The organism is Streptomyces sp. NPDC001532 (genome assembly GCF_040298625.1).
GTDB lineage: Bacteria > Actinomycetota > Actinomycetes > Streptomycetales > Streptomycetaceae > Streptomyces.
On record NZ_JBEPAL010000020.1, the window covers coordinates 55,778 to 113,448 of the forward strand.

Sequence of the window (57,671 nt, forward strand, 5' to 3'; positions counted from 1 at the left end):
CCGCCGCGCGGAACGGCACCCTTCGGGTGAACGGGGAAGGTGCGGTGATTGCCCGGCGGTTGCCTACCGCTTTGGTCTGGACCTCTTGACAACTCAATTGGTCTGGACCAACTTTGGGGCCAGCGGTGGCCACCGTCGTCCCGAACGACCCCCACTCCCCACCCCGGAGGCCCCAGTGGACCTCGTACGCAGACGGATCCGGCACACACGTCTGTGGTCCGGCGCCGTCACCGCCGCCCTCGCCCTCTCCCTCACCACCGCCGTCCAGGCGTCCGCCGCCGACACCAACAACGCGAAGAACGCCGGCTTCGAGTCCGGCCTCGGCAACTGGACCTGCTCGGCGGGCAGCGGCACCACCGTCTCCTCGCCCGTGCACAGCGGTGCCGCCGCGCTCAAGGCCACCCCGGCCGGCCAGGACAACGCCCGCTGCTCCCAGACGGTCGCCGTCAGGCCCAGCTCGACGTACACGCTGAGCGCCTGGGTCCAGGGCGGTTACACCTACCTCGGCGCCACCGGCACCGGCACGACCGACGTCTCCACCTGGACCCCGGACAGCGCCTCCTGGAAGCAGCTGACCACCAGCTTCACCACCGGCGCGTCCACCACCTCGGTGACGGTCTACACCCACGGCTGGTACGGCCAGGCGGCCTACCTCGCGGACGACATCTCGGTCTTCGGCCCGGACGGCGGCGGAGGCGGCGACCCCGCCCCGACCGTCCCCGGCGCCCCGAGCGGCCTGACGGTCTCCGGTACGACGTCCTCCTCGGCCTCCCTCGCCTGGAACACGGTGTCCGGCGCGACCGGCTACAACGTCTACCGCAACGGCACCAAGGTGACCGCGGTGAGCGGCACCTCGGCCACCGTGACCGGCCTCGCCGCCGCCACCTCGTACTCCTTCCAGGTCACCGCCACCAACGCGGCCGGCGAATCACCGAAGTCGGCCACCGTCACGGCGACGACCGCGCCGACGGGCGGAGGCGGCGGCGGCTCCGTGCCCAAGCACGCGCTGACCGGCTACTGGCAGAACTTCGACAACGGGGCGGCCGTCCAGAAGCTGTCGGACGTCCAGGCGCAGTACGACATCATCGCGGTCGCCTTCGCCGACGCCACGGGGACGCCGGGCGCGGTGACGTTCAACCTGGACTCGGCCGGGCTCGGCGGCTACACCGTCGACCAGTTCAAGGCCGACATCAAGGCCAAGCAGGCCGCCGGGAAGAAGGTCATCATCTCGGTGGGCGGCGAGCGCGGGACGGTCGCCGTGAACGACGCGACGTCCGCGACGAACTTCGCCAACTCCGTCCACTCCCTGATGCAGACGTACGGCTTCGACGGCGTCGACATCGACCTGGAGAACGGCCTCAACGCGACGTACATGACGCAGGCGCTGCGCGCGCTGTCGGCGAAGGCGGGACCGTCCATGGTCCTGACCATGGCCCCGCAGACCATCGACATGCAGTCGACGTCCAACTCCTACTTCCAGACGGCCCTGAACGTGAAGGACATCCTCACCGTCGTCAACATGCAGTACTACAACAGCGGTTCCATGCTGGGCTGCGACGGCAAGGTCTACAGCCAGGGCTCGGTGGACTTCCTCACCGCCCTGGCCTGCATCCAGCTGGAGGGCGGCCTGGCCCCGTCCCAGGTGGGCCTCGGCGTGCCGGCGTCGACGCGGGGCGCGGGCAGCGGCTACGTGTCCCCGTCGGTGGTGAACGCCGCGCTGGACTGCCTGGCGAAGGGCACCAACTGCGGCTCCTTCAAGCCCGCGCGCACCTACCCCGACCTGCGGGGCGCGATGACCTGGTCCACCAACTGGGACGCGACGGCGGGCAACGCGTGGTCGAACGCGGTGGGACCGCACGTGCACGCGCTGCCGTAGTCCGAAAACGGGCGGGCCGCGTTGCCCACGGTCATCGGCTCATGTGATCTTCTGACACATGAGTGCGACGGGGGAGACGAACGACCTGGTCGACGTCGTGCGGCGGGCGCTGGAGGGAGAACGCTCGCCGCAGGACGTCTTCGAGGCGTTCCTGAAGGCCCGGCTCTACTGCGAACGCCCGGAGAGTCCCGGGTTTCTCACCATGTCCGCGCCGGCTGCCACGGCTGGCCATGCGGAGGGCCCGCGCTCCAGTCTCCTGGACCTGGTGAACGGTGAACCGCCGCGGCAAGCGACGCGTCCGGACCGCCTGGTGCCCGTCTTCTCCTCTCTGGAGCAACTCACCCTCTTCACGGGCGAAGGCCCCTGGTTCTCGACCACCGGAGCGGACCTGCTCGACCTGGTGCCCCCGGGCCTGGGCCTCTGGCTGGACCCGGCCGCGGAACACGCGGTGGTGCTGTCGTCGGCGGCCGTCGGCGACACGGAGCCGGTGCTGACCGGCTCGTACCGGAACCGGGAGGCCTGAGGACATGGGCGGCCAGGGCTGGCTGATACCGAAGGGCGCGGACGGGGGTGACTTCAAGTACGAGGTGCAGTTCCTCCAGTCGATCGCGCGGCCGCTGGAGGAATCAACGAAGGCCGCACGCGATTTCGCCGGCGAAAGCGCCGAGCGGCGGCTCGAGTTGATGGCGCTGAACACGCTCGACAAGACCGGCGCCGACGAGGTGACGGACGCCGTCGACTCCTTCCTCGCCAAATGGAGCCACGGCCTCGGCTGCATCGCCGATGACGCGGATGTGATCGTCGCCGCGCTCGCCTCCGTGATCAACACCTTCCTCGTCACCGATACGAAGGTGGCGTACGAGGCGCGGATGGTCGAGCTGCAGAAGCAGCAGAAGGGCGACCGGCCGGTGACCTCGTGGCTGGAGGGGCAGGGCATCACGGGCAAGGAACAGCAGTTCAGAAGCCGCACACAGGCCTCAGGCGAGGAATAGGCAGTCAGCGATGACCGAGAAGAGCTTCCGCCGCCGTGCCTGGATCGCCGAAGGGGACACCGTCCAGGACTGGATACCTGGCAAGCCGTCCGACCTGGACGAGCTGATCAAGAAGCTGGCCGGCGCTGCGGCGCACTTCGGCCAAGGCGCGGAACAGCTGCGCAAGCTGAACACCGACCCCTGGCAGGGCGAGGCGGCCGAGGTCTTCCGCGACACTGTGAAGCGGCTGCCCAAGGACCTGGACACGGCGCTGGACGCGTTCGTCGCGGCCGGCCTGGCGGTACTGGCCTACCGGAACACCCTGGACACGGCACAGCGCCTCACCGCGCAGATCATCGACCACGAGGCACCGACCGCCCGTGAGCTGTCGCGCACCTACGACAAGGCGGTGACGGACTACGACACGGCGGTGAAGGCGGGCGACACGGCAGGCGCCACCAAGCCGCCGGCGGCCGACCCGGGCAAGACGCTGATGACCGAACTGGTCGGCAGGATCCAGACCGCCCAGGGCGATGTCGAGGAGGCGGCAGCCACCGCCAAGCGGGATCTGGGGAAGGCGGCGGAGAAGGCTCCGAACCGCCCGAGCGCCTGGTCCCGCTTCAAAGGCGGCGCCAAGGAGGCCGCGGGGGAATTCGGCGACTTCGCCCTCGCGGTCAACCCCGGCCGCCTCCTGACCGAGCCCGGTGCCTACCTCCACGACGCCGGGATGGTCATCGACGGCGGCAGCGCGGCCGTCCGCGACCCCGTCGCCTTCTCCAAGGACTTCTACCAGGGCGCGTCGAACACCTGGGAGGCGTTCGAGAAGGACCCGGTGCGGATGCTGGGCTACTTGGCGCCGAGCCTGGCGGGCGGCGCTGCGGTCGGCGGATCAGCGGGCCTGGCCCGTCGGCTGGACGGCGTCGACGGCGCGGGCAGGGCGACCGGCCTGGGGACGGGTGCCGGTCACCTGGACGGTTCGGAACCGGGCACCCACAGCGAACCCGGCCGGCGGACCGACAGCGACCCGACCGACCCGGTCGACCTCGCCACCGGCAGGATGTACCTGCCACAGACGGACGTGACGCTGCCCGGCACCCTCCACCTGGTCTTCAGACGCCGAGCGGAGTCCGGCTACCGCGCGGGCCGCTGGTTCGGCCCGTCCTGGTCGAACACCGTGGACCAGCGCCTGGAGATCGACGCCGAACGTGTCGTCTTCCTCCACGAGAACGGCCTGATCCTCGCCTATCCGCACCCGGAGCCGGGCGGCGAACCGACCCTGCCGACCGAAGGGCCGCGCTGGCCGCTGCGCCGGGCAGCGAAGGGCTACACGATCACCGACCCGACGTCCGGCCGGGTCTGGCACTTCGAGGACCAGACGGACGCCCACGCCCGGCTGGAGCAGATCGACGACCGCAACGGCGACTGGATCACTGTCGAGTACGGCGAGGACGGCGCCCCGACCGCCCTGACCCACAGCGGCGGTTACCGCGTCCGCATCACGACCGAGAACCACCGGATCACGGCACTGCACCTGGCCGGCGCCGCGCCGGACGGGGGCGACCAGGAACTGATCCGGTACGGCTACTCGGAGGGAGGCGACCTGACCGAGGTCGTGAACTCGTCGGGACGGCCCCTGAGGTTCACGTATGACGAGGCGGGCAGAATCACCTCCTGGACCGACCCCAACGACCGCGGCTACACGTACGAGTACGACGACCGTGACCGCTGCGTCGCGGAGGGCGGCACGGCAGGCCACATGAGCCTGCGCCTGGAGTACGGCGAACGCGACCCACACACGGGCCTGCGCACGACGACGGCGACGACAGGCGCGGGACATGCCCATCGCTACCTGGTCAACGACCTGTGCCAGGTGGTCGCCGAGACGAACCCACTCGGCGCCACGACCCGCTTCGTGCGGGACCGCTACCACCGCGTGCTGTCGCGTACGGACCCGCTGGGCCACGTCACGTCCTTCCGCTACGACGAGGCGGGAAACGTGACGTCGGTGGTCCGGGCCGACGGACGCGGATCGACGGCGGAGTACAACGGGCTCGGGCTGCCCGTTCGGGTGACGAACACGGACGGGACGGTCGTACTCCAGACGTACGACGTGCGGGGCAACAAAACAGGGATGACCGCCCCGTCGGGCGAGACCACGCACTTCACCTACAACAACGCGGGCCACCTCACCTCCATCACAGACCCACTCGGCCAGGCGACGGCAGTCCGCTGCGACGCAGCCGGGCTCCCCGTCGAGATCACCAGCCCTCTGGGCGCGATCACACGCTACGAACGTGACGCATTCGGCCGACCCGTCACCATCACGGACCCGACCGGCGCGACGACCCGCCTGGAGTGGACGGTCGAGGGCCGCCTGGCCCGCCGTACGACCGCCGACGGCGCCACGGAGAGCTGGACGTACGACGGTGAAGGCAACTGCACCAGCCACACCGACCCGATGGGCGGTGTCTCCCACTTCACCTACACCCACTTCGACCTGCTGACGTCCAGGACGGGCCCGGACGGCGTCCGCTACGACTTCGACCATGACAGGGAACTGCGGCTGACGAAGGTCACCAACCCACAGGGCCTGACGTGGTCGTACGAGTACGACGCGGCCGGACACCTGCGACGGGAGACGGACTTCGACGACCGCGCGCTGACATACACGTACGACGCGGCGGGCCGCCTGGCGTCCAGAACGAACGCGCTCGGCTTGAGAGTGTCCTTCGAGCGCAACGCGCTGGGCCAGGTGATCCGCAAGAACGCCGCCGACCAGGAGACGACGTTCGCGTACGACGTGACGGACCAGCTGGCACAGGCGACAGGCCCGGACGGCACGACCCTGACGCTGTCGCGCGACCAGTACGGCCGCCTGTTGTCGGAAACGGTCGACGGCCGGACACTCACGTACACCTACGACGACCTGGGCCGCCGGGCAGGCCGCACGACACCGACCGGCGCGACGACGACCTGGTACTACGACGCGGCCGGCCGCCGCACCGGCATGGTGGCCTCCGGCCGTGCGATCGACTTCACCTACGACGCGGCAGGCCGCGAACTGACCCGCCGGATCGGCGAGACGGTCACCCTGGAGCACGGCTTCGACCAGCTCGGCCGCCTGACGACGCAATCGGTGACCGGAGCGGGCGGGACGCGGATCCAGCACCGCTCGTACACATACCGTGCCGACGGCAATCTGATCGGCATCGACGACCAGCTCGTCGGCTCCCGCACCTTCGACCTGGACCCGGCGGGCCGGGTGACAGCGGTGCACGCGGCGAACTGGACGGAGACGTACGCGTACGACGCGGCGGGCAACCAGACGTCGGCGTCCTGGCCGTCCTCGCACCCCGGCGCGGAGGCGGTGGGCGAGCGCGAGTACACGGGCACCCCGCATCACCCGAGCGGGCCGCGTCCGTTACGAACACGATCCTTCCGGACGACTGAACGGTCACAGGCCGCTCCCGTACGGAGCCGTGGTCGAGCGGGCCGGCAACCTCTGGTACCTGGGCATGAACGACCGGGCATCGTCGATGCGAGGCGGCGTGGTTCGGACACTGGTCCGGGAGCATGATGCGCGCCTCTTCGCCGCATCGCTCACATGACCATGCGACCTCCCCGGTCGCCGAGCTGTGCGCGTCGTGCGACCGGGGAGGCAGCCGTTCGGCCCGTCGAGTTCGTGCTCAGAGCAGCTCGTGCTCAGAGCAGCTTCAGCCACTTCTCGTCGAGGGCGATCTTCCGCAGCTGCTCGATCGTCAGGGCCGGTGTCTCGCGCGTCGCCGGGGTGTGCTGGGCGCCGGAGTTGAAGGCGCTGATGACGACGCGGCGGCCGTCGGGGCGCATGGTGTCGACGGTCCACATGACGACGCCCTCGCCGCCCTTCTCGCCGGGCCCCTGCCGGACGGCGACCTTCGTGCCGTCGGCCAGGGTCTCGGAGTCGGGGCCGAAGAGCTCGTCGGCGACGTCGGACATGTCGGGCTGCACATTGATCTGGACGAGGGTCGCGCCCTTGCCGTCGTCGACGACGAGGTAGCCGTACTCGGTCTCCTGACCGCCCTCCGAGACCACGTCCAGGCCCTTCGGCAGCAGCTTGGTGAGGGTCTTCACGACGGACGCGCCGTCCGCGCCCGGGGGCATGTCACCCTCGTCCCCGGCGTCGACCTTCGAGGTGGGCTTGCCCTCGGGGTTCTCGGGGATGGCGTCGACGACGGCGCGCCAGACGGACGCCGTGGCGACGGTCTTCAGTTCCTCCGGGGTGAGCGGCGGCTCTTCCCTGCTGATCGGCGCGTCCTTCTCCGCCGCCGCGTTCCACTCGCCCACGCTGATGTACTGCCCCTCGGCGGTGACCAGTTCCGCCTGCCAGCGCTTGGTGTCCACCCGCCGGTCCGGATACTCGTACCCCTGGAAGATCATCAGCAGCGAGCCGTCCGGAAGCCGGCTGGTCTCGCAGGCGTCGTGCGGGACCATGACCTTGTCCGGGCAGGTGGTCACCTGGCGGGCCGACTCGCTGCCCGGCTCGACCCGGTTCAGGCTGACGGATACCGCCCCAGGGCCTTCGCCGTCGTCGAACACGACCCGCGCGTAGGGCAGCGACCCCTCGTCCGTGCCCTGCCCGGCCGACTCGCCGACCTCGCCCTCCGGCAGGAGCGAGACGAGGGTGGAGATCATCTCCTGTTCGGTGACCGGGTCCGGCGCGGTCGCCGTGGCGGACGCCGTTCCCATCCGGCCCACGGACTGCGTGGTCCGTGCCTCACCCGCGGTGCCGTCCCCGGGCAGGACCAGCGCCGCGCCCAGACCCACCGCCGCGATGCTCGCCGCTCCGCCGAACATCGTGGCCCTGCGGCGCAGCCGCATCCGGCGTCCGCGCGCCTGCCCGGCGGCGGCCAGGGCGGGGTGGTCGGTGTCGAAGGTGTCACCGGTCTGGCGCAGGGCGTCGCCGAGCCGGTTCTCGAAGGGGTCGTGCGTGGGTTCCGCGGGCATGGCGAACCGCCGTTCCTGTCGGTCGTGTGGGTGGAGAAGTGTTCGTGCGGGAGCGCGCTCAGGTCGTGGCGTACTCGGCCAGGTCCTCGCCCAGCAGCTCCCGCAGGCGTGCGAGCGCGCGCACGCAGCGGGTGCGGACGGCGGCGGAGCTGACGTGCAGGACGTCGGCGGTCTCCTGGATGCTGCGGTCCTCCCAGTAGCGCAGCACCACCACCGCCCGGTCCTTGACGGGCAGCCGGGCCAGCGCCTCCAGCAGGGTCAGCCGCAGGGGCGTGTCGCCGCCGGAGTGGTCGGCCCGCTCGGGCAGTACGTCGGTCGCTCGCTCGGTGCTGCTGCGGCGCCGCTTCTGCGCGAGGAAGGTCCGGGTGAGCACGGTCTGGGCGTACGCGGCGGGGTTGCCGGCCCGGCTGACCCGGTGCCAGCTGACGTAGAGCCGGCCCAGGGTCTCCTGGACCAGGTCCTCCGCGAGATGGGTGTCCCCGGCGGTCAGCAGGCACGCCGACCGGTACAAGTGACCGGTGCGCGCCGCCGCGAACTCGGCGTACTCGTCCGCCCACCCATGTCTCATCTACGTCCCCCGCCCACCGGTGACCCGCCGTGCCGCCACCTCGCCGTCGCTGTCATCTCTACGATGCGGTGGGGCCCGTGAAATGTTTCAGACCGGTGCCCGGGCCTGCCGGGGCGGAGCGGGCCGCCGGGCGCCGCTTGGCTATCCTCGGCACCACATCACGCCCGGGAGCACCGACATTGACCACGCAGCCGCCGCCATACGGCCACCAGCCCGCCTACGGCCCGCCGGTGCCGCCTCCTCCGACGGCTCCCCCCTCGACCCCTCCCCCGCCGGCCGCTCCCCCGCAGGGTTTCGGGCCGCCTCCGCCGCAGTACGCTCCGCTGCCGCAGCAGCCGGGGCCGGTGCCCGGCGGGCCGGAGTTCATGGCAGTGGACCGTCACTGCTCGATCGTCGTCGACGCGGAGGGCGTGGCCTTCGAGATCAACGACGTGACCGCGGAGTTCCCCTGGCCGGAGGTCCGCAGCGTGCACTACCGCGCCAGCCCCTCGGGCAAGCACCTGATGATGGGCGTCATCCACCTCGACGGCCGCTTCTACGAGTGCGTGGTCGAGGCGAAGCCCCGCACGAAGCTCCAGGAGTGGTTCGCCCACCTCCACCAGGTGCTGGCGTTCTACCGGCCGATGGGCTGACCGCTGCCCGACCGGTCTAGAAGAACTCCGACCACGGCTGGTCCCAGATCTGCTTCACGCACAGGATCAGGAAGAGCAGGCCCGCCAGGGTCAGCATGCCGTTGCTCAGCCAGCTGTTGCGCCATTCGCGGGGCGTGCGGGAGGAGTTGAGCAGCCAGAGGAGCGTGCCGGCCAGGAAGGGCAGGAACGCCGCGCCCAGGACGCCGTAGATGATGATCAGGCGGAAGGGCTGGCCCTGGAAGAGGAGGGCGATGGGCGGGAAGGTCAGCCAGAGGAGGTAGGCCCGGAACGGCCATGAGCGTTCGCGGGTGCCCGTGGCGATCTCCTCGCCCTTGGCATCGTCACCCTTGCGGTAGCGGGCCACGAAGTCGGCGAACATCAGGCTCACTCCGTGCCAGACGCCGATCAGCGAGGTGAAGGACGTGGCGAAGAAGCCGATGAGGAAGAACTTGGCCGTGGCCGCGCCGTATTCGGCCTCCAGGATGTCGGTCAGCTGGATCAGGCCCTTGTCGCCGCCGGCGATGGCCACGTTCGCGGAGTGCAGCAGTTCCGCGCCGACGAAGAGCATCGCCACCACGAAGATGCCGGTGGTGATGTAGGCGACGCGGTTGTCCAGGCGCATCACCTTCATCCAGCCGGTGTCGGTCCAGCCCTTGGCGTTGACCCAGTAGCCGTAGGCGGCGAGGGTGATGGTGCCGCCGACGCCGCCGATCAGGCCGAGGGTGTTGAGGACGGAGTCCTTCTCGTCGGGCAGGACCGGGAGCAGACCGGCGAACGCCTCGCCCAGGTTGGGAGTGACCCTGATCGCCAGGTACACCGTCACCACGAACATGACGCCCACCAGGACCGTCATGACCTTCTCGAACACCGCGTACTTGTTGAACCAGACGAAGACCAGGCCCACCAGTCCGCAGGCCACCGCCCACCACTTGAGGTCCATCACGTCGGGGAACAGGGCCTGGAGCGGCAGCGCGCTGGACGACATCGCCGCCGCGCCGTAGACGAAGCCCCAGATCACGAGGTAGACGGCGAAGAACCACGTCGTCCAGCGGCCCAGGCTGGCCCAGCCGTCGAAGAGGGTGCGGCCGGTGGACAGGTGCCAGCGGCCCGCCGCCTCCGCGAGGGAGATCTTCACCAGGCAGCCGACGACCGCCGCCCAGAGCAGGGTGTAGCCGAAGCTGCTGCCGGCGATGAGGGTGGCGACCAGGTCACCGGCGCCGACGCCGGTCGCGGCGACGACGATTCCAGGACCGATGTACTTCCAACTGGACTTGCGGGGCGCGGAGTCCGGCCCGTCGACCTGTGGTGCCGCTGTGTTTCCCGTGGTGTCCGCCATGCAGGTCAAGAAAGCGGATGACCCGCCTCGCGGCAAGAGGGCGTGCGGGATCTCCACCCTTTGCGCTCATGGGCCGCGCGCGGCGCCGCCGGAACCCCGCGCCGAGTGCGGCCCCGGCGGCCGGGCGGGGCCGCCGGGGCCGGGCTGCTCCCGTGCTACGGCTGTCGCCGACCGCAGCCGTCGCACGCGCACGTGCCGAGCTCGAACCACACGGTCTTGCCCAACCCGTCCTGATGGCAGCCCCAGCGCCGGGCGAGCGCGTCCACCAGGTACATCCCCCGGCCGCTCTCCGACGTGCCCGCCTGGAGCACCTGCGGGACGCGGCGGCCGGCGTCGGCCACCTCGCAGCGCAGGACGCCGTGGGCGGCGGTGAGGGTGAGGCGGAAGCGGCTCGCCGAGTGCAGCAGGGCGTTGGTGGCGAGCTCGCTGACCAGGAGTTCCGCCGTGGCCACCAGATCGTCCAGGTCGTCCCGCTCCGCCAGCCCCCAGGTCTCCAGTCGCCTGCGTACCTCCGCGCGGGCCTCGCCGACCGCGGACGGCCGCGGGGCGTACTCGGTGCTGGCGTGTCCCGCGCCCATCGGGGGCTGGGGGTACGCGCCGTACTCGGGGTCGGGGTCCGGGAGGAGGCCCCCGGAGAGTCGCAGCATGGCTTCAGGTTGTCCCGGGGGCGGGTGCGGTACACGGGGAGGACTACCCGATTCCATACCTGCGTGGCGGCACGGCACCCGCGCTCGCTACGCGTACTGGAGGCGGACCGATCCTCCCGTGTCGTCGGCGCGGATGTCGACGTAGGCGCAGACCTGCCGGGCGAACCACAGGCCCTGGCCGGGCGCCGGTTCGGCGGCGGGCGGCGGGACGAAGCCGGCGAGCGGGTCGTGGACGCGGCGCGGGGAGCGCAGCTCGCAGACGCAGTGCGGCGCCTCGCCCCACAGCAGCACCTCGGTGACCGGTTCCACGGTGGCCTCCGCCACCGCCGTGGCGAACCGCTCCGCCTCCGCGGCCGCCAGCCCCTGGGCGAGCGCCCAGCCGCGCACGGCCGCGGGGTCGGCCGCGCGCAGCCGGTGCGCGTCGCGCGGGGGCGGCGGCAGGGGTACGGCGTCCAGTTCGGCGGCGACCAGCAGCGGGTCGGCGTACACCTCGGTGTCGGGGTGGGCGCGGCGGGCGGCGGCGATGACGGCGGGGCCGGCGGTGCGGGCGTCGTAGACGCACAGGGCGGTGGTGGCGAACGGGGCGAACAGCAGGTTGGACAGGGCCTCGTAGCGGATCCACTCGGCGGACTCGCGTGCCGAGCGGCCGGCCCTGCCGCCCCAGTCGGGTTCCATGAGGAGGTGGATGCGGCCGCCGGGGCCGCCGTGTTCGGCGAGGTAGCGGGCCGCCTGGGCGACGGCGTTGGCGGCGGAGCCGGTGTACCAGTCGGTGTGAGGCATGAGGACGACGCGCCGGGCGTCGTCGGCGAGGGTGTCGCGCAGCAGGTCGAGCTTGCCGGGAGCGACCACGGCGACGGGCGGGGGCTCGTCGGGCGCGACGAGGCCTTCGGCGAGGAAGGGCAGGGCGGCGGCCAGGAACTCCTCGTCGGAGCCGTGCACGGCCATGCGGTGGTCGAGGGGACTGGGAGGCGTGGCGGTCGGGCTGGTCATGGGTTCCCTGTCGATGCTGTGCAGGTCCCGCGCGAACCGGGACGAGTGGGTGTCGGAGGTACGGGGTCCCGCGCCAGCCGGGACCGGTTCCTTGTCGGTGGGGTGGCGCCCGGCAGGAGCCGGGACGGGTGGGCGTCGGAGGTACGGGGTCCCGCCCGAGCCGGGACGGGTGGCTCCGGTGGTGCGAGGGGTCCCGCGCGAGCCGGGACCGGTTCCTATCGGTGTTGTGCGGGTCCCGCGCGAGCCAGGACGGTTGGCTGACGGTGGTGGTGCTAGGGGTCCCGCGCAAGCCGGGACCGTTTCCTGTCGGTGGTGTGACGGGCCCGTTCGGTCGGGTGGTTCAGCGGTGGGCCGTGACCCAGGCGGCGATCTGGCTGCGGTTGCTGAAGCCGAGTTTGCTGAGGATGCGTTCCACATGGCCTTCGGCGGTGCGGCGGGCGATCACCAGGCGGTCGGCGATCTGCTGGTTGGCGAGTCCTTGGGCGACGAGTTCGGCGACCTCGGTCTCGCGCCGGGTGAGCCGGACGCCCGGCGCGGGCCGTTCGGGTTCGGGCGGGTCGGGTGGCCGGTGCTCCTCCAGGGCGTAGCCGACGATCTCGGTGAGGCCGAGGGCGGCGCCTCGCCGGTAGGCGCGTTCGTAGCGGTCGGCGCCGACGGCCTCGCGGGCCCGGGTCTCGGTGCCGTGGCGGGTGGCGCCGAGGGCGGCGGAGCCCCAGCGGTCGCGGTCGACGTCGGCCCAGACCCGGTCGGCGCCGCCGAGCAGGACGGCGGCGCGGTCGGGGGCGGCGCCGTGGCCGGCGATCTGGGCGAGCAGGTCGAGGGTGAGGCCGATGCCGGTGATGTCGTGGACGGCGAGTTTGCGGCGCAGTGCCTCGCGGGCGTGCCGCTCGGCGCGTGGCCAGTCCCGTTTGACGGTGTGGGCGAGGGCCAGCATGCGCAGCACGTACGACAGCACCCATTCCTCGCCGTGCGCCTCGCACAGCCGCCGGGTCTCCTCGCAGACCGCGATGGCCTGGTCGGCCTCGCCGAGGAAGCCGAGGGCGCAGGCGAGTTCGACGCGGTCGAGGCCGGCCATGCTGAGGTGCTGGCCGGGGACGCGGCCGCGGGCGACGCTGGCGCGGAAGTGGTCGAGGGCGGCGTGGAGGTCGTCGCTGAACAGGCGGATGACGCCGATGACGTACTCGGCGTGCGCGGCCTCCGCCTCGTCGCCGAGCCGCCGGGCGAGGGCGGCGGCGCGTTCGGCGCGGCGCAGGCCGCGGGTGAGGTCTTCCGGGCAGCCGGCGAGGAGGCCGGAGATCCACAGGGCGCGGGCGCGTTCGCGGGTGGGTGCGGGGGCGGCGTCGAGGGCGCGGTCGAGCCAGTAGCGGCCTTCGCGGGGGGCGCCGCAGGCGTGCCAGTAGAACCACAGGGTGCCGGCCAGGCGGAGGCCGGCGAGGGCTTCGCCGGGGGTGGTGAGGCTGAAGTCGAGGGCGGCGCGCAGGTTGTCCTGGTCGGCGCGGAGCCGGGCGACGATCTCGCGCTGGCCGGGGCCGAACCAGGCCTGTTCGCAGGCGGCGGCGCGTTCCTGGGCCCAGTCGCGCTGGCGCCGCCGGGCGGCGGTCTCCTCGCCGGGTCTCTGCCGGAGTCTGTCCAGGCCGTAGTGGCGCAGGGTGTCGAGCAGGCGGTAGCGGACGCCGTCGGGGCCGGGTTCGCGGCAGAGGACGGACTTGTCGACGAGTCCGGCGACGGCTTCGAGGACGTCGTGGGTGCGGATCTCCTCGCCGTCGGCGCAGACGGCTTCGGCGGTCTCCAGGTCGAAGCCGCCGGCCAGCACGGAGGCGCGGGCCCACACCGTCTGCTCCTTCGCGGTGCACAGTTCGTGGCTCCAGTCGACGGCGGCGCGCAGGGTCTGGTGGCGGGGCAGGACGGCGGGGCTGCCGGCGGAGAGCAGGCGGTAGCGGTCGTCGAGGCGGGCGAGGAGCTGTTCGACGCCCAGGACGCGCATCCGGACGGCGGCGAGTTCGATGGCGAGGGGCAGTCCGTCGAGGCGCCGGCACAGGCGGGCGACGGCGGCCCGGTTGTCGGGGGTGAGGCGGAAACCGGGGACGACGGCGGCGGCGCGGTCGGCGAAGAGGGTGAGCGCGGGGCTCGCGTCGGCGGCGGAGAGGTCGCCGTCGGGGTCGGGGACCGGCAGGGGCCGTACCTCCATGAGGTGTTCCTCGGTGAGGCCGAGGCGGTGCCGGCTGGTGGCGAGGACGCGCACGCCGGTGGTGCCGCGCAGCAGGGCCGCGGCGAGGTCGGCGCAGGCGGTCGGCAGGTGTTCGCAGTTGTCGACGACGAGCAGCAGCCGCCGGTCGCGGACCTTGGCCGCGAGGGCGTCGAGCGGGGGCTGTGCGGAGTGGTCGTGCAGGCCGAGCGCGTCGGCGGCGGCGAGCGGGACGAGGGCCGGGTCGTGCAGGCCGGAGAGGTGGACGAAGCGGACTCCGTCGGAGAAGGCGCGGGCGACGCGGGCCGCGATCCGGATGGCGAGGCGGGTCTTGCCGACGCCGCCGGGCCCGGTCAGGGTGACCAGCCGGGCGCGGGCCAGCAGGTCGCGGCCTTCGGCCTGTTCGTCGCGCCGGTCGACGAAGCTGGTCGTCTCGACCGGCAGCTGACAGTCCCGTCGTGGCGCTGATCCGCCCATGATCAGCCAGTCCTCTGGGGGTGGGTGTCGGGGAGTCGGCAACGGTTCCGCGGCTGCCCGTCCGCGGACCCTCACCCTCTCCCGGGCTCCACATATATGCACGCGACAATCACACGCGCGGGTGCACTTTGCCGGGGCTGCCTCGTGCGGCGGCGGTCCCCCGTACACTGCGCGGCCGTTTTTGGCCTGGTTCAGGCCATCCACCCGCCGCCCACTATTGACCTGCTCATGCCATCGGCTCAACCATGAGCGCCACACCGGCACGTCGCACGGAAGAACCACCCCCCGGCTCCACTCCCCAGCTCCACTCCCCACTTCCGGAGACCCCGGAATCCCTGGAGAACCAAGGAGACTTCATGCGACTTCGCATCCGCGGCCGAGGCGACAGCGGCGGCAGACGCACCGCCGTCCTCGCCGCCCTGCTCGCCCTCACCCTCGCGGCCCCGATATCGGCCACGGCCACCGCCGACAGCGCGGCCGAGGCGACCGCGTCGGCGGACGACATCCGCCAGTACGAGGTTCATCTGCACTCGACGGCCAAGGACCGCACGGCACTTCAGCGGACCGGCGTCACCGTGGACGAGGTCCACGGGCACGGCGTCGTGGTCTCCGGCCGTGCGGACCAGATCCGGACGCTGCGCCGGCTCGGCTACGACGTCACCGCACTGGGCGCCGTACCGGACCGGTCGGCGGGGGCGGACGAGATCCGGCTCTACGACTTCCCGTCGGCCGACTCGCGGTACCACAACTACGCGGAGATGACGAGCGAGATCAACTCCATCGTCGCGGCCAACCCGTCGATCGCCTCCCAGCGCACGATCGGCACCTCCTACCAGGGCCGGAACATCGTCGCCGTGAAGATCAGCGACAACGTGGGCACCGACGAGGCCGAGCCGGAGGTGCTGTTCACCCACCACCAGCACGCCCGCGAACACCTCACCGTCGAGATGGCGCTGTACCTGCTGCGCGAGCTGACCGGCGACTACGGCACGGACTCCCGTGTCACCAGCATGGTGAACAACCGTGAGATCTGGATCGTCCCGGACCTCAACCCGGACGGCGGCGAGTACGACATCGCCTCCGGCTCCTACCGGTCCTGGCGCAAGAACCGGCAGCCCAACTCCGGTTCGTCGTACGTCGGCACCGACCTCAACCGGAACTGGAACTACCGCTGGGGCTGCTGCGGCGGCTCCTCCGGGTCGACGTCCTCCGAGACCTACCGGGGCTCGGCGCCGGAGTCGGCGAAGGAGGTCAAGGTCGTCTCCGACTTCGTGCGCAGCCGGGTCGTCGGCGGGACGCAGCAGATCAAGGCGGGCATCGACTTCCACACCTACAGCGAGCTGGTGCTGTGGCCGTTCGGGTACACGTACTCCGACACGACCACGGGCATGACCGCCGACGACCGCAACGCGTTCGCGGCGATCGGCCAGAAGATGGCGGCCAGCAACGGCTACACCCCGGAGCAGTCCAGCGACCTGTACATCACCGACGGGTCGATCGACGACTACCTCTGGGGCACCCACAGGATCTTCGGCTACACCTTCGAGATGTATCCGAGCTCCAGTTCCGGAGGCGGGTTCTACCCGCCCGACGAGGTGATCGAGCGGGAGACCTCACGGAACCGGGACGCGGTCCTGCAACTGCTGGAGAACGCCGACTGCATGTACCGGTCGATCGGCAAGCAGGCCCAGTACTGCTAGTCGTCGTCCTCGGGCTGCCCGTCCGCGTCCTCGTCGAAGTAGGCGTCCAGCACCGCGTCGAGCTGTGACTCCCACTCCGCGAAGCGCGCCCTGGCCGGTGCCTCGATCTCGATCGGGTACCAGCGCCGGTCAGGGGTGTGCACGGTGACGGTGAACCGCTTGCCGAACCGGGCCGACTCGGTCTCGACCGCGCCGATCTCGTCCCAGCGGAACTCGCAGCTCTCCTCGTCGAGACTGAGGCGTACGCCCCTGGCGTCGGCGACGATCCGCGCCCGCCGGTCGGCGGCCTCGAAGACGGGGCCGTCGGCGTCGGGTTCGGCGGCGGCCGGGTCGTCGTCGGCGTCCTTCTCGTCGAGGACCACCTCGTCGACGGCCTCCTCGCCGGCGGTGTCCTCGTCCGCGGCCTCCTTCGCGGCCGGGTCCTCGGGAACCGCGGCCTCGGGTGCCGCCGTCCCGTCCGGCTCGGCGGGGCGCGGGCCCGTGATGCCGGGGACGAACGCCGGGTCCGCCGCGGCGCCTTGCAGGGGCTGAATGCTGGGTCCTATGCGCTGCTCCACGGGCGAAGTATGGACGACATCCCTGTGCTCGCAACAGCCAGCCCCGCCCGCCACGCCGACGGACGGGGCGGCTGCTCCCCCGTAGTGCTCCCCGTCATCCATTGCACACGGGGCGCCGGTCGGGGACGGGTCGCCTTCCGGGCGGACCCAGGGGGCGTTCGCTCCTAGACGAACAGGCTGAGGACGGCGGCCACCGCGAACCCGGCCAGCGACAGCACCGATTCGAGCACCGTCCAGGTCTTCAGGGTCTCGCGCTCGCTGATCCCGAAGTACTTGGCGACGATCCAGAAGCCGCCGTCGTTGACGTGCGAGGCGAAGATCGAGCCCGCCGAGATCGCCATGATGACGAGGGCGACGAAGGCCTGGGAGTGGTCGCCCTCGGCCAGCAGCGGGGCCACGATGCCGGCCGTGGTGACGATGGCGACCGTGGCCGAGCCCTGTGCGACCCGCAGGACCAGGGAGATCAGGTAGGACAGCACGAGCACCGGCAGGCCGACGTCGTTGAAGGTGTCCGACAGCGCCTGGGCGACCCCGCTGGCCTTGAGGACGGCGCCGAAGACACCGCCCGCGCCGACCACGAGCAGGATGTTGCCGACCGGCTTCAGCGAGGACGTGGACACCGATTCCAGCGACTTGCGGGACCAGCCGCGGCGGATGCCGAGGACGTAGTAGGCGAGCAGCAGGGCGAGGGTGAGGGCCACGAAGGGGTGGCCGAAGAACTCGATGACCGAGCGGAGCGTGGAGGGGTCCAGCGCGATCGAGGAGAAGGTGGCGGCGAGGATCAGGATCAGCGGGGTGCCGATGATGGCGAGGACCGTGCCGAGCGCGACCGGCTCCTCGCGCGGGGCGCGCTGCTCGTCGAGCACCGCCCGCTTGGCCTCCTCGGCGGCCTCGACCATGTCCTGCGGGACCGGCACGAAGATGCGGCGGCCGATCCAGGCCGAGTACGCCCAGGCGGCCAGCACCGCCGGGATGCCGCAGACGACGCCCATGAGGATGACCCAGCCGAGGTCGACGTGGAGCAGACCGGCGGCGGCCACCGGACCGGGATGCGGGGGCAGGAAGGCGTGGGTCATGGACAGACCGGCGAGCAGCGGCAGGCAGTACAGCAGGATGGACTTGCCGGAGCGTTTGGCGGCGGCGTAGACGATCGGCGCGAGGACGAAGATGCCGACGTCGAAGAAGACCGGGATGCCGAAGATCAGGCCGGTCAGGCCCATGGCGAGCGGGGCGCGCCGCTCGCCGAACAGTCCGAGCAGCCGGGAGGCCAGCACCTGTGCGCCGCCGCTGACTTCAAGGATGGCGCCGAGCATGGTGCCCAGGCCGATGATGATGGCGACATGGCCGAGGATGCCGCCCATGCCGGACTCGATGGTGGAGACGGCGTCCGAGCGCTGGACGGTGCCGAAGAGTTCGGTGACGGACAGGCCGGCCATCAGGCCGACGGCTATGGAGACGGCGAGCAGCGCGACGAACGGCTGGAGCCGCGCCTTGATGATCAGGAGGAGCAGCAGGGCGATGCCGAGGGCGGCGACGGTGAGCAGCCCGGCGGTGCCGTCGACGAGGAGGAGCAGTCCGCCGGTGCGGGGTGGGGTCTCGGGGGTGGCGGAGGCGGCGAGCGGATGGGACATACGGGGGTCCTCTACGTGAACGCGGTAAGTGCATACGGCTTTCGGGCAGGGGGAAGCGCGGCGCGGCGCCCCGAGGGATGACGGGCGCCGCGTCGGTCACGGCGTGCGGGAGTGCGGCGGAGATCAGCTCAGGACGGCGAGGGCGTCGATCTCGATGAGGAGTCCGGCGGGCAGGCCGACGTAGACCGTCGTGCGGGCGGCCGGGGGCTGGGTGAGGCCCTGCTCCTCGAAGTAGGTGTTGTAGATGTCGTTCATCTCGGCGAAGTGGCCGACGTCGGTGAGGTAGACGCGGATCATCATCACGTCGTCCCAGCTCGCGCCGCCCTCCTCGAGGATCGCCTTGACGTTGGCGAGGGTCTGGAGGGTCTGCTCGCGCAGGGTGGGCCCGGCCGGCGTGGGGGGCTTGCCCTCCTCGGCGGGGAGGAAGCCGACCTGGCCGGCGACCTGGAGGATGTTGCCCTTCCGCACGCCGTGCGAGAACTTCGCGGGCGGGGTGGTGTGGGTCTTCGGGGTGAGGGCGATCTTGTCGGTCATGCGGTGTCCTTGGGGTCCTTTGCCGTGGTTCTGCCGGAGTACTCGCCGCTGATGTCCTCCGCCGTACGGCGCACCAGCGGGAGCAGGGTGAGGAGTTCGTCGGCGGTGACGACGACGTTCGGCGCGGAGACCGACATGGCGGCGACGACCCGGCCGTCGGCGCCGCGGACGGGTGCGGCGACGCAGTTGATGGACTCCTCGTGGCCGCCGAGGTCGGTGGCCCAGCCCTGTTCGCGCACCTTCTCCAGCTCCCGCAGGAAGGCGGCGGCGTTGGGTGTCGAACGGGCTGTGTAAAGGGGGTAGTCGAGCTTGTCCGCGAGGGCGCGGCGCTCGTGCTCGGGGAGGTCGGCGAGCAGCAGCTTGGCGACCGCCGCGACGGTGAGGGCGACCGGCTTGCCGATCCGCGAGTACATGCGGACCGGGTAGCGGCTGTCCACCTTGTCGATGTAGAGGACCTCGTTCTCCTCGTGGACGGCGAGGTGCACGGTGTGCCCGCACTGTTCGTTGAGGCGGACGAGGTGGGGGTGGGCGATCTCGCGGATGTCCAGGTTCTCCATCGCCTCCTGGGCGAGGGCGAACAGCCGGGCGCCGAGGCGGTAGCGCTGGTCGGACTGGCGGTAGACGAAGCCGTGCTCGTGGAGGGTGCGCAGCAGCCGCAGGGCGGTGGACTTGTGCACGCCGAGGCGGTCGGCGACCTGTCCGAGGTCGGCGGGTCCCTCGGCGAGCAGCGGCAGGATGCTCAGCGCGCGGTCGACGGTCTGGCTCATGGCGTACGTACCTCCTCGTCGGCCCCATGGGTGGCGGCTGTCCAGCCGGGGCCGAGTCGAAGTCTCCCCCACGCGGCGTCGTCGAGGGCGGCGAGCCGGTCGGCGTGGTCGCGGGCGGGGGGCGACGCGAGGTCGCCGGGGGTGGTGAGGGCGGCGGCGGCCAGGAGGTGGCCGTGGCGCAGGCGGTCGCGGACGGGCAGTCCGCGCAGGGTGGCGGAGAGGAATCCGGCGGCGAAGGCGTCGCCTGCGCCGACGGCGGCGACGACGTCCACGTCGAGGGCGGGCACGAAGGTGGCGTCCGGGCCGTGGAAGGCGGTGGCGCCGGCCGGGCCCTGCTTGACGACGAGGATCTCGGGTTCGGGGAGCGCGGCGCGGACGGCGGCCGGGCCGTCGAGTCCCCAGGCCTCGTCCTCGCCGACGAAGACGAGGTCGGCGCGGCGGGCGAGGTCCCGCAGCACCGCCGACCCGTCGGTGTCCCGCCACAGGCCGGGCCGGTGGTTGACGTCGAAGGAGACCAGCGGGCGGCCGGGGCGGGGCGCGGTCAGTTCCCGCATGAGGTCCAGGCAGCTCGCGGAGAGCGCGGCGGTGATCCCGGAGAGGTGCAGGACGCGCCCGGCGCGGACGGCGGCGAGGTCGACGTCGTCCGTGCTCATCGCGGAGGCGGCGGAGCCGGCGCGGTAGTAGGCGACCTCGTGGGCGTCGGTGGCGCGGTCGCCGGCGGTGCGGAAGTAGATGCCGGTGGGGCGGGCGGGGTCGCGGCGGACGGCGCTGGTGTCGACGCCGTAGCCGGCGATCGTCTCGACGAGGTGGTCGCCGAAGCCGTCGTCGCCGACCCGGCTGACCCAGCGGGCGGAGTGTCCGGCGGCCGCCAGTACGCAGACCACGTTGGATTCGGCGCCGCCGATGCCGCGGTCGAAGGAGGGCACGTCGGCGAGGCGTCCGGGGCGGGTGGGCAGGAAGGTGACCATGGACTCGCCGAGCGCGACGACGTCCACGACGTCGGGCGGGACGCCGGGGGCGTTGCGGGGTCCGGTGGTGGTCACGATGCTCGTAGCTCCTCGTCGGCTGCGGGACGCGGTTTCGTTGACCCCGCGTCGGCCGAAATGCTAGACAGCGGTAAGCGATATACGCAATGGACGTTGCATTTGCTGCAACGTACCTGATCAGGGAGGCTCCATGAACAGCGAAGCCCTCGCCGGTCTCGCCGGGGAACGTGTCGACCACCGCTTCCGTGGCCTCCCGCCGGACGCCGCCGGGCTCACCGTGGGCGAGCTGGCCGCCCAGCGCCGCAACCTCTTCACCGGCGGCTTCACCACGCCCGTGCTCGCGCTGTCCGCCGAGCACCTGGAGCACAACCTGCGGCTGATGGCGACGTACACCGACCGGCACGGGCTGGCCTTCGCGCCGCACGGCAAGACCTCCATGGCCCCGCAGCTGTTCGCCCGGCAGCTGGAGCGGGGCGCCTGGGGCATCACCCTCGCGGTGCCGCACCAGGTGTGGGTGGCGCGGGCGTTCGGGGTGCGACGGGTGTTCCTGGCGAACGAGCTGGTGGACCCGGCGGCGCTGCGCCGGCTCGCCGCCGAACTGGCCGACCCGGACTTCCGGTTCGTCTGCTACATCGACTCCGTGCGCGGTGTGGAGCTGATGGCGGCGGCCCTGGCGGACGCCCCCCGCCCGCTCGACGTGGTCGTGGAGCTGGCCGCCGGCGAGGAGGCCCGCACCGGTGTGCGCACCGAGGCGGAGTGCGCGGCGGTCGCCGACGCGGTGGCCGCGACCGACCGGCTGCGCCTGGTCGGGGTCGCCGGCTACGAGGGCGAGGTGCCGCGGGCGACGCCGGAGCGGGTGCGGGCGTGGCTGGACCGGCTGGTCGCGCTGGCCGTCGACTTCGACAAGGCGGGCCGGTTCGCGGGCCTGGACGAGATCGTGGTGAGCGCGGGCGGCAGCGCCTGGTTCGACGCGGTCGCGGACGCCTTCGCCGCGCTCCCGGACCTCTCCGCGCCGGTACTGAAGCTGCTGCGCTCCGGCGCCTACGTCTCCCACGACGACGGCCACTACCGCAAGCTGACCCCGTTCACCCGGGTCCCGGAGGAGGGCGCGCTGGAGCCCGCGTTCCGGCTGTGGGCGCAGGTCGTCTCCCGCCCGTCGGCCGGGCAGGCCTTCGCCAACGCGGGCAAGCGGGACGCGGCCCACGACCTGGACCTGCCGTTCGCCCAGGTGGTCCGCCGCGACGGCACCGAGCGCCCGGCCACCGGGATCGAGGTGACGGGCCTGTCCGACCAGCACGCCTGGCTGCGGACCGGGCCGGAGGCGGATCTGGAGGTCGGCGACTGGATCGGGCTGGGGCTGTCCCACCCGTGCACCTCGTTCGACAAGTGGCAGCTGATCCCGGTGGCCGAGGCGGACGGCACGGTCGTCGACTACGTCCGCACGTTCTTCTAGGAAACGCCCAGGAAACCGGAGGCAATCGCGATGGAAGACCTCGTCATCCGGGACGCGGACGTCGTCGACGGCACCGGCGCGCCCTCCTACCGCGCCGATGTGGTCGTGGACGGCGGCCGGATCGTGTCGATCGTCAAGGAGGCCGCCGCGGCGGGCTGCCAGCGCCCGTCCGCCGTGCGCGAGCTGGACGCCGAGGGCCTGGTCCTCTCCCCCGGCTTCATCGACATGCACGCCCACAGCGACCTGGCGCTGCTGCGCGACCCCGACCACAGCGCCAAGGCCGCGCAGGGCGTCACCCTGGAGGTGATCGGCCAGGACGGGCTGTCGTACGCGCCGGTCGACGACCGCACGCTCGGCGAGGTGCGCCGCGCGATCACCGGCTGGAACGGCTCCGGTGACGACATCGACTTCGACTGGCGGTCGGTCGGCGAGTACCTGGACCGCCTCGACCGCGGGATCGCGGTGAACGCCGCCTATCTGATCCCGCAGGGCACGGTCCGCGCGCTCGCCGTCGGCTGGGAGGACCGCGAGGCGACCCCGGCCGAGCTGGAGAGGATGCGGCGCCTGGTCGCCGAGGGCCTGGAGCAGGGCGCGGTCGGCCTGTCGTCCGGGCTGACGTACACGCCCGGCATGTACGCCAAGGACGCCGAGCTGACCGAGCTGTGCCGGGTGGTGGCCTCGTACGGCGGCTACTACTGCCCGCACCACCGCTCGTACGGGGCGGGCGCGCTGCGGGCGTACGAGGAGATGGTGGCGCTCACCCGGGAGGCGGGCTGCGCGCTGCACCTGGCGCACGCCACCATGAACTTCGGCGTGAACAAGGGCCGCGCCGGCGAGCTGCTGACGCTGCTGGACGACGCGCTGGCCGCCGGGGCCGACATCAGCCTCGACACCTACCCGTACACCCCCGGCTGCACCACCCTCGCGGCACTGCTGCCGAGCTGGGCGAGCGAGGGCGGTCCTGAGCAGGCGCTGAAGCGGCTGACCGACCCGGAGACCGCCGCGCGCGTCCGGCACCACATGGAGGTGCTCGGCGCGGACGGCTGCCACGGCGTGCCGGTGGAGTGGGACACCATCGAGATCTCCGGCGTGACCGATCCGGCGCTCGGGGAGTACGTGGGCCGCACGGTCCTGGAGGCGGCCCGGGCGCGCGGCGAGGAGCCCTGGACCGTCGCGCACCGGCTGCTGGTCGAGGACCGGCTCGGGCCGACGATCCTCCAGCACGTCGGCCACGAGGAGAACGTGCGGGCGATCATGCGGCACCGCGTCCACACCGGCGGCTCCGACGGCATCCTCCAGGGCGCCAAGCCGCATCCGCGGGCGTACGGCACCTTCCCGCACTACCTGGGCCGGTACGTCCGTGAGCTGGGCGTGCTCTCGCTGGAGGAGTGCGTCGCCCACCTCACCTCCCGGCCGGCGGCCCGGCTGCGGCTGCCGGACCGGGGTGTGGTGCGCGAGGGCCACCGGGCCGACCTGGTGCTCTTCGACCCGGCGACCGTCGCGGCGGGCTCGACCTACGACCGTCCGCGCACCTTGCCGACCGGCATCCCGTACGTCCTGGTGGACGGGCGGTTCGTGATCGACGACGGGCGGCGGACGGACGTCCTGGCGGGCCGGTCGGTGCGCCGCACGCCGGTGTGAGCGGTCACGGCTTGGGCAGCGTGCAGCCGCTCGCGTACAGGTCCAGCTTGCTGTCCAGGCCGAAGCAGGCGGCGAGCTGGTAGGTCTGCTGGGCGTAGTTGATGCCCTGGCGGACCGTGACGTTGCCGTTCGCGTCGACCTCGCACGGGTTGTTGACCGTGCAGCGCTCGCCGTCCTCGTTGCCGGTGTTGTTGACGGCGACGACCCGGCCGGTGGTGCGGTCGACGACCGGGGAGCCGGAGGTGCCGCCGATGGTGTCGCAGGCGGCGGTGTAGCGGACGGAGTCCTTCCAGGTCCAGTCGCCCTCGCGCATCTCGTGCACGAAGCCGTCGATGGAGCAGGTGTAGATCCGCTTCCAGTAGCCGGAGACCACGCTGATCGACGTCCCGGCGGTGGGGCGGGTGTCGTTCAGGGTGAGCGCGCTGATGCCGTAGGAGCTTCTGATCTGCCCGTAGGTGCGGGTGAGCTGGTAGACGGCGACGTCGGTGTCGGTCATCGTCGAGTAGGCGATCTTGCCGGCGCGCAGGGTCGCCACCCGGGTGCCGGCGGAGGTCAGCAGGCCGAAGGAGCGGGTGGAGGCCTGGTCGACGACGACCTCGCCGGGTTCCGGGAAGCCGGACTCCAGACAGTGGCCGTTGGTGAGGACCAGCGCCGGGTCGTCGTCGGCGGCGTCCGGCATGCGGATGACGGAGCCGGAGCAGTTGCTGAGCGCGACGGTGCCGGCGAAGTCCACCGCCTGGATCGCGGGCGCCTCGGTGTCCGGGGCCGCCGCGACGGCGGGTGCCGCGCCCGTCCCGGTGATGACCAGGGCCGCGAGCGTGGCGAGGAGAGGCTTCTTCATGTGGGGGTCCCCTCTGGTGTGACGGGGCGGCCGGAGGTCGTCCGGCCGCCCGCTGTCTTGTCATGCGCATTGTTAGTGCGGAGACATGAGGGGACAAGGAGGCGTTTCAGGCCCGCGGATGGCGGGTTCTCGCGGGTTCCTCCGGCCTATCGGGGCCCTTTGCCCTGCCCGCGGCCCGGCTTGTCGTCGCCGTCGCCGTCGCCGGGGGCCACCGGGGCGGAGGTGGCGGGGGCGGCGGGGGTGGACACGGGGGCCGCCGCGGCCGAGGTCGGCGAGGCGGTGGGGGCCGTCGGGGCCGCGGCGTCGCCGGACGGGTTCGCGGTCGGGGCGGACCCGCCGGCGCCGGTGCCCGCCGCGGCCGGCGCGGAGGCCGTGCGCTCGCCGCCCGTGCGCGCGTCCGCCGACTCCTCCGGCACGGCGTCCGTGTCGCCGGCCGTCGGACCGGTACGGCCCTTCTCGCTCTGCGCGCCGCCCGAGGAGGACGACCCGGAGAAGGCGAAACCGGCGACCAGCGCCGCGGCGGACACCGCGCCCACCGCACCGGCGGCGACCGCCACCCGGCGCTGCCGCCAGGGGCTGGGCTTGCGCCGGGAGCGGCGCGGCGAGGCCGCCACGGCGGGCAGCTCGCGCGTCTCGTCGTAGGTGTTCTGCCAGCCGTGCGCGGTCGCCGGATCGGCGTACTCCTCGTACGCCGGGATCTCCTCCGGCTGCGGCTGGTACACCATCGGCGGACCCTGGGGGTCACCCGTTCTGGGGGGCTCGGACATGGCCGCGCATTGTAGGGACTCCGGTGTCCCCAAGGACAGCGGTCGCCCATACCCGCTCAAAACACTCGTCTCACGTGGCGGAAAACACGACCCGCGGAGCGATACCCGGCCGTAAGCTCCCAGACATGCAGGTGATCCAGTCGACGAAGCTCGCCAACGTCTGTTACGAGATCCGGGGCCCGGTCCTTGAGGAGGCGATGCGGCTGGAAGCTGCCGGTCACCGCATTCTCAAGCTGAACACCGGCAACCCGGCCGCCTTCGGCTTCGAGTGCCCGCCGGAGATCCTGGAGGACATCCTCCGCAACGTCTCCACCGCGCACGGCTACGGCGACGCCAAGGGCCTGCTGGCCGCGCGGCGGGCCGTCGTCATGCACAACCAGACCCTCGGCATCGAGACGGACGTCGAGCACGTCTTCATCGGCAACGGTGTCTCCGAGCTGATCACCATGGCGATGCAGGGGCTGCTGGACGACGGCGACGAGGTCCTCGTACCGGCCCCCGACTACCCGCTGTGGACGGCCGCGGTCTCGCTGTCCGGCGGTACGGCGGTGCACTACCGCTGCGACGAGCAGTCGGACTGGATGCCGGACCTGGCCGACGTCGAGCGCAAGGTGACCGACCGCACCAAGGCGATCGTGATCATCAACCCGAACAACCCGACCGGCGCGGTCTACGACGAGGCGGTGCTGCGTGGGCTGACGGACATCGCCCGCCGCCACAACCTGCTGGTCTGCTCCGACGAGATCTACGACAAGATCCTCTACGACGGCGCCCGGCACATCCCGACCGCCTCCGTCGCCCCGGACCTGCTCACCCTCACCTTCAACGGCATGTCGAAGGCGTACCGGGTGGCCGGCTACCGGGTGGGCTGGATGGCCATAAGCGGTCCGCGCGCCCACGCCGACTCCTACATCGAGGGTCTGACGATCCTGGCGAACATGCGGCTGTGCGCCAACATGCCGGGCCAGCACGGCGTGGTCGCCGCGCTCAGCGGCCGCCAGTCGATCAACGACCTGGTGCTGCCGGGCGGCCGGCTGAAGGAGCAGCTGGACGTCGCCTACGAGCTGCTGACCCAGATCCCGGGTGTGACCTGTGTCCGCCCGAAGGGCGCGCTCTATCTCTTCCCGCGCCTCGACCCCAAGGTCTTCAAGATCAAGGACGACCGGCGGATGGTCCTGGACCTGCTCCGCCAGGAGAAGATCATGGTCGTCCACGGCACCGGCTTCAACTGGCCGGAGCCCGATCACTTCCGGGTGGTGACGCTGCCGTCGGCGGGCGATCTGCGCGACGCGGTGGGCCGGATCGGCACCTTCCTGGACGGATACAGCCAGCCCTGAACCGGCCGCGACGCCGTCGGCCCCCGAATTCGGGATCACACTCAACTTTAGACCGGATCTAATGTAGGATGGCTTCTGTCAGAGCACAGGAGGCCGTCCCATGTACGAACCGATCCGCACCAAGTCGGTCCACACGACGGCCGGCGCCCCGGACTTCCCGCACCGGACCCGTGAGGAGGAGCTGGACATCCAGCTCGCGGGCCATCTCGCGGCACTGCTCGCCGTCACCGACGAGCTGCGCGCGCTGGCCCCGTCCACCGACCTGGACACCGCGGCCGTCCGGCTCTCGGGCCAGGTGGCCCGGCTGCGCGGCGGGCGGGCACCGGTCCGCGCCGCGGTGAGCCCGGTCTCCGAACCGCACCTCGCCGCGCTGCACCAGCGTGCGCACGCGCTGGCGGGGCGGGCCCTGGTCGTCGCCGCCTCCCGGGCGGACACCGCCGCCGCGATCCTCGCCGCCGAGCGGATGGACGCGCACGCGGACGCCCTCGGGCCGCGTGAGGTGACGGCCCACTGAGCCCCTGAGGGGCTCCCACGAACGGCCCCGGTCCGCGTGCACCCGCAGCGACGCGCGGACCGGGTTGCCATGACTTCCCCTCCTTCCGGCGTTGCGATGCCGGGGCCGGTACGACACCCCCCGTTCATCGCCCCCGCCGGGGAATGTCGGCTTCCGCGAGCACTCTGCTCCCGTGAGACGCATCGCAGGCACAGTCCTCGCGGTCCTGCTGATCGGTGGCGTGGTGGCCGCCGTCGTCGCGGGCCGGCAAGGAGAGGACCAGGGCACGGCAACGAAGACCGTGCGCGCAGTGATCGGATCGGAGAAGGCGGAGTTCTTCGCCGACCCCGACGTGGTGAAGGCCCTCGCCGCCAAGGGCTACACCGTCGAGGCCGAGACCTCCGGGTCCTGGGCCATGGAAGGGCTGGACCTCGGCGAGTACGACTTCGCCTTCCCGTCCAGCCAGGCACCCGCCACCGAGCTGGCCGCCAAGCACGGCGTACGGCAGCCGCTGCCGCGGCCCTTCTACTCGCCGCTCGTCGTGGTCGCCCACCGCAACGCCGCCGAGGTGCTGGCCGGCAACAGACTCGCCGACCTCGGCGGGAAGCACACCGGCACCCTCCGGATGGCGGCCTTCCTCGACGCGGCCCGCGACGACCGCACCTGGCAGCAGCTCAAGGGCGCGCAGCGGTACGGCGAGCTGAGCGGCACGCTGTACATCGCCACCACCGACCCGGCGACCTCCAGCTCCGGCGCCCTCTACCTCGCCGCCGCCTCCTACGTGGACAACGGCGGCCGGGTGGTGGCGAGCGACGCCGACCTCGACCGCACCGCGCCCCTGCTGCGCAAGCTGGTCAGTGTGCAGGGCGCCCAGCAGTCCAGCACGGACGCGGCGTTCCGGGACTTCGTCAGCGGCGCCGGCAACCCGCTGGTCCTGGTGTACGAGTCGCAGGTGGCCGCCCTGCTCTCGGACGGGCGCAGCGCCGGCGACCTGACCGTCCTCTACCCGGACACCACCGCCACCAGCGACCACACCGTCGTCCCGTTCACCGACGACGGCCGGGCGCTCGGCGAACTCCTCGGCACCGACCCGGCGTTGCGCGCACTCGCCGCCCGGCACGGCTTCCGGCCGCAGGGCGCGAGCGCCGAGTTCACCGCGGCCACCGAGGACCGCACCGCCTACCTCAACCAGCAGCTCGCCGGTGTCCGGCAGGCGCCCGTGCCGACCTCCGCGGTGCTGCACGACATGGCGCGCCGGGCGCGCGGATGACGGGGGACCATCAAGTGACCGATCACCAAGAAGACTTCACGCTCACCCCGCCCGACCCGGTCGCGGCGATACCCAAGGAGAAGGCCGGCGGCCTGGTCCCCGTCGACGAGAGCACCCGCGCCGACCTCGCCCGCAAGGCCTCCGACCACATCGCCTCGCTCGCCGCGCTCGACGCCCGCTCCCCCGAGTTCGCCGGAAAGGTCGGCGAGATCACCGCGCTCGGCGCCGCAGAGATGCGCGGCGCCGCCGCGCAGTCCAACCGGATGCTGGAGCGCACCGTGCGCAGCCTGCCCGACAAGGGCCAGGACGCCTCCGCGCGAGTGGCGACCTCGCTGGTGGAGCTGCGGCGGGTGGTGGAGGACCTGGATCCGCGGGACCTGCCCGCCGCCAAGGGCCGCAGGTTCCTCTCCCGGCTGCCCGGCGGCAACAGGTTCCGCGACCACCTCGCCAAGTACGCCACCTCGCAGGGCACCCTGAACCGGATCGTCGGCGCGCTGCGCGGCGGCCAGGACGAGCTGCGCCGCGACAACGCCGCGCTCCAGACCGAACGGGTCCGCCTGTGGGAGACCATGGGCAAGCTCCAGGAGTACGTGATCCTCACCGAGGCCCTGGACGAGGCCGTGGAGCGGCACATCGCCGACGTCGAGGCGGCCGACCCGGCGCAGGCCGGCACGCTCCGCGCCGATGTGCTCTTCCCGGTCCGGCAGAAGCACCAGGACCTGCTCACCCAGCTGGCCGTCTGCGCCCAGGGCTACCTCGCCATGGACGTCGTACGGCGCAACAACGACGAGCTGATCAAGGGCGTCGACCGGGCGGCCACCACCACCGTCTCGGCGCTGCGCATCGCGGTGATGCTGGCCTCCGCGCTCGACCACCAGAAGAAGGTGACCGAGCAGGTCGACGCGTTGCGCGGGACCACCGAGGAGCTGATCCGGGGCAACGCGGAGATGCTGGCCACGCAGAGCGGTGATATCCAGCGGATCGCCGCCGACCCGGCGGTCGGCGCGGAGACCCTGCGCGCGGCGTTCCAGCAGATCTACCGCACGCTCGACGCCATCGACACCTTCAAGGCGCAGGCCACCGAGGTGATGGCCGGCACCGTGGAGTCGCTGACCGCGGAACTGCGGCAGGCGAGCGGCCACCTGGAGCGGAGCCGGTCCCAGGGCGCTCTGGAAGGCGGACCGGTATGAGACGCCCGATCGCCGTCGCCGTGACCGCCGCGCTGGCCCTGCTGGCGTCCTGCACCTCGGCGGCCCGCGACGACGGCCTCGCCGAGGACCCCTGGTCCTACCAGCCCGGTACGCTGCGCGTCCTCGCCTCCAGCGAGCTGAGCGACATGACCCCGGTCCTGGACCGGATCCGCGAGGACACCGGCATCACCGTCCGCCCCACCTACCTCGGCACCCTCGACGCCGTCGACCTGCTGGCACGGGACGAGGCCAAGGGGCTGTACGACGCGGTGTGGCTGGCCTCCGGCGACCATCTGCGGCTGCGCCCGGACGCGGCGCGGCGCGTGGTGTCGGAGACCCCGGTGATGGCCAGCCCGGTCGCCATCGGCGTCCGCTCCGGCACCGTCGAGGAGCTGGGCTGGCAGCCGGAGGAGGTCACCTGGTCCGACGTCGAGAAGGCCGTGCGCTCCGGCGGCCTCACCTACGGCATGACCGACCCGGCGCGCTCCCACTCCGGTTTCGCCACCCTGGTCTCGGTCGCCTCCGCGCTCTCCGGCGCCCAGTCCGCGCTCACGGACGCGGACGTGAAGGAGGCCACGCCCCGGCTGAAGGAGTTCTTCGCGGGGCAGCGGCTGACCTCGGGTTCGTCGGGCTGGCTGGCCGGCGCGTACGCCGACCGCCCGGACGTCGACGCACTGTTCACCTACGAGTCCGTGCTCGCTGGCATCCCGGGCATGACCGTGATCCGGCCGGTCGACGGGGTCGTCACCGCCGACTACCCGCTGTCCTCCCTCGCCTCCGCCCCGGCCTCCGCACGGGAGGACGTGCGGAGGCTGGCCGAGGCGCTGCGCACCCCTCGGATCCAGCGGGCGATCACGGAACGCACGCACCGCCGCCCGGTCGTGCCCTCGGTGGCGCCCGCGGCCGGCCTGGACACCTCGCGCCGCCGCGAACTGCCCTTCCCGGGCACCCGTTCGGTCGCGGACGGGCTGCTCCACTCGTACGAGAACGAGCTGCGCCGACCGTCGCGGACCGTGTACGTGCTGGACACCTCGGGCTCGATGGAGGGCGACCGGCTGACCCGGCTGAAGCAGGCGCTGACCGGACTGACCGGGGACTTCCGGGAGCGGGAGGAGGTCACGCTGATGCCGTTCGGGTCGCGGGTGAAGGCCGTCCGCACCCATGTCGTGGACCCCGCGGACCCACGGTCGGGGCTGGACGGCATCCGGCGGGACACCGAGGCGCTGGAGGCCGAGGGCGACACCGCCGTCTACACCTCGCTGGAGAAGGCGTACGACGAGCTGGGCGACGACCGGGACACGTTCACCTCGATCGTGCTGATGACGGACGGCGAGAACACCACCGGCGACACGGCCGAGGACTTCGAGGCCTTCCACGCCGGGCTCACCGGCCACCGGCGGGACATCCCCGTCTTCCCCATCCTGTTCGGCGACTCCGACCGCGCCGCGCTGGAACGCGTCGCCGAACTGACCGGCGGCCGGCTCTTCGACGCCCGGGAGGGCTCGCTGGACGGCGCCTTCGAGGAGATCCGTGGCTACCAGTAGGGCCCTGGGCTGGCTGGAGTCCCGCAAGAACCTGACCGGCTGCGCCTGCGGTCTGCTGGGACTCGTGCTCACCTTCACCGGCCTGGCGGGCGCGTTCTGGCCGGCCGTCGTCGCCGGTCTGTACGGCGCGGGCGCGCTGCTCGCCCCGCCGGAGCGGCCCGGCCCGCCGGGCTTCCCGTCGCCGTCCGAGCAGCTGGACCAGGTCCGCACGGACCTGGGAAAGCTGCGCGACTACCTCACCGAGGTCGAGCTGCCGGCCGCCGCCGGTGCCGGGCTCCGCGAGCTGACCGCCGTGATGGCGGACCTGCTGGACCCGGAGCGGGGCGCCCCGCTGCTCGCGCGGGACCCCGAGGGGACGCATGTGCTGTTCCGCGCGGTGCGCCAGGACGTCCCGGAGGCCGTCGACACCTACGTCCGCACCCGCTGGTGGACCCGGGTGGCCCCCGGCCGGCAGTCGCCGGAGGAGCACCTGGAGCGGCAGCTGTCCGTGCTGCGCGAGGAGGTGCGGCAGGTGGCGGCGGGCCTCGGGGAGTCCGAGGCCCGCCGTCAGGAGTCCCACACCCGGTATCTGGAGGGCCGGGGCGGCTCCCTGTGACTCGGCGCCGGAGACTCAGCGCCGGACGAACACCGTCGCCGAGGCCGTCGACCCGCTGTGCAGGTCGTCGCCCGCCCAGCTGATCGTGTAGGTCACCTCGCGCCGGGTGCGCGGGATGTCGTTGACGGTGAAGGTGCCGTCGGCGGCGACCGTGACCGGCGTGAGCGTGCCGCTGCCGAGCCGGTCCGTGCGCTGCACCTTCAGCACGGCCCGCTCCGGCAGTGCCTTGCCCTGCGCGGTGAAGGTGCCGGTGATCTCGATGCCGCCGTCGAGCGTGGCCTCCGCCGGGGCGGTGAGCGTCAGGGAGCTGGCCGCCTTGCCGACGGACACGGTGTGGGTGACGTCGGTGGCGGGGCGGTGGGTCAGGTCGCCGAGGAAGGAGACCGTGTAGGTGGCCTCGCCGACCAGGTCCGGCTCGTCGAGGACGGTGTACGTGCCGTCCTCCCGGACGGTGAAGGTGCCCAGCTCGTGGGTGCCGTTCGTGTCGGTGCGGGTCGCCGTCACCTTCAGCGGCTGCGCCGGTGCCGGGCCGTCGTGCTCCAGCCGGCCGCGCACCGCCAGCGGTTCGCCCGCCGCCGCCTGGGCGGGGCTGTGGGTGAGGTCGCCGCCGAGACGGACGTCGTACTGGACGGCCGGGGGCTGGACGATGTGCAGCCAGTACTGGCTGCCGGCCGCGTTGGTGGTCACCGTGAACAGCCGGGAGCCGTCCGCCGACCACTCGGTGCCGCGCGGCACGACCCGGTCGCCGTCGAGGCTGCCCTCGAAGACGAACTCCAGCGGCGGTGTGGCGTCGGCCGGGTCGGCGGGCTGGATCAGCAGGTCGGGAGTGGCGCCGGTGGCCGACGCGCCGCGGGCGATGTACTTGCCGTCGCCGCTGAAGGCGACCGCGCTGGCGGTGGCGCCGGCGGGCAGCGGCTGGTAGCCGGTGGCCGCGTCCGACAGGTCGCCGCTGTTCAGCAGGCGGGTGCCCGCGGTGGCGTCGGCGAGGGCGACCTTGCCGCCGTCGGCGGAGAGCGCCATGTCCTTCAGGTTCAGGGCGCCCTTGCCGTCGGCGTCGGCGAACCGGCGCGCGGCGTTGCGGACCAGACCGCCGTCGCTGGTGTCGAAGACGGTGACGAACGGGTCGGTGGCCTTCGCGTTGAGCGGCTGGCCCATGAGCATCCGGTTGCCGGCGCCGGCCTCCAGCAGCAGATCGCCGGTGTCGTTCCAGCCGGTGCGCTGGTACACGCCGTCGACCAGGCCGTCGAGGTCGGTCCGCGCGCTCGGGCACTCGCCGGTGTACTGCGCGTACGGCGTCGTGAGGTAGACCTGACCGCCGGAGACGGCGACCTCGCGGCCGCAGGTGTCGGTGGAGGCGTAGGTGGCGGAGGTGCGCTGGTAGGTGACGGTGTCGTAGGCCTCGACGCGCTCGCGCAGGCCGACCCACAGCTTGCTGCCGTCGGCGCTGACCGCGAGGCCGGAGACATGGTTCTGGTTGGTGACGATCGTGGTCAGGCGCTCGCCGCCGAAGTCGTAGACCGCGATGGTTCCCGAGTTGAGGTAGTAGCCGACGTTGCTGTCCGCCACGAAGACGCGCTGGTGGACGTTGTCCACCGCCAGCGCGGAGAACGACGAGATCGGCAGCTTGGCGACGACGTCGGAGGCCGCCGCGTGCGCCGCGGGCGCCACGGCGACGGTGAGGCCGGTCCCGGCGAGCGCGGCGGCGAGGACGGCGGCCGCGAGACGTCCGGGACGGTGTGCTGTATTCAACTGTGCCCCCCACAGGCTGACTTCGAGTGCCGCACCGGGACGGGTGAGGCACTTGTAAACGCCATGAAACCGGTGTGAAGATCCGCCGGGCAAGGGGGCGCGCGTGACCGGTGATGCGACGACGCGAAGGCCGCCACCGCTTGTGGTGACGGCCTTCACGAGCGTGCGGGACGGGTCGGGGGTCAGGGGCAGCTGATGCGGGTGTCGCCGGTGTCCGTGGTGCAGGTGTCGGTGCCGGGGCCGCCGTTGGCCGTGTCGTTGCCGGACACGCCGTCGGTGGTGATCAGCCGGTCGTCGCCGTAGTAGCCGGTCAGCGTGTCGTTGCCGGGGCCGCCGTTGAGGGTGTCGTTCTGGTTGCCGCCGTCGGCGTTGTCGTTGCCGTGGTTGCCGTAGACGGTGTCGGAGCCGCTGCCCGCGCGGATGGTGTCGTTGCCGCCGAGGGCGCAGATCACGTCGTTGCCGCTGGTGCCGGTGAGGGTCTCGGCGGCACTGGTGCCGACGATGGTGCAGCCGCGGGAGTTGTTGACGCTGCTGGTCACCGTGGCGGTGTCGTTGGCCGACGACGGGTCGGTCTGGCCGGCGTCGGCGGTGGCGGTGTTGGTGAGGGTGCCGAGGAAGCGCGGCTCGGCGGCGAAGGTGACCGTGGCGCTCGCGCCGGGGGCGAGGTTGTTCAGCGAGCAGGCGGCGGTGCGCGTGGAGGTGAGGGTGCAGTTGCCCTGGCCGGTGGTGGCCGACACCAGGGTCGCGCCGGCCCCGGAGATCGTGTCGACGAGCGTGACACCGGTGGCGGTCGCGGTGGAGGTGGAGCTGTTGGTCACGCGCACGGTGTACGTGGCCTGGTCGCCGATGCTGACGGAGGCCGGCCCGGACTTGGTGACGATCAGGTCCGCGCTGGGCGGCGGGGGCGTCGTGCCGCCGCCCTCGTAGCGGGCGAGGGCGAAGTCCTGGTCGGGTCCGCCGCCGCCGGCGGCGACGATCTTGCCGTCGGACTGGAGGGCGACGCCGCGCGCCCAGTCGCCGCCGCCGAAGTCGGTGACGACCCTGCCGTTGGTGCCGAAGCCGGTGTCGGGGCTGCCGTTGGCGAGGTGGCGCAGGACCGCGAAGTCGCCGCCGGCCCCGTTGCCGCCGGCCGTCACGATCCGCCCGTCGGGCTGGAGCACCACGTCGTTGACGGCGGCACCGGTGAGGACGACCCGGCCGCCGCTGCCGAAGGTGGGGTCGAGGCCGCCGTTGGTGAGATAGCGGGCCATGGAGTCCCCGCCGACCGCGACGATCCGGCCGTCGGGCTGGATCGCCAGCGCCTCGACGCCCTCGTAGTCGCCGAAGTCGGTGCGGACGATGCCGTCGCCGTCGAAGGTGGTGTCGACGCTGCCGTCGGGGTTGAAGCGCATCAGGGCGAAGTCGAAGCGGGTCGAGCCGACGTGGCCGCCGACGACGATCTTCCCGTCCGGCTGGAGGGCCAGGGCGCTTCCGTCCCCGCCCTCCTGCGCGACCGGTCCCGCCGGGTTGGCGGTGACCGTGCCGTCGCCGCCGAACGTGGTGTCCGCGGTGCCGTCGGGGGTGAGGCGGAGCACCGCCATACGGCCGCCGGAGTAGCCGGCCGCGACGATCCTGCCGCTGGAGTCGATCGCCACGTCGCGGGCCTCGGTCGGGCCGTCGATGTCGGCGAAGACCCGGCCGTCACCGCTGAAGGTGTTGTCCAGGGTGCCGTCGGCGTTGTAGCGGGCGACCACGAACCAGCAGCAGTTCTCGTACTCGCGCCAGCTCATGCCCACGACGACGATCTTTCCGTCGTCCTGGAGCGCCACCCCGTCGGCCTCGCTCCACTGGAGGTTCGGCTCCATGTTGTTGATGGCCGTGGTGACCTTGCCGTCGCCGCCGAAGCTGGTGTCCAGGGTGCCGTCGGGGTGGTGGCGGGTCAGTGCGAAGTAGCTCTCCACGAGCGACTGATCGGCGGCGGCGCCGACGGAGACGATCTTCCCGTCGGGCTGCACCGCCACATCGCGGGCCTGGTCGTCGTCGGCGAGGTCGGTCAGCACCTTGCCGTCACCGCTGAAGGTGGGATCGAGATCGCCCGGGGCGGCCGCCGCGGTGCCGGGAAGGGTCAGGACGAGTGCCAGGACGGTGGCCGCGACGGTCCCGGCGCGGGCGAGGCCGGCCCAGCGGCGCCGGGCCGGCCGCGCGAGAGAGATGAGCATGCGCGACAGCCTTCCGCCCGTCGCACAAGGGGCGGCACGCCACGACCTGCATTGCCCTCACCGGACGCAGGAATCCATCCCACCGGGTGAGCGCGGGCAGCACGGCCCCGCACGCCGTTGTACGGGGCCACGGTTCGTGACGATGTGCCGCCTCCCGCGGCCGGCCGTGACGATCACTGGTCAGGGCTCCCATCGGACCGGCCGCGGGGGATCACGGGGTGGGCTCTCGGCCCACCTGGCGGGCTGTCAGCCCAGGCGCGCCACCAGCGCGCGGTACTCGTCCCACAGCTCCTCGGGCGTGTGGTCGCCGAAGGTGTTGAGGTGCTCGGGGACCAGGGCGGCCTCCTCGCGCCACACCTCCTTGTCCACCGTCAGCAGGAACTCCAGGTCGGAGTCGGACAGGTCGAGCCCGTCGGTGTCCAGGGCGCCCTTCGTCGGCAGCACGCCGATCGGGGTCTCGACGCCCTCGGCGCGGCCGTCCAGCCGCTCGACGATCCACTTCAGGACGCGGCTGTTCTCGCCGAAGCCGGGCCAGACGAACTTGCCCTCGTCGTTCTTGCGGAACCAGTTGACGTAGTAGATCTTCGGCAGCTTGGACTGGTCCTTGTCCTTGGCCACGTCGATCCAGTGGGCCATGTAGTCGCCCATGTTGTAGCCGCAGAACGGCAGCATCGCGAACGGGTCGCGGCGCAGCTCGCCGACCTTGCCCTCGGCGGCGGCGGTCTTCTCGGAGGCCACGTTGGCGCCGAGGAAGACGCCGTGGTTCCAGTCGAAGGACTCCGTCACCAGCGGGACGGCGGTGGCGCGGCGGCCGCCGAAGAGGATCGCGGAGATCGGCACGCCCTTGGGGTCCTCCCACTCGGGCGCGATGATCGGGCACTGCGAGGCGGGCACGGTGAAGCGGGCGTTGGGGTGGGCGGCCGGGACACCGGAGTCCGGGGTCCAGTCGTTGCCCTTCCAGTCGGTGAGGTGGGCCGGAGTCTCCTCCGTCATGCCCTCCCACCAGATGTCGTTGTCGTCGGTGAGGGCGACGTTGGTGAAGACGGAGTTGCCCCACAGCGTCTTCATCGCGTTGGCGTTGGTGTGCTCACCGGTGCCGGGCGCGACGCCGAAGAAGCCGGCCTCGGGGTTGATGGCGTACAGCCGGCCGTCCTCGCCGAAGCGCATCCAGGCGATGTCGTCGCCGATGGTCTCGACCGTCCAGCCGGAGATCGTGGGCTCCAGCATGGCGAGGTTGGTCTTGCCGCAGGCGGACGGGAAGGCGGCGGCGACGTACTTGGACTCAGCCCGGCCGGAGGCAAAGGGGGGCGGGGTCAGCTTGAGGATCAGCATGTGCTCGGCGAGCCAGCCCTCGTCACGGGCCATGACGGAGGCGATGCGCAGCGCGTAGCACTTCTTGCCGAGGAGGGCGTTGCCGCCGTAGCCGGAGCCGTAGGACCAGATCTCGCGGGTCTCCGGGAAGTGGGAGATGTACTTGGTCTGGTTGCAGGGCCACGGCACGTCCTGCTCGCCCGGCTCCAGGGGAGCGCCGAGGGTGTGGACGGCCTTGACGAAGAAGCCGTCGTCGCCCAGCTCGTCGAGGACGGCCTGGCCCATGCGCGTCATGGTGCGCATGGCGACGGCGACGTAGGCGGAGTCCGTGATCTCGACGCCGAGCGCCGACAGCGGGGAGCCGAGCGGGCCCATGCAGAACGGCACCACGTACATGGTGCGGCCGCGCATGGAGCCGCGGAAGAGGCCGCCTTCGCCGCCGGAGCCCTGGAATATGTCCCGCATCTCGGCGGGGGCCTTCCAGTGGTTGGTGGGGCCGGCGTCCTCCTCCTTCTCGGAGCAGATGAAGGTCCGGTCCTCGACGCGGGCGACGTCGGTGGGGTCGGAGGCGGCGTAGTAGGAGTTCGGGCGCTTGATCGGGTCGAGCTTGCGGAAGGTGCCCTTCTCGACGAGCTCCTCGCACAGGCGCTCGTACTCGGCCTCGGATCCGTCGCACCAGACCACGTTGTCCGGCTGGGTCAGTTCCGCGATCTCGTTGACCCACGAGATCAGTTCCTGATGGTTGGTCGGGCTGACGGTGGTGGGAGCCGCGTTGTCGCGCGCCACGATCGCTCCTAAATGAGGGTTTTTTGTCCTGTCTGCCCCGTGGGGGCCGCGACCCGGATGCTTCGTAGCCGCTCATCCGGTGCCGACCGCACTCATTTGATCATCCGAGCTGACTGCGCATTTGTCCAGAGGGCCGCACACCTGAGCGCCGTGAGGAACGCCACGTCCAGGGGCTTTCGCCGTGATTCTTTGCGTCCACATGGAGTTCGGCTGACTTTTTCTTGGCGTTGCCGGCCGCCGTCGCACAGCGCGGTCACGAGACTCTGATCCGTCACTTACGGAGGCGTAGGTACCATGCGCGCATGACTGCGTCCGCCTCCGACGCGCGCACGGACACGCCGGTCGCCGACCGTGGCTCCGTGGCGCTGCATCTGCCGCATCCGTCCCTGCCGGACTCCGTCAAGCCGAAACTGCGGGGCTGGCTGCACCTGGGCATGTTCCCGGCGGCCCTGATCTCGGGCCTGGTGCTGACCGCCCTCGCCCACTCCACACGCGGCCGGATCGCGTGCGGGATCTACGCGCTGACGGCCTGTCTGCTCTTCGGAGTGAGCGCGCTGTACCACCGGGGCACCTGGAGCCCCCGGATGGACGGCGTGCTGCGCCGCCTCGATCACGCCAACATCTTCCTGATCATCGCGGGCACCTACACCCCGCTCACCCTCCTGCTCCTGCCGAGCTCCAAGGGCCGGTGGCTGCTGTGGGGCATCTGGGCCGCGGCACTGGCGGGCATCATCTTCCGGGTCTTCTGGGTCGGTGCCCCGCGCTGGCTCTACACGCCGTGCTACATCGCGATGGGCTGGGCGGCGGTCTTCTTCCTGCCCGACTTCATGCGCACGGGCGGCGTCGCCGTCCTCGTCCTGGTGGTCGTCGGCGGACTCCTCTACAGCCTGGGCGGAGTCGTCTACGGCATCAAGCGCCCCAACCCCTCACCGCGCTGGTTCGGCTTCCACGAGGTCTTCCACGCCCTCACGCTGGCGGCGTTCATCACCCACTACATCGGCATCTCGCTGGTCGCCTACCAGCACGCGTAGCCTCCGCCGCGCGGCGCGGATGTCCGACAATGATCCGTATGACGGCCGTACGCACCACCGCCTCCGCTCCCGCCGGCCGCCCCCGGGCGGGACTGCGGGAGCGGAAGAAGGCCAGGACCCGGAAGGCGATCCGCGCGGCCGCCTGCGCGCTGATCGAGGAGCAGGGGTACGGGGCCACGACGATCGAGCAGATCGCCGGCCGCGCCGAGCTGTCGCCGTCGACCGTCCTGCGCTACTTCCCCGCCAAGGAGGACATCGTCCTCACCGACGCGGACGACCCCCTCGTGTTCGAGGAGCTGCGGCACCGCCCCGCCGACGAGCCGTGGACGGACTCCCTGCGCCAGGTCGTACGGCACGCCGTCGGCCTCGGGACGGGCGAGGAGCCGGAGATCACCCGGCTGCGCTGCCGGCTGCTGGCCGAGGTGCCCGCCGTGCGCTCCCGGATGCTGGAGAGCATGGCGGGAACCGCCCGGCTGATCGCCCGGGCCGTCGGCGAGCGCACCGGCCGCGACCCGGAGAGCCTGGAGGTGCGGGTCCTCGCCGCGTCCCTCGTCGCCGGTCTGCTGGAGGTCTCCCAGTACTGGGCCCGCACCGGCTTCCGCGACGACCTCGCCGACCTCGTCGACCGCTCCCTCACCGTCGTCGAACACGGCCTGACATCCTGAACCCGTGAACGCAGCAGAGATCCACGTCGAAGTCGCCCCCGAACTGGCCCTGTTCGTGCCGCACGGACGCCGGAACGGCGCCACCGCGCTCGCCGTCGACGGCGTCTCCACGCTCGGGCACGTCGTCGAGTCCCTCGGCGTGCCGCTGACGGAGGTCGGCGCGCTGGTCGTGGACGGACGGGAGGTGCCAGGCGGCCACATCCCGCGGGACGGCGAGCGGGTGAGCGTACGGGCCGTGCCGCGCCCCCAGCCGGTGCCCGGTGCTCCTCTGCGGTTCCTGCTCGACGTGCACCTGGGCACCCTCGCCCGCCGGCTGCGGCTGCTCGGCGTGGACACCGCCTACGAGTCGACGGACATCGGCGACCCGGCGCTCGCCACCCGCTCGGCCGCCGAGCGGCGGGTCATGCTCAGCCGCGACCGGGGCCTGCTGCGCCGCCGCGAACTGTGGGCCGGCGCCTATGTCTACAGCACCCGCCCCGACGACCAGCTCCAGGACGTCCTGGACCGCTTCGCCCCCGAGCTGCGCCCGTGGACCCGCTGCACCGCCTGCAACGGTCTGCTGGCGGAGGCCAGCAAGGAGGACGTGGCCGACCGGCTGGAGGCCGGCACCCAGCGGACGTACGACGTGTTCGCGCAGTGCGCCGACTGCGGGCGCGCGTACTGGAAGGGCGCGCACCACGATCAGCTGGAGGCCATCGTGGAGCGCGCCCTCGCGCGGTTCCCGCAGCGCGGCTAACGCCGGGTCAGGTCGCCCTTGGTGCAGGCCACGCCGTTCCCGTCGCGGTCCAGGCCGAGCGGGTCGTCCTTGCCGTTGACCTTGAGGCGGCCGTAGTCGTTCTGCTTCAGCCAGGCGCAGCGGGCGGCCGCCGTCTTCTTCACCTGTGGCGGGAAGGCGGTCGGCACACAGACGTTCGCGGAGCCGTAGTGCCGGTCGCAGCCGGAGACGGTGGGGCTCACCGGCTGCGAGGCGCGCTTCTTGCCGGGGCCCCTGGTCTGTCCTTCGAGGGAGTCGGCGAAGGAGTGGATGTGCGGGGAGGCGTCGGTGGCCTTCAGCGCGGCCGGGCCCCGCAGGTGCACCCACTTCGCCACCGACGGCACTCCGTTGGCGTCCACCGCGAAGAGCATGTACCAGCCGGGCGGCGCCAGATTGGGGTTGCTGGTGACGTTGAGGTCGACGTTGGCGCCGTCCACGGACAGCGGCAGGTCCACGAACCGCTGGTTCGGGTCGGAGGAGTGGGTGACGGCGGCCGGCCGGATCAGCTCGGCCTTGGCGATGGGCCGGTCCACGGTGATCCGCTGGGTGTCGCCGTAGGTCCACTCGGTGTCGATCAGCGAAGTGATCTTCGGGCGGGGGCCCTTGAGCAGGTAGGGCGGGGTGTAGACGGACACGTTGTGGTTCCAGCTGCCGTTGCCCGGATTGTCGCCGGTGGTCATCACCCGGCCGTCGGGCAGCAGGAAGGCCGAGGAGTGGTAGCCGCGGGCCTCCGGGTCGGCGGCCACCGGGTCGAAGGTGCCGGCCTGTGGGTCGTAGAGGGAGGACTCGAAGACCGGGTCGGCGCGGTTGTGCAGGGCGCCGCCGGTCTCCAGCACCTTGCCGTCGGGCAGCAGCACCGCGGAGACGTACATCTTCCCCTGCGCGCCGGTCTGCGCGACCTTGCCGTTGCCGAGGTCGACGGTGCCCTGCGGGAGCGGCGGGCCGGCCACGTACGCCGGGTTCGGCTGCTTCAGGTCGATGACGTCGGTGAGGCGGTTGGCGTCCGGGTTGGAGTCGATGTTGCCGCCGCCGATGGTCAGCACCCGCTGGTCCTGCGCCGGCGGCAGCAGCACGCTCGCCGACTGGTCCCGCTCGTCCTTGCGCTGGAGGCCCGGCACCTGGGTGATGGTGTTGGCGCCGTAGTCGTAGATCGCTGCGCCGGTGCCCGGGATGTTGTTGCCGAAGACATGGCTGCCGGAGTAGAAGAGCCGGCCGTCCTGCATCAGGATCATCGACGGGTACAGGCCCCAGTACGACCAGGTCTGGTTGACCTGCCAGGTCGGCAGCCACTTCTGCTGTGCCTCGGACCACAGCTCGGCGGTGACCGAGCCGGTGGAGTCCTCCTTCAGCCCGCCGAAGGAGATCACGTCACCGTTGCCGAGGACGGTCGCCGACGGGTACCAGTGCCCGTCGTTCATGTCGTTGGTCCTCGTGTACGTCTCGGTCGCCGGGTCGAAGACGTACGAGTCCTTGTACCCCTGGTAGCCGATGCGGCCGTCGGCCGACGGATAGCCCTTGTTGCCGCTCATCACCAGCACCCGCCCGTCCTGGAGCTGGACGTGCCCGGCGCAGAACATGTCCTTCGGGGTGGGGATGACCTTGTAGGAGCCGTTCGCCGGGTCGTAGACCGCGGAGGTGAAGGTGCCGGCCTCGAACCTCTCCGGGTCGTTGCCGGAGCCGGCGATCAGCAGCACCTTGCCGTTGTGCAGCACCACCGAGTGCATGGAGCGCACCGGGTTCTGCGCGGGCAGCACCTGCCAGCTGCCGTTGGCGCACTCGTCCGCGGTGCCGGTGCACTGCGGTGGCGGCACCGGGTCGGCGACCTGCTCCATGGTGTAGTCGTCGGTGGTCGCGGAGCCGGTGCCGTAGACGGAGACGCCCCAGCTGATGCGGTCGGTGCCGGCCGGGACCTCGGGGGTGCGGACCGAGGCCCGGGTCCAGGCGGCGGCCGTCTCCAGCGTCTTGAGGTCGGTCCAGTACTGCCAGCCCGCCGTGGTGTCGTGCCGGAACAGGGTGATGTTGGCGTCCGGCGTGGTGGTCTTGTACCAGAGGGAGAGGTCGTACTGCTTGCCGACGGTCACCACCGGCGCGCAGTCGGCGGACTCGGTGATCAGCGCCTTGCGGTCGCCGTCCAGGCGGCGGGTCAGCTCGACCTTCATCGCCTTGCCGCCGGAGTGCGCGTCAGTGGTGGTGGTGAAGGTGAAGTCGTTGTCGCCCCAGCCGGACTTGGACCAGCAGTACGGCATGTCGCCGGTGCCGGCCGTCTCGAAGCCGGGGTTCCTGATCAGGTTGGCGGCGGAGGCGGGCTGCGGGGAGGTGAGCAGCAGGCCTGTGGCGAGGCCCATGACGGCCACCAGGGCCGATCTCCGTCGGGATCTCATGCGGTGCTCCTAGCTGTGCGGCTCCTGCGCGGCAGATAGACCAGCGCTTCGGTTCCGACGAAGCGCAGGACGAAGGTGACGACCAGGGCGAGTGCCGTGGCGGGCAGCACCGCGAGTCCGAACTGCGCCACCAGCAGCGCGATCAGCGGTATGCGCAGCACCAGGTCGGCATTGGCGAGCAGCGCGAACCGCACGGTGCGGTCGGCCCAGTGGCGGTGCTGCCGCCGGTCACGGAAGAGCAGTTTCTCGATGAGCAGGAAGTTCCAGGCGACGCCGAACTGGTTGGCGACGATCTCCGCGGGCAGGTAGTGCAGCCCGGCCTCGGTCATCGCCCACAGCGCGGCCAGGTTCGGCACGAAGCCCGTCAGCCCGATCAGCCCGAACACCACCAGGCGGGCCAGCGGATCGGCCGTGCGCAGCCCGGCGAGGTGCCGCAGGAAGCGCATCCCCTCCTGCGCCGTGGACTTGGACTCCCCGGCGAACCGCTCCTGGAACACGAACGGCACCTCGGTGACCGCGCGCGGCCGGCTGCGGACCGCCAGCTCCAGCAGGATCTTGTAGCCGAGCGGTTTCAGCGCCTCGGCGGCCACGACACCGCGGCGGATGGCGAAGAAGCCGCTCATCGGGTCGCTGATGCCGTGCAGCCGGCGCGGGAAGAGCGATTTGGTCAGCCAGGTCGCGCCGCGCGAGACGGCCACCCGGTAGCTGCCGGCCAGCCCGGCCCGGCTGCCGCCCTTGAGGTAGCGGGAGGCGACGACGAGTCCGGCGCCGGCGCGTTCACCGCTGGCGACCAGCTCGGGGACGAGGGACGGCGGGTGCTGGCAGTCGCCGTCCATGACGACGATCCAGTCCGAGGCGGCGGCCTTGATGCCCTCGACGACCGCTCCGCCGAGCCCGCCGACGGGCTCCTCGCGGTGCAGCACGGTCACCGGGAACGGGCAGTCCCGGGCGGCCGCGCGGATCACCTCGGGGGTGTCGTCGGTGGAGTCGTCCACGAAGACGACCTCGCAGGGCAGCCGGGTGGGCACCGACTCGGTGATCTGGCCCAGCAGCTGCCGGACGTTCGCCGACTCGTTGAAGGTCGGGACGACGATGGTGACGGCGCCGGGTTCGGCGATCTCGGCGGCGGCCGGTACGGCCTGCACGGCCTCGCCGGGGACGGTGGACTCCTGGCTCATCGGTCGCCTCCCGCGCTGGTGGTCTGGATTCGCCGGATCTCGATCCGGTCCGCGCCGGCGCCGAACACGGCGACCGGCGTCGAGTGCTCGATCGCGGCCCGCACGTTCGGCAGGTCGACCGCGTCCCGCCGTACCGTCGGCGAGGCGACCACGTAGTCGAGGTCGCGCCAGCCGTGCGGCATGGTTCTGGTCACCGCGGGGTCGAGGTCGGCCTTGTAGAACCAGATGGCGCCGAGCCCGGGCTCGTAGCCCTGGTGGACGAGGTCCAGCCAGAGCGCGTCGTCGACGAGGACCCGGGTGTCCGCGGGGTCGGGCACCTCGGTGGCCAGCCACTTCGAGGCGGCCTGGTAGGGGGCGTTGGCGTCGGCCGTCATGGCGGTGCGGTCGCCGTCGTACCAGCGCGGGACGACGTAGGCGGCCGCGGCGAGCGCCAGGGCGGCGGCGAGCGCGTAGCGGCCGTAGGGCCGGCGTTCCTCGCGGGCGTCCTCCGGGCGGGCCGCGCGGCGCCGCTTGTGCAGGACGGCGTGGGCGACGCTGGCGGTGCCTCCGGCGAGGACCAGGGCGAGGAACGGCAGCGCCTGGATGATGTACATCGCGGGCAGGTAGCCGTCGGGGCGCAGAGCGACCAGGGCGAGGATCGCCACGGTCAGCGCGGGGCCGGCGAGGGCGCGGGCGGTGACCGACCAGCGCCAGGTCAGCAGGAGCAGCAGCGCCCCGGCGAGGCCGCCGAGCGGCAGCACACGGTCGTAGTACAGCCACGACTGGAGGACGCCGTAGGAGCCGGAGCCCTCGTCGAGGACGAAGCCGGAGCCGGGCCTGCTCATCTGGTAGGTGATGCCGTCCCACAGCGACACATGGCCGGCGCCCGGCAGCAGCTCGCCCTTCAGCAGGGCGAACAGCGGGTACGACAGACCGATCAGCGCGCAGGCGGTGATGGCGCCGGTGACGGCGAACTTGCGGGTGTCGCGGTGGCTGTGGCGCCACATGGTGAGCAGCAGCGCGGGCAGGACGACGAGCATCGTCTCCTTGGTGAGCACGGCCGTCGCGGCGGCGATGCCCGCGCCGAAGTGGTGCCAGAGGTGGCGGCTCGGGGAGGCGGCGAGGGTGAACGCCAGCAGCGTCCACATCACGGCGAGGTTGTCGAGGAAGATCTCCCGCTGGAGGACCACCGCCAGCGGGGAGAGCCCGAACAGGGCCATGCCGAGTCCGGCGGCCCAGCGGGGCAGGGAGAGCCGGCGGCCCAGGACGTAGACGAGGACCGCGCTGACGGCGGAGACCAGCAGCATCGCGGCGCGCATGGTGCCGACGGTCATCGAGTCCGGGCTGATCAGCGCGGGTATCCAGGTGAGCACGGCTATCTGGATCCAGCCGAGCGGCGGGTGGTCGTACCAGTAGGTGTAGTGGGCGAGGCCGCGGCCCTCCTGGACGGCCCAGGCCTGGGCGAGGTAGGTGCCCTCGTCGTCGCTGAGGGTGGGGTAGTCGGCGATGTTCCAGCCCTGGACGACGAGGATCGCCACGAGGAGCAGGCCGCACAGGACGAGGTCGGAGCGGGAGGACCGCAGCCGCCGGGGAGGCTGCGTTCGGCCCGTCGAACGGGTTGTGGGCGCAGCTGTCCGCTGCGCGGGGACCTTGACTCCGGTCACCGCGGGAAGGGTGGAGGTCACGCAGGAACGTCCTCTCGGTTCACGTGCGCGAGATGAGCGCCGACATGGCTGGTCAGCTCCCAGTCGTTGCGGCCGCGCTGCTCGCGCCAGACGGCGCGGACCGCGGCCCCGGCGAGGAGCACCTGGTAGAAGGGGCCGCCCACGATGAGCTTGAGGTAGTGGACGAAGCGGACGCGCAGCCCGTACTGCTTGCCGAAGTCGTGCAGTCCGACCAGCTCGAAGACGAAGGTCACCAGGGCGGTGACGGCCGGCAGGAAGGTGATGAAGGCGACGCCGACCGGCACGTCGAGGAAGAGCGCGATGCCCACGTTGAGCGGGATGACCACACCGGAGACCGCCTGGAGGTACGGCGTCATCAGGGTGTAGCGGGCCAGCAGGCGCTGTCCGAAGGTGGGCAGCTGCTTCCAGTCCCGCTTGCGGTAGACCTGGAGGAAGCCCTGGTTCCAGCGGGTGCGCTGCTTGAGCAGCGACATCAGCGAGTCCGGGGTCTCCTCGCGGGTCACCATCTCCGAGTCGTAGGCGACGACGACCTTCTTGCCGACGCTGGACAGCCGTACGCCCAGGTCGCAGTCCTCGGCCAGGCAGTTCGGGTCCCAGCCGTCGGCCTCCCGCAGCACGTCGGTGCGGACGAAGACGGTGTTGCCGCCGAGCGGGATGAAGCCCTTCTGGGCGTGCAGGTGCAGCCGCGAGCGGAACCAGAAGAAGTACTCCAGGCAGTTGCGCAGGCTGTACCAGCTGGAGTGGAAGTTGATCAGCTGCACACCGCCCTGCACGACGTCCGCGCCGGTGGTGCGGAAGGCGTGGTCGACATGGGCGAGCAGTTCCGGATGGACCTGGTCCTCGGCGTCGAATACCCCGACGACGTCGCCGCGGCAGTGCGGCAGCGCCGTGTTCATCGCCTTCGGCTTGTTCTTCTTGTCGTGGGTGTCGACGACCACCCGCACCCGCGGGTCGCGCCCGGCCGCCCGTTCGGCGACCTCGGCGGTCTCCGGGTCGTCGTGGCCGACGATCACGATGATCTCGAAGTCGGCGTGCGTCGACTCCAGCAGCCGCTGGATGGTGTGGTCGAGCACGGCCTGCTCGTGCCGCGCCGGGAGCAGCAGCGAGAACGACAGCTGTTCCGCCCCGTCCGGGCGGCTGAACCGGGTGGAGGCCAGCACTTCGGGCGTGCGCCACGCGTGCATCTGCCACCACAGGGTGAAGGCCGCCATCCAGAACAGGGCCAGTGAGACGGCGGCGATGAAGACAGACGTCAGCAAACAGATCCCCCCAGATCCCCAGATGACCCCCCGGGGCGCACGAGTCCCCGAACCCCCCACCGCGACGGCGGGTCACTTCCGCCGCGGCACTGTGCAGAGACTAGGGGGGAACTGTGAAGCGCGGGAGGTGTTCCGATAAAAAGCGTGTTTCGGAACGGTGGGGTCTCTAGCGGGATCTAACCGAACACCTGCTCAATTGCGACAGCGCTCACCGCCCCGAGAGCGCGATCCGCAGCCGCTCAGGGTCGGTCGTAGGGGCGTCACAAGTGAAATTACGGCAGACGTAAGCGGTCGGTTCACCGCCGGCCAGCGGCCGGTCCGCCAGCAGCGGGAACTCCTCACCGCCCGCCACGCCGTACGCCACCACCGCCCCCGGCGCGGTCCCGAGCAGCGCCGTGCGGTGCATGCCCCGCGCCGCGGCGTCGTCCAGCGCCGGTCCCACGACCGCCACCTCCCGCGGCCCGTCCAGCAGCGCCTCGGCGACCGCGAGACCCCAGCCGATGAACCGCGGCACCCGCGGCCCCAGCACCCCCACCACGCCCAGCGCCCGCTCGGCGGCACTGCGGTGCGGCTCGGAACCGGTCTGCGCGGCATAGCCGAGCAGCGCGCCCGCCGCGGCGGTCCAGCCGGACGGGGCGGCGTTGTCCGTCGGGTCCTGCGGCCGCCGGATCAGCCGCTCGGCGTCCGCCGCCGTGTCGTACAGCGCACCGCTCTTCTCGTCCACGAACCGCACGAGGACGTGGTCGAGCAGCAGCCCCGCGAAGTCCAGCCACACACCCTCACCGGTGACCGACGCCAGCGCGAGGAAGCCCTCGGCCACGTCCGCGTAGTCCTCCAGGACACCCGCGTTGGGGCCGACCCGGCCGTCCTTGCTGGTACGGGCCAGCTGCGCGCGGTCGTCCAGATGCACCCGCACCAGCAGATCGGCGGCGGCGAGGGCCGCGTCCACCAGGTCCGGGCGGTCGAAGTAGGCACCGGTCTCGGCGAGCGCGGCGATCGCGAGGCCGTTCCAGGCGGCGACGACCTTGTCGTCCCGGCCGGGCGCGGGCCGCCCGGAGCGCGCGGCCAGCAGCCGCTGCCGCACGGAGGCGATCCGCTCCGCGTCGAACACGCTGTCCTGCTGCGGCAGTTGCAGCACGGACGCGCCTTCCTCGAAGGTGCCCTCCTGGGTCACCCCGAAGTACCGGGCGGCCAGTTCGGCGTCATCGTCCCCGAGTACCTCGCGCAGCTGCTCCGGCGTCCAGACGTAGTACGCGCCCTCCACGTGCCGCCCGCTCCCGTCGTCGCTGTCGGCGTCGAGCGCGGAGGCGAACCCGCCCTGTTCGGTGCGCAGTTCCCGGACCATGAAGTCGGCGGTCTCCAGCGCCACCCGCCGGGCGAGCTCGGAGCCGGTGGACCGCCATAGGTGCGCGTAGACCCGGCACAGCAGCGCGTTGTCGTACAGCATCTTCTCGAAGTGCGGCACCGTCCAGTCCCGGTCCACGGAGTAGCGCGCGAACCCGCCGCCGAGCTGGTCGTAGATCCCGCCGCGGGCCATCCGCTCGCAGGTGTCCACCGCCATCTGGAGCGCGCCCTCGGAACCGGTGCGCGCCGCGTGCCGCAGCAGGAACTCGATCACCATGGACGGCGGGAACTTCGGCGCCCCGCCGAACCCGCCGCGCTGCGGGTCGTACTCCCGCGTCAGCCCCAGCAGCGCCTGCGCCAGCTCCTGGTCCTGCGGCGTCCGGCTGCCCGCGCCGTAGTCGATCTCCCGCCCGGCGAGATCCCGCACGATCTTCCCCGCGACGTCGGCGACCTCCTCGCGCCGTTCCCCCCACGCCTGCCGCACGCCTTCCAGCACCTGCCGGAACGAGGGCATCCCCTGCCGCGGGGCCGGCGGGAAGTAGGTCCCGAAGTAGAACGGCTCGGCCCCCGGCGTCAGGAACACGGTCATCGGCCAGCCGCCCTGCCCGGTGGCGGCCTGCACGGCCTCCATGTAGACGGCGTCGACGTCGGGGCGCTCCTCGCGGTCGACCTTGACGCTGACGAAGTGCTCGTTCAGGTAGGCGGCCGTCGCCTCGTCCTCGAAGGACTCGTGCGCCATCACATGACACCAGTGGCAGCTCGAATAGCCGACGCTCAGCAGCACCGGCAGGTCCCGCCGCCGGGCCTCCTCGAACGCCTCCTCGGACCAGGGCCACCAGTCGACCGGGTTGTCCGCGTGCTGGAGCAGGTAGGGGGACGTCTCGTGGGCGAGTCGGTTCGGCATGGTTCCCATCCTGCCGCAGTACCCGGAAAAGGGCTCACACCACAGGACACGGCGCGCTCGCTCCCGGCGCTCCACGCCCCCTCCCCTCCGCGCGCCCCGCGCAGCACACTTGACCGAGACGCCGTCGGAGGGGGACCGGTCATGCGGGACAGTCATCGGGGTGAGGCCGAGCGGCTGCTGGTGCGGGCCGTGGAGGAGGAGGTACGGCGGTCGGGGGGCCGGGCCGACGGTCAGGTGCTGCTGGCGCGGGCGCGCGGCGCGCTGGAGGCGATGGCGGGGGCGGCGCGGGAGGAGTACGAGGCGTACGCGCGGGCGCTGGACGAGGCGGAGGCCGGGCGGCTGACCTTCGGGCAGCGGTACGCGCGGGACGGTGCCGGGACGCCCCTGCTGGTCGCGGCGGTGGCCGCGGTCGCCGCCGCGGTCGCGGACCTCGCGCTCGGCACCGGGACGGGCACCGCGCTCGGGGCCGGGGCGACGGTGGGGTTCGCGGGGGCGGCGGCCACCGTGGTGAAGGTGGCCGGGGCGCATCTGCCGGCCGCGCACCATCGCGCCGGGGCGGCCGGGCAGCCGGGCGGGCCGGAGCAGCTGCGGTTGCAGTGGCTGACCGCGCTGGAGGTGCGCGGGATCCGGCCGTTCCTGGACCAGCAGCGGGTGCTGGCCGCGTCGACGGGGCCGAAGCAGGGCGGGCCGCAGCTGCTCGGCATGGACAAGAGCGCGGCGGCGCGCGGCCGGGCGGCGCTGGAGCAGTCGTTCGCGCAACTGCCGGAGCCGGTGGGCGCGTTCGCGGGGCGGCGGCGGGAGCTGGCGCGGATCCGGCAGTGGGTGCAGGCGGCGCGGGCGAGCACCCGGACCCGGCCGGTGGTGGTGGTCCTGCACGGGGCGCCGGGCAGCGGGCGTACGGCGCTGGCGGTGCGGGCCGCGCACGAGCTGCGGGACCAGTTCCGCGGGGCGTGCGTGGTGGACCTGCGCGGCGGCAGTCCCCAGGAGCCGCCGCTGTCCACGCGGGAGGCGCTGCTGCATCTGCTGAACCGGCTGGGCGCGCCGCGCGAGCAGCTGCTGTTCCGGGAGCGGTCGTCGGCGGACCAGCAGGTCAAGCGGTTGAGCGAGCTGTATCACCAGCATCTGACGGGCGTGCCGGTCACCGTCGTCCTCGATGACGCGGTGGATCCGGAGCAGGTCCGCGCGCTGGTCCCCGCGCGGTCCGACAGCCTGGTGCTGGTGACCGCGCGGGAGCCGCTGGAGCTGCCGGAGGACTTCCCGGCGTGGGTGCACCGGCTGCCGGTGCCGGAGCTGGACGCGGCCGGAGCGGAGGAGCTGCTGGGCGCGGCGGCGCAGGGCGAGAGGGGGCCGTACGACGCGGAGTCCGCGGACCGGATCCGGGAGCTGTGCGGAGGGCTGCCGCTGGCGCTGCGGGTGGCGGGGTCGGCGCTCGGGGCGGACCCGGCCGCGCGCTCGCCCCGGCGGCTTGCGTCGGACCTGGCGGCGTACGGCCCGGTGGGGCCGGTGGAGCGGGCGCTGTGGCTGCGGTACACGGATCAGCCGGATCCGGCGCGCAGACTGCTGCGCCGGCTGGCGCTGGCCGGGCGGGCCTCGCTGGGCGGCGCGGCGGCGGCCTCGCTGCTGGGCACGAAGGAGGCGGAGGCGGCCCGGCAGCTGGAGGCGCTGTCCCGGGCGGGACTGATCGACCATGTGCGCGGCGACCGCTACCGGCTGCACGACCTGGTGCGCGCCTTCGCGCACGCCCGGCTGCTCGACGAGGAGGATCCGGCGGAGCGCGCGGCGGCGCAGGAGCGGCTGATCGTGAACTACGCGGAGCTCGCCGACTCGGTGCTGCGGCTGGTGGACGGCAACACCTCGACCCGTTCGGACCGGTTCGGCCCGCACGGTTTCACCTCGCTCGACGAGGCGCTGCGCTGGCTGGACGACGAGTCGAGCTTCATCACGGCGGCGCTGCGGCACGCGGAGGGGGTGGACCAGGGCGCGGTGCTCCATCTGCTGGGCGCGCTGTGCGACTACTGCCTGCTGCGGGGCGATCTGTACCGGCTGGGTGAGATCAGCGAGCTGGCGCAGGCCGTGGACCAGGGGCTGCTGATCCGTTCGGTGCAGTGGCGTACGGGTATCGCGGCGCGGCAGCTGGGCGAGCTGGACCGGGCGCGGGCGACGCTGACGTCGGTGGTGGACCTGTACCGGGAGGCGCAGCACGAGGCGGGGGCGGCGCGGGCGCTGTGCTCGCTCGGGATCACCCTGCACCACCAGGGCGCTCTGACGGAGGCGGCGGCGAAGCTGCGGGAGGCGCTGGATCTCCAGGCGGCGCCGCAGCTGGCGGCGGACCGGGCGTGGACGATGCACGCGCTGGCGGCGGTGGAGCGGGACCGGGCGCGGCTGGCGGAGGCGCTGGACCTGCTGACGCGCTCGCTGGAGCTGCACCGGGCGGGCGAGTCGGTGCACGGGGAGGCGTGGGCGCACTTCCAGCTGGGCCAGCTGTACATCCGGCTCGGCGATGTGCCGCGGGCCCGCACGGAGCTGGGCCACGCGCTGGAGCGGTACGGCCGCACCCGGGACGCGCGCGGTGAGGCGTGGGCGCTGACGCAGCTGGCGCGGACGCTGCAGGCGGCCGGTGATGTCTCGCAGGCGGTGGAGGAGCTGCGGCGGGCGGCGGCCCGGCACCGGGAGAACGAGGACGCGCGCGGCGAGGCGTGGACGCTGTACTACCTGGGGCAGGCGCTGGAGGAGACGGGTGACCTGGATCGGGCGGTGCGCGAGCTGGAGCGGTCCCGGACGATGTTCTCGCGGATGCGGGACGTGTACGGCCTGGCCTGTGCCCGGCACCATTCGGCGCGGGTGACCCGGGACCAGCGGGCGGCGCAGACCGGGTCGCTGCGCAATTCGGGGTTCGCCCGGCAGCTGCTGGTGGACGCCCGCGCCGACTTCCAGCGGATCGGCGTGGCGCACGGGGAGGCGTGGACCTGCCTGGAGCTGGCCGTCGTGGACGCCGGGAACACGCGGTCGGCGCAGGCGCTGGCCCTGTGCGACGAGGCGGCGGGGCTGTTCGCCTCGTACGGCGACCGGCGGGGCGAGGACTGGGCGCGGTTCCTGCGCTGCACGCTGCTGCCGTACGCGGCGCCGGGCGGGGTGGAGGTGGGGACGGCGGTCGCGCAGGAGGAACTGGCCCGGCTGGCCCGCGCCGGCCATCCGGCCCGCGACGGCAGGCTGGAGGAGTACCTGGCGGCGTACGGGCTGCTGCTGGAGCGCGGGGTCGCCCTGGAGGCGGGCTGGCAGGCGTGGCGGCTGGGCATGGTGCCGAGCCGTCCCGCGCGCGAGGTGATGGGGGTGACGGTGCCGGCGCGGCGGTGACCGCGCGGCGGCACCGCCGCCGCGCCGCCCGCGCGTCGGCGTGTCAGCTCTTGTTCGCTCCGCCGGCCGCCGGGGAGGTCTCGGGGTCGGCTGCCGGGGCCTCCTCGAAGTCGACCTTGCCCATGTGGCGGCTCATCGACTTCATCAGGGCCCAGACGGCCAGGCCCATCACCGCGAAGACGATGAAGCCGAGGACGCCGGGGGTGACCTTGTCCTTGTCGAGCTCCTTGGCGATGGTCACGAAGTGCGTCATGGCCAGGCTTGTGCTTGGGGTCATGTCAGGCATTGTCCCGGATGCCCGCGAAGAGGTCGTCCTCGGGGAGGGAGGTGTCGACGAGGGACTTCGCGAGCTCGTACTCCTCGGTCGGCCAGACCTCCCGCTGGAGCTCCAGCGGGACGCGGAACCAGCCGCCGTCAGGGTCGATCTGCGTGCGGTGGGCGATCAGCGCCTTGTCGCGGATCTCGAAGAAGTCGGCGCAGGGCACGTGGGTGGTGAGGGTGCGGTCCTTGTGGCCGGAGTCGTCCCAGCGCTTGAGCCACTCGCCGTAGGGGGACTCCAGGCCGCGGTCGAGCATCGCCTGGTGGAGGGCCTCGGTGCGGGGGCGGTTGAAGCCCTGGTTGTAGTAGACCTTCAGCGGCTGGTAGGCGGGGCCGAACTCGTCCTCGGGGTACTTCTCGGTGTCCGCGGCACCGTCGAAGGCCACCATCGTGATCTTGTGGGTCATGATGTGGTCGGGGTGCGGGTAGCCGCCGTTCTCGTCGTAGGTGGTGATCACCTGCGGACGGAAGGAGCGGATCTTCCTCACCAGCTCGCCGGCCGCCTTGTCGACGTCCTCCAGGGCGAAGCAGCCCTCGGGCAGCGGCGGCAGCGGGTCGCCCTCGGGCAGGCCGGAGTCGACGAAGCCGAGCCACTCCTGCTCGACGCCGAGGATCTCGCGGGCCTCGTCCATCTCCTTGCGGCGGACCTCGTGGATGTTCTCCTCGATGTACGGGTCGCCCTGGAGTTTCGGGTTGAGGATGGAGCCGCGCTCCCCGCCCGTGCAGGTCACGACCAGCACGTCCACCCCCTCGGACACGTACTTCGCCATGGTGGCCGCGCCCTTGCTCGACTCGTCGTCGGGGTGGGCGTGCACGGCCATCAGTCGCAGCTGGTCAGTCAAGACTCAATCCTCGGTCGTTGTGTCGGCGCCCGGTGGACCGGGTACGAAGGGCGGCTTCTATAGTGACCGAATCGGAGGGCCAATAATTCCGGGATCCGGCACCGGAGGCCCGTTTCGGGACACTCGTCCCGCCCGGTCGAGAGGACGATCATGAGTACGGCGCGTACCCGACTGCCCGAGGGCCGTTACGGCCGCTCCTCGGACGAGCGCTCCGACCACACCCTCAAGATCGTCGGCGCGGCCCTGGGCGCGCTGCTGATCGCCGTGATCGCCTTCTTCGCCTACCACTACGTCGGCCAGAACAAGATCAGCGCCGAGGTGATCAGCTTCGACCTCGGCGACGACGCGGTGAAGGTCGAGCTCCGGGTCGAGAAGGACGCCGGCGCCTCCGGTTACTGCACGGTCCGTTCCCAGGCGGCGGACGGCGCCGAGGTCGGCCGGGCCGACTTCCGCTTCGCCGGGGACGCCACCCGCCTCAGCGAGGTCGTCACCCTGCGCACCACCGGACCCGGCACCACGGCGGAGCTGCTCGGCTGTCACGCCGACTGACGCCGACCGACGCCGGCCGAGGCCGACCGACGCCGCCGGCCGGAATATCGGCCGCCTGACCTGGGCTGTCAGGATTTTGGTGACTTATGTCCTCCCCCTTCCGGCCCTGAATTGTTAGGCTCGTGGTTTCGCCCACTCATGAAGGAACATGCTTCTGGGTAGGGCGATGCTTTGTATTCCCAGTACCGACGAGGAGCACCTGTGACCCAGACCAGCGACAACGTCACCTGGCTGACCCAGGAGGCGTACGACAAGCTCAAGGAAGAGCTTGAGTACCTGTCTGGTCCCGCGCGCACCGAGATCGCGGCCAAGATCGCCGCGGCGCGCGAGGAGGGCGACCTGCGGGAGAACGGCGGGTATCACGCGGCCAAGGAGGAGCAGGGCAAGCAGGAGCTCCGTGTGCGCCAGCTGACCCAGCTCCTGGAGAACGCCAAGGTCGGTGAGGCCCCGGCGGCCGCTGGTGTCGTCGCGCCCGGCATGGTCGTCACGATCGCCTTCGACGGCGACGAGGACGACACCCTGACGTTCCTGCTCGCCTCCCGGGAGTACGCCAGCGACGAGATCGAGACCTACTCCCCGCAGTCCCCGCTGGGCTCCGGCGTGAACGGCAAGAAGGTCGGCGAGGACGCGGAGTACGAGCTTCCGAACGGCAAGAAGGCCTCGGTGACGATCCTGAAGGCCGAGCCGTACGTCGGCTGATCCGGCCCGGATCCACCTGGGCGGCCGGTCGGCCGCCCGCATCGCCGCCCGCCCCCGGTGTCCCTGTGACGCCGGGGGCGTTCGTGTCAGGAGATGACGGTGTAGCCCGCCCGGCGCAGGGACTCGCCGACCTCGGCGCAGTGCGCCGGGCCCTTGGTCTCCAGATGCAGCTCCACCTCCGCCTCGGTGAGGCCGAGCCGCGGATCGGTGCGCACATGGCTGACGTCGAGGACGTTGGCGTCCACCCCGGACAGCACCCCGAGCAGCGTCGCGAGCGCGCCCGGCCGGTCCGTCAGCCGCAGCCGGACCGCGAGGTAGCGGCCCTGCGCGGCCATGCCGTGCCGCAGCACCCGCTGCATCAGCACCGGGTCGACGTTCCCGCCGGAGAGCACCGCGACGACCGGCCCCTCGAAGGCGCCGGGATCGCTCAGCAGTGCCGCCACCGGGCTCGCCCCGGCCGGCTCCACGACCAGCTTGGCCCGCTCCAGGCAGAGCAGCAGCGCGGTGGACAGCTCGTCCTCGGAGACCGTGCGGACCTCGTCGACCAGCGCGCCGATGATCCCGAACGGCACGTCCCCGGGCCGTCCGACCTTGATGCCGTCGGCCATCGTCGCCGGGTTCTCGATCGCCACCGGCCGGCCCGCCGCCAGCGAGGGCGGGTAGGCGGCCGCGCCCGCCGCCTGCACCCCGACGATCCGCACGTCCGGGCGGAGCGCCTTCACCGCGATGGCGATGCCCGCGGCGAGCCCGCCGCCGCCGATGCCGACGACGACCGTGCGCACCTCCGGGCACTGGTCCAGGATCTCCAGGCCCACCGTGCCCTGTCCGGCGATGACGTCGGCGTGGTCGAAGGGGTGGATGAACACCGCGCCGGTCCGCTCCGCGTACTCCTGCGCGGCGGCCAGCGTCTCGTCGACCACCTGGCCGTGCAGGCGCACCTCGGCGCCGTAGTCCCGGGTGGCGCTGATCTTCGGCAGCGGGGCGCCCTTCGGCATGAAGACCGTCGAGTCCACACCGAGCAGGGACGACGCCAGCGCCACGCCCTGCGCGTGGTTGCCCGCGCTCGCGGCGACCACCCCGGCCGCCCGCTCCTCGGGCAGCAGCCCGGCGATCCGCACATAGGCACCGCGCAGCTTGAACGAACCGGTCCGCTGGAGGTTCTCGCACTTGAGGTGCACCGGCGCGCCGACCAGCTGGGTCAGATGCCGGCTGCCCTCCATGGCCGTCTCCCGCGCGATCCCCGAGAGCATCTTCCGGGCCCCGCGGACATCGTCGAGGGTGACGGTCCGAAAGGAGTCAGCGGTGCGGTGGCTCATGACTCCAGCATCGCAGTTCACAGGCGGCGAGCGCGGTTGTGACCAACCTCCGAGACTGGTTTCCGCAGCGCCGGTACGACCCGCCTCCGGGCCGCGTACCCTGTCCCCCAACCCAGCACCCCTGATGAAGTGAGCCCCCGGCCATGCCCACAACACCTGAAATGTCGATGGACATGACGACCGTCGGTGACACCGGTCTCCTCGACACCCTCCAGCACGAGGTGGCGGTGTTCGCCCGTCGTGCCGAACAGACCCGGCTCGGCGGGGTCGGCCAGGTGCGCAACTCCATGGACCGCGCCGCCTATCTGCTGCTCAACCGGCTCGACAAGGAGGGCCCGATGGGCGTCAAGGCCCTCGCCTCCAGCATGGGCATCGACTCCTCGACGGTCACCCGTCAGGTCGCTCCGCTCGTCGACACCGGTCTGGTCAAGCGCACCTCGCACCCCGAGGACGGGCGTGCGGTGGTGCTTCAGCTGTCCCCGCGCGGGCTGTCGCGGCTGGAGGAAGTGCGCTCGTCGCGGCGTCAGTTGATGGCCGAGCTGACACACGACTGGGCGCCGGAGGAGCGCGAGGAGTTCTGCACGCTCCTCACCCGCTTCAATGACGCCCTCTCCACCCGGATGGCGGCGGCGGGCGCACCCGTGGCGGAGCCCTCGAACCCGTCCTGACCCCCGGCCTCGTCCCGCCCGTGCACGGCTCTTGACCGAAACCGCACCCCTGGCCTCATATGAGACCGGGTCCCCGTCACCGCCGGGGTCGTCCGCGACCTCGTCCGGCGTGCGCCGGGACCCGCCACCTCAGGTCGCCCTCAGGGGGGAGGCGCGGTGCGACAACGGCAGGCGTCCCAAGGCGGGTGCCGGTCCCGGGAGTTCGAGGCGTTCGTCGCGGGCGCGGCGGGCCGGCTGCTGCACACCGCCACCCTGCTCACCGCGGAGGCCCCGGACGACAATCCGCGCGCCCGGCGCCTGCTCACCCTGGCGCTCGCCCACACCTACGCGTGCTGGGACCGGCTGCGCGGCGAGGACCCGTACGACCGGGCCCGCCAGTATCTGGCCACCCGCTTCGCCCACGGGGCCTGGCACCACCACGGCGGCGCACTCGTCCGGTTCCGTCCGGGCCCCGACGCCCCCTTGGCCCGGCTCACCCCTCGGGAGCGGCTGATCCTGGTCCTGCGGCTGCACGAGGGGGTCGCCGAGGAGCAGACGGCCGCGCTGCTGGGCCTGCCCGTGGAACGTGTCCGGGCGGTCTGCGACCGGGCCACCGCGACCCTGCTGCACCCGCCCCGCGGCCCGGCGCCGGCGGTGGCGGCGGGCCCGGGGACGGCGCCGACATGAGGAGGGTGCGGTGAACCGTCCCGAACGGGAGGCCGCGGTACGGCGGATCATGGACGGCACGGCG

At 72.2% G+C, this 57,671-nt stretch carries 46 protein-coding genes and 1 pseudogene (1 of these 47 cut by a window edge); 23 read left to right on the top strand and 24 right to left on the bottom strand.

The annotated features are described in order from the left end of the window. Positions 1-175: 175 nt before the first annotated feature. The 4 genes and pseudogenes from ABT232_RS19730 to ABT232_RS19745 form a co-directional block, all read left to right on the top strand. On the top strand, positions 176-1,876 hold the full coding sequence (locus tag ABT232_RS19730; RefSeq protein WP_450871702.1) for a chitinase: 1,701 nt from the start codon (positions 176-178) through the stop codon (positions 1,874-1,876). A gap of 58 nt (positions 1,877-1,934) precedes the next feature. Beyond that, positions 1,935-2,399, top strand: a complete 465-nt coding sequence (locus ABT232_RS19735) for an SseB family protein (RefSeq protein ID WP_351841553.1) — start codon at positions 1,935-1,937, stop codon at positions 2,397-2,399. Between the two features lie 4 nt (positions 2,400-2,403). Further along, positions 2,404-2,868: a hypothetical protein gene (locus ABT232_RS19740; protein ID WP_351841555.1), complete on the top strand. Its 465-nt coding sequence runs from the start codon at positions 2,404-2,406 to the stop codon at positions 2,866-2,868. Between the two features lie 10 nt (positions 2,869-2,878). After that, a pseudogene (locus tag ABT232_RS19745) lies at positions 2,879-6,296 on the top strand (putative T7SS-secreted protein); the annotation flags it as partial. 253 nt (positions 6,297-6,549) lie between these two features. On the opposite strand, the gene ABT232_RS19750 reads toward ABT232_RS19745, so the two are convergent. Both ABT232_RS19750 and ABT232_RS19755 read right to left on the bottom strand, forming a co-directional pair. Then, entirely contained in the window at positions 6,550-7,830 is a 1,281-nt protein-coding gene (locus ABT232_RS19750; protein WP_351841558.1) for a hypothetical protein, read from the bottom strand. A 58-nt stretch (positions 7,831-7,888) separates the two neighbouring features. Next, positions 7,889-8,398, bottom strand: coding sequence for a SigE family RNA polymerase sigma factor (locus tag ABT232_RS19755; protein ID WP_351841560.1), 510 nt, complete (start codon positions 8,396-8,398; stop codon positions 7,889-7,891). Between the two features lie 365 nt (positions 8,399-8,763). Here ABT232_RS19755 and ABT232_RS19760 point away from each other — a divergent pair, with 365 nt between their 5' ends. Then, positions 8,764-9,030, top strand: coding sequence for a hypothetical protein (locus tag ABT232_RS19760; RefSeq protein ID WP_351841562.1), 267 nt, complete (start codon positions 8,764-8,766; stop codon positions 9,028-9,030). A gap of 16 nt (positions 9,031-9,046) precedes the next feature. Here ABT232_RS19760 and ABT232_RS19765 read toward each other — a convergent pair whose 3' ends face one another. The 4 genes from ABT232_RS19765 to ABT232_RS19780 all read right to left on the bottom strand — a co-directional run bounded on the left by ABT232_RS19765 (position 9,047) and on the right by ABT232_RS19780 (position 14,665). Next, entirely contained in the window at positions 9,047-10,366 is a 1,320-nt protein-coding gene (locus ABT232_RS19765) for an Nramp family divalent metal transporter (protein ID WP_351841564.1), read from the bottom strand. Positions 10,367-10,521: 155 nt separating this feature from the next. Further along, complete coding sequence (locus ABT232_RS19770; RefSeq protein ID WP_450871703.1) at positions 10,522-11,013, bottom strand: ATP-binding protein; 492 nt, start codon at positions 11,011-11,013, stop codon at positions 10,522-10,524. Between the two features lie 87 nt (positions 11,014-11,100). Continuing rightward, positions 11,101-12,003, bottom strand: a complete 903-nt coding sequence (locus ABT232_RS19775) for an anti-sigma factor RsbA family regulatory protein (RefSeq protein ID WP_351841566.1) — start codon at positions 12,001-12,003, stop codon at positions 11,101-11,103. A gap of 340 nt (positions 12,004-12,343) precedes the next feature. Further along, a complete protein-coding gene (locus ABT232_RS19780; RefSeq protein WP_351841568.1) occupies positions 12,344-14,665 on the bottom strand; it encodes an ATP-binding protein in 2,322 nt (773 codons plus the stop codon). A gap of 356 nt (positions 14,666-15,021) precedes the next feature. Here ABT232_RS19780 and ABT232_RS19785 point away from each other — a divergent pair, with 356 nt between their 5' ends. After that, positions 15,022-16,365: a M14 family metallopeptidase gene (locus tag ABT232_RS19785; RefSeq protein ID WP_351841570.1), complete on the top strand. Its 1,344-nt coding sequence runs from the start codon at positions 15,022-15,024 to the stop codon at positions 16,363-16,365. On the opposite strand, the gene ABT232_RS19790 is transcribed toward ABT232_RS19785, so the two are convergent. From ABT232_RS19790 to ABT232_RS19810, 5 genes are all read right to left on the bottom strand, one after another. Then, positions 16,362-16,922 carry a hypothetical protein gene (locus ABT232_RS19790; RefSeq protein ID WP_351841572.1) on the bottom strand — a complete coding sequence of 187 codons (561 nt, stop codon included), beginning with the start codon at positions 16,920-16,922 and terminating at the stop codon, positions 16,362-16,364. The two genes, ABT232_RS19785 and ABT232_RS19790, sit on opposite strands and share 4 nt — an antisense overlap. A 164-nt stretch (positions 16,923-17,086) precedes the next feature. Further along, positions 17,087-18,553, bottom strand: a complete 1,467-nt coding sequence (locus tag ABT232_RS19795; RefSeq protein WP_351841574.1) for a GntP family permease — start codon at positions 18,551-18,553, stop codon at positions 17,087-17,089. Between the two features lie 123 nt (positions 18,554-18,676). Further along, entirely contained in the window at positions 18,677-19,087 is a 411-nt protein-coding gene (locus ABT232_RS19800; protein WP_351841576.1) for a RidA family protein, read from the bottom strand. After that, the gene (locus tag ABT232_RS19805) at positions 19,084-19,854 is read right to left on the bottom strand and encodes an IclR family transcriptional regulator (RefSeq protein ID WP_351841578.1); all 771 of its coding nucleotides are present in this window, start codon (positions 19,852-19,854) and stop codon (positions 19,084-19,086) included. Before ABT232_RS19805 ends, ABT232_RS19800 begins: the two co-directional genes overlap by 4 nt. Further along, the gene (locus ABT232_RS19810; protein WP_351841580.1) at positions 19,851-20,897 is read right to left on the bottom strand and encodes a sugar kinase; all 1,047 of its coding nucleotides are present in this window, start codon (positions 20,895-20,897) and stop codon (positions 19,851-19,853) included. Before ABT232_RS19810 ends, ABT232_RS19805 begins: the two co-directional genes overlap by 4 nt. A 133-nt stretch (positions 20,898-21,030) precedes the next feature. Here ABT232_RS19810 and ABT232_RS19815 point away from each other — a divergent pair, with 133 nt between their 5' ends. Further along, on the top strand, positions 21,031-22,293 hold the full coding sequence (locus tag ABT232_RS19815) for an alanine racemase (RefSeq protein ID WP_351841582.1): 1,263 nt from the start codon (positions 21,031-21,033) through the stop codon (positions 22,291-22,293). A 30-nt stretch (positions 22,294-22,323) separates the two neighbouring features. Then, positions 22,324-23,934, top strand: coding sequence for an N-acyl-D-amino-acid deacylase family protein (locus ABT232_RS19820; protein WP_351841584.1), 1,611 nt, complete (start codon positions 22,324-22,326; stop codon positions 23,932-23,934). A 4-nt stretch (positions 23,935-23,938) separates the two neighbouring features. Here ABT232_RS19820 and ABT232_RS19825 read toward each other — a convergent pair whose 3' ends face one another. Then, a complete protein-coding gene (locus ABT232_RS19825) occupies positions 23,939-24,775 on the bottom strand; it encodes a trypsin-like serine peptidase (protein WP_351841586.1) in 837 nt (278 codons plus the stop codon). Between the two features lie 146 nt (positions 24,776-24,921). Next, positions 24,922-25,542 (bottom strand): hypothetical protein, encoded by a 621-nt coding sequence (locus ABT232_RS19830; RefSeq protein WP_351841588.1) that lies wholly within the window; start codon positions 25,540-25,542, stop codon positions 24,922-24,924. A 125-nt stretch (positions 25,543-25,667) separates the two neighbouring features. Between ABT232_RS19830 and ABT232_RS19835 the strand changes: the two genes are divergently transcribed. The 6 genes from ABT232_RS19835 (at position 25,668) to ABT232_RS19860 (ending at position 31,971) form a co-directional block, all read left to right on the top strand. Then, on the top strand, positions 25,668-26,879 hold the full coding sequence (locus ABT232_RS19835) for a pyridoxal phosphate-dependent aminotransferase (RefSeq protein ID WP_351841590.1): 1,212 nt from the start codon (positions 25,668-25,670) through the stop codon (positions 26,877-26,879). A 100-nt stretch (positions 26,880-26,979) separates the two neighbouring features. Continuing rightward, on the top strand, positions 26,980-27,393 hold the full coding sequence (locus tag ABT232_RS19840; RefSeq protein WP_351841592.1) for an SCO4983 family protein: 414 nt from the start codon (positions 26,980-26,982) through the stop codon (positions 27,391-27,393). A gap of 172 nt (positions 27,394-27,565) precedes the next feature. After that, positions 27,566-28,642, top strand: a complete 1,077-nt coding sequence (locus ABT232_RS19845) for a substrate-binding domain-containing protein (protein WP_351841594.1) — start codon at positions 27,566-27,568, stop codon at positions 28,640-28,642. Then, on the top strand, positions 28,639-29,832 hold the full coding sequence (locus ABT232_RS19850) for a toxic anion resistance protein (protein WP_450871704.1): 1,194 nt from the start codon (positions 28,639-28,641) through the stop codon (positions 29,830-29,832). The genes ABT232_RS19845 and ABT232_RS19850 overlap by 4 nt, the downstream gene beginning before the upstream one ends. Next, positions 29,829-31,376: a vWA domain-containing protein gene (locus tag ABT232_RS19855; protein ID WP_351841598.1), complete on the top strand. Its 1,548-nt coding sequence runs from the start codon at positions 29,829-29,831 to the stop codon at positions 31,374-31,376. Before ABT232_RS19850 ends, ABT232_RS19855 begins: the two co-directional genes overlap by 4 nt. Then, a complete protein-coding gene (locus ABT232_RS19860; protein ID WP_351841600.1) occupies positions 31,363-31,971 on the top strand; it encodes a hypothetical protein in 609 nt (202 codons plus the stop codon). Before ABT232_RS19855 ends, ABT232_RS19860 begins: the two co-directional genes overlap by 14 nt. A 15-nt stretch (positions 31,972-31,986) precedes the next feature. Here the strand turns inward: ABT232_RS19860 and ABT232_RS19865 are convergent, their stop codons facing one another. The 3 genes from ABT232_RS19865 to ABT232_RS19875 all read right to left on the bottom strand — a co-directional run bounded on the left by ABT232_RS19865 (position 31,987) and on the right by ABT232_RS19875 (position 38,015). Continuing rightward, the gene (locus tag ABT232_RS19865; protein WP_351841602.1) at positions 31,987-33,720 is read right to left on the bottom strand and encodes an Ig-like domain repeat protein; all 1,734 of its coding nucleotides are present in this window, start codon (positions 33,718-33,720) and stop codon (positions 31,987-31,989) included. A gap of 182 nt (positions 33,721-33,902) precedes the next feature. After that, positions 33,903-35,918 (bottom strand): CARDB domain-containing protein, encoded by a 2,016-nt coding sequence (locus tag ABT232_RS19870; RefSeq protein ID WP_351841604.1) that lies wholly within the window; start codon positions 35,916-35,918, stop codon positions 33,903-33,905. 246 nt (positions 35,919-36,164) lie between these two features. After that, positions 36,165-38,015, bottom strand: a complete 1,851-nt coding sequence (locus ABT232_RS19875; RefSeq protein ID WP_351841606.1) for a phosphoenolpyruvate carboxykinase (GTP) — start codon at positions 38,013-38,015, stop codon at positions 36,165-36,167. 302 nt (positions 38,016-38,317) lie between these two features. Between ABT232_RS19875 and trhA the strand changes: the two genes are divergently transcribed. Genes trhA through ABT232_RS19890 form a run of 3 tightly spaced genes read left to right on the top strand, consistent with a single transcriptional unit; the run spans position 38,318 to position 40,447 of the window. Further along, on the top strand, positions 38,318-39,046 hold the full coding sequence (gene trhA / locus ABT232_RS19880) for a PAQR family membrane homeostasis protein TrhA (protein ID WP_351841608.1): 729 nt from the start codon (positions 38,318-38,320) through the stop codon (positions 39,044-39,046). 38 nt (positions 39,047-39,084) lie between these two features. Next, positions 39,085-39,711, top strand: a complete 627-nt coding sequence (locus ABT232_RS19885; RefSeq protein WP_450871705.1) for a TetR/AcrR family transcriptional regulator — start codon at positions 39,085-39,087, stop codon at positions 39,709-39,711. A 4-nt stretch (positions 39,712-39,715) separates the two neighbouring features. Continuing rightward, the gene (locus ABT232_RS19890; RefSeq protein WP_351841612.1) at positions 39,716-40,447 is read left to right on the top strand and encodes a Mut7-C RNAse domain-containing protein; all 732 of its coding nucleotides are present in this window, start codon (positions 39,716-39,718) and stop codon (positions 40,445-40,447) included. Here the strand turns inward: ABT232_RS19890 and ABT232_RS19895 are convergent. The 5 genes from ABT232_RS19895 to ABT232_RS19915 all read right to left on the bottom strand — a co-directional run bounded on the left by ABT232_RS19895 (position 40,444) and on the right by ABT232_RS19915 (position 49,195). Continuing rightward, positions 40,444-42,846 (bottom strand): galactose oxidase early set domain-containing protein, encoded by a 2,403-nt coding sequence (locus tag ABT232_RS19895; protein ID WP_351841614.1) that lies wholly within the window; start codon positions 42,844-42,846, stop codon positions 40,444-40,446. The two genes, ABT232_RS19890 and ABT232_RS19895, sit on opposite strands and share 4 nt — an antisense overlap. After that, positions 42,843-44,024: a glycosyltransferase gene (locus ABT232_RS19900; protein ID WP_351841616.1), complete on the bottom strand. Its 1,182-nt coding sequence runs from the start codon at positions 44,022-44,024 to the stop codon at positions 42,843-42,845. The genes ABT232_RS19895 and ABT232_RS19900 overlap by 4 nt, the downstream gene beginning before the upstream one ends. Next, positions 44,021-45,688, bottom strand: coding sequence for a phospholipid carrier-dependent glycosyltransferase (locus ABT232_RS19905; RefSeq protein WP_351841618.1), 1,668 nt, complete (start codon positions 45,686-45,688; stop codon positions 44,021-44,023). Before ABT232_RS19905 ends, ABT232_RS19900 begins: the two co-directional genes overlap by 4 nt. Then, positions 45,685-46,947: a glycosyltransferase gene (locus ABT232_RS19910; protein WP_351841620.1), complete on the bottom strand. Its 1,263-nt coding sequence runs from the start codon at positions 46,945-46,947 to the stop codon at positions 45,685-45,687. The genes ABT232_RS19905 and ABT232_RS19910 overlap by 4 nt, the downstream gene beginning before the upstream one ends. Before the next feature lie 208 nt (positions 46,948-47,155). Further along, entirely contained in the window at positions 47,156-49,195 is a 2,040-nt protein-coding gene (locus ABT232_RS19915) for a thioredoxin domain-containing protein (RefSeq protein ID WP_351841622.1), read from the bottom strand. Positions 49,196-49,336: 141 nt separating this feature from the next. Here ABT232_RS19915 and ABT232_RS19920 point away from each other — a divergent pair, with 141 nt between their 5' ends. Next, on the top strand, positions 49,337-52,549 hold the full coding sequence (locus ABT232_RS19920) for a tetratricopeptide repeat protein (RefSeq protein ID WP_351841624.1): 3,213 nt from the start codon (positions 49,337-49,339) through the stop codon (positions 52,547-52,549). A gap of 43 nt (positions 52,550-52,592) precedes the next feature. Here the strand turns inward: ABT232_RS19920 and ABT232_RS19925 are convergent, their stop codons facing one another. Both ABT232_RS19925 and mca read right to left on the bottom strand, forming a co-directional pair. Further along, complete coding sequence (locus tag ABT232_RS19925; protein WP_351841626.1) at positions 52,593-52,835, bottom strand: hypothetical protein; 243 nt, start codon at positions 52,833-52,835, stop codon at positions 52,593-52,595. Beyond that, positions 52,828-53,688 carry a mycothiol conjugate amidase Mca gene (gene mca / locus ABT232_RS19930; RefSeq protein ID WP_351841680.1) on the bottom strand — a complete coding sequence of 287 codons (861 nt, stop codon included), beginning with the start codon at positions 53,686-53,688 and terminating at the stop codon, positions 52,828-52,830. Before mca ends, ABT232_RS19925 begins: the two co-directional genes overlap by 8 nt. A gap of 171 nt (positions 53,689-53,859) precedes the next feature. Between mca and ABT232_RS19935 the strand changes: the two genes are divergently transcribed. Beyond that, positions 53,860-54,258, top strand: coding sequence for a DUF4307 domain-containing protein (locus ABT232_RS19935; RefSeq protein WP_351841628.1), 399 nt, complete (start codon positions 53,860-53,862; stop codon positions 54,256-54,258). Between the two features lie 201 nt (positions 54,259-54,459). Beyond that, the gene (greA, locus tag ABT232_RS19940; RefSeq protein ID WP_351841630.1) at positions 54,460-54,957 is read left to right on the top strand and encodes a transcription elongation factor GreA; all 498 of its coding nucleotides are present in this window, start codon (positions 54,460-54,462) and stop codon (positions 54,955-54,957) included. Between the two features lie 86 nt (positions 54,958-55,043). Here the strand turns inward: greA and ilvA are convergent, their stop codons facing one another. Further along, entirely contained in the window at positions 55,044-56,273 is a 1,230-nt protein-coding gene (gene ilvA / locus ABT232_RS19945) for a threonine ammonia-lyase (protein ID WP_351841632.1), read from the bottom strand. A gap of 161 nt (positions 56,274-56,434) precedes the next feature. Here ilvA and ABT232_RS19950 point away from each other — a divergent pair, with 161 nt between their 5' ends. The 3 genes from ABT232_RS19950 to ABT232_RS19960 all read left to right on the top strand — a co-directional run. Further along, the gene (locus ABT232_RS19950) at positions 56,435-56,941 is read left to right on the top strand and encodes a MarR family winged helix-turn-helix transcriptional regulator (RefSeq protein ID WP_351841634.1); all 507 of its coding nucleotides are present in this window, start codon (positions 56,435-56,437) and stop codon (positions 56,939-56,941) included. 156 nt (positions 56,942-57,097) lie between these two features. Then, complete coding sequence (locus tag ABT232_RS19955) at positions 57,098-57,607, top strand: sigma factor-like helix-turn-helix DNA-binding protein (protein ID WP_351841636.1); 510 nt, start codon at positions 57,098-57,100, stop codon at positions 57,605-57,607. Positions 57,608-57,617: 10 nt separating this feature from the next. Next, a protein-coding gene (locus tag ABT232_RS19960) for a hypothetical protein (protein WP_351841638.1) crosses the window boundary here: on the top strand, positions 57,618-57,671 show its start. Its footprint extends 195 nt past the window's final position; 54 of the gene's 249 nt are visible here — the first part of the coding sequence; its start codon is at positions 57,618-57,620; its stop codon lies off the right edge, out of view.

Excerpts from the sequence above, each read along its gene's own strand:
- ilvA (WP_351841632.1), bottom strand. The coding sequence starts at position 56,273 with ATGAGCCACCGCACCGCTGACTCCTTTCGGACCGTCACCCTCGACGAT.
- trhA (WP_351841608.1), top strand. The coding sequence starts at position 38,318 with ATGACTGCGTCCGCCTCCGACGCGCGCACGGACACGCCGGTCGCCGAC.
- ABT232_RS19825 (WP_351841586.1), bottom strand. The coding sequence starts at position 24,775 with ATGAAGAAGCCTCTCCTCGCCACGCTCGCGGCCCTGGTCATCACCGGG.
- ABT232_RS19765 (WP_351841564.1), bottom strand. The coding sequence starts at position 10,366 with ATGGCGGACACCACGGGAAACACAGCGGCACCACAGGTCGACGGGCCG.
- ABT232_RS19815 (WP_351841582.1), top strand. The coding sequence starts at position 21,031 with ATGAACAGCGAAGCCCTCGCCGGTCTCGCCGGGGAACGTGTCGACCAC.
- ABT232_RS19915 (WP_351841622.1), bottom strand. The coding sequence starts at position 49,195 with ATGCCGAACCGACTCGCCCACGAGACGTCCCCCTACCTGCTCCAGCAC.
- ABT232_RS19750 (WP_351841558.1), bottom strand. The coding sequence starts at position 7,830 with ATGCCCGCGGAACCCACGCACGACCCCTTCGAGAACCGGCTCGGCGAC.
- ABT232_RS19885 (WP_450871705.1), top strand. The coding sequence starts at position 39,085 with ATGACGGCCGTACGCACCACCGCCTCCGCTCCCGCCGGCCGCCCCCGG.
- ABT232_RS19950 (WP_351841634.1), top strand. The coding sequence starts at position 56,435 with ATGTCGATGGACATGACGACCGTCGGTGACACCGGTCTCCTCGACACC.
- ABT232_RS19780 (WP_351841568.1), bottom strand. The coding sequence starts at position 14,665 with ATGGGCGGATCAGCGCCACGACGGGACTGTCAGCTGCCGGTCGAGACG.
- ABT232_RS19925 (WP_351841626.1), bottom strand. The coding sequence starts at position 52,835 with ATGCCTGACATGACCCCAAGCACAAGCCTGGCCATGACGCACTTCGTG.
- ABT232_RS19795 (WP_351841574.1), bottom strand. The coding sequence starts at position 18,553 with ATGTCCCATCCGCTCGCCGCCTCCGCCACCCCCGAGACCCCACCCCGC.
- ABT232_RS19800 (WP_351841576.1), bottom strand. The coding sequence starts at position 19,087 with ATGACCGACAAGATCGCCCTCACCCCGAAGACCCACACCACCCCGCCC.
- ABT232_RS19805 (WP_351841578.1), bottom strand. The coding sequence starts at position 19,854 with ATGAGCCAGACCGTCGACCGCGCGCTGAGCATCCTGCCGCTGCTCGCC.
- ABT232_RS19870 (WP_351841604.1), bottom strand. The coding sequence starts at position 35,918 with ATGCTCATCTCTCTCGCGCGGCCGGCCCGGCGCCGCTGGGCCGGCCTC.
- ABT232_RS19935 (WP_351841628.1), top strand. The coding sequence starts at position 53,860 with ATGAGTACGGCGCGTACCCGACTGCCCGAGGGCCGTTACGGCCGCTCC.
- ABT232_RS19850 (WP_450871704.1), top strand. The coding sequence starts at position 28,639 with ATGACGGGGGACCATCAAGTGACCGATCACCAAGAAGACTTCACGCTC.
- ABT232_RS19820 (WP_351841584.1), top strand. The coding sequence starts at position 22,324 with ATGGAAGACCTCGTCATCCGGGACGCGGACGTCGTCGACGGCACCGGC.
- ABT232_RS19835 (WP_351841590.1), top strand. The coding sequence starts at position 25,668 with ATGCAGGTGATCCAGTCGACGAAGCTCGCCAACGTCTGTTACGAGATC.
- ABT232_RS19785 (WP_351841570.1), top strand. The coding sequence starts at position 15,022 with ATGCGACTTCGCATCCGCGGCCGAGGCGACAGCGGCGGCAGACGCACC.
- ABT232_RS19760 (WP_351841562.1), top strand. The coding sequence starts at position 8,764 with ATGGCAGTGGACCGTCACTGCTCGATCGTCGTCGACGCGGAGGGCGTG.
- mca (WP_351841680.1), bottom strand. The coding sequence starts at position 53,688 with ATGGCCGTGCACGCCCACCCCGACGACGAGTCGAGCAAGGGCGCGGCC.
- ABT232_RS19775 (WP_351841566.1), bottom strand. The coding sequence starts at position 12,003 with ATGACCAGCCCGACCGCCACGCCTCCCAGTCCCCTCGACCACCGCATG.
- ABT232_RS19900 (WP_351841616.1), bottom strand. The coding sequence starts at position 44,024 with ATGAGCCAGGAGTCCACCGTCCCCGGCGAGGCCGTGCAGGCCGTACCG.
- ABT232_RS19855 (WP_351841598.1), top strand. The coding sequence starts at position 29,829 with ATGAGACGCCCGATCGCCGTCGCCGTGACCGCCGCGCTGGCCCTGCTG.
- ABT232_RS19840 (WP_351841592.1), top strand. The coding sequence starts at position 26,980 with ATGTACGAACCGATCCGCACCAAGTCGGTCCACACGACGGCCGGCGCC.
- ABT232_RS19755 (WP_351841560.1), bottom strand. The coding sequence starts at position 8,398 with ATGAGACATGGGTGGGCGGACGAGTACGCCGAGTTCGCGGCGGCGCGC.
- ABT232_RS19920 (WP_351841624.1), top strand. The coding sequence starts at position 49,337 with ATGCGGGACAGTCATCGGGGTGAGGCCGAGCGGCTGCTGGTGCGGGCC.
- ABT232_RS19735 (WP_351841553.1), top strand. The coding sequence starts at position 1,935 with ATGAGTGCGACGGGGGAGACGAACGACCTGGTCGACGTCGTGCGGCGG.
- ABT232_RS19830 (WP_351841588.1), bottom strand. The coding sequence starts at position 25,542 with ATGTCCGAGCCCCCCAGAACGGGTGACCCCCAGGGTCCGCCGATGGTG.
- ABT232_RS19770 (WP_450871703.1), bottom strand. The coding sequence starts at position 11,013 with ATGCTGCGACTCTCCGGGGGCCTCCTCCCGGACCCCGACCCCGAGTAC.
- ABT232_RS19740 (WP_351841555.1), top strand. The coding sequence starts at position 2,404 with ATGGGCGGCCAGGGCTGGCTGATACCGAAGGGCGCGGACGGGGGTGAC.
- ABT232_RS19895 (WP_351841614.1), bottom strand. The coding sequence starts at position 42,846 with ATGAGATCCCGACGGAGATCGGCCCTGGTGGCCGTCATGGGCCTCGCC.